The sequence below is a fragment of the Runella sp. SP2 genome (assembly GCF_003711225.1).
In the GTDB taxonomy this organism is placed as follows: domain Bacteria; phylum Bacteroidota; class Bacteroidia; order Cytophagales; family Spirosomataceae; genus Runella.
On record NZ_CP031030.1, the window covers coordinates 4,493,998 to 4,551,668 of the forward strand.

Annotated in this window: 43 protein-coding genes (1 of these 43 running past the window's edge); 22 read left to right on the forward strand and 21 right to left on the reverse strand. The window is 45.4% G+C overall.

All coding sequences use genetic code 11. From position 1 onward, the window contains the following. Positions 1-272: 272 nt before the first annotated feature. The gene (locus tag DTQ70_RS17930; RefSeq protein ID WP_122932078.1) at positions 273-1,022 is read left to right on the forward strand and encodes an NrtR DNA-binding winged helix domain-containing protein; all 750 of its coding nucleotides are present in this window, start codon (positions 273-275) and stop codon (positions 1,020-1,022) included. 31 nt (positions 1,023-1,053) lie between these two features. Here DTQ70_RS17930 and DTQ70_RS17935 read toward each other — a convergent pair whose 3' ends face one another. Continuing rightward, positions 1,054-3,924, reverse strand: coding sequence for a PQQ-dependent sugar dehydrogenase (locus tag DTQ70_RS17935; RefSeq protein ID WP_122932079.1), 2,871 nt, complete (start codon positions 3,922-3,924; stop codon positions 1,054-1,056). A gap of 250 nt (positions 3,925-4,174) precedes the next feature. Here DTQ70_RS17935 and DTQ70_RS17940 point away from each other — a divergent pair, with 250 nt between their 5' ends. From DTQ70_RS17940 to DTQ70_RS17960, 5 genes are all read left to right on the forward strand, one after another. Continuing rightward, a complete protein-coding gene (locus tag DTQ70_RS17940) occupies positions 4,175-4,861 on the forward strand; it encodes a response regulator transcription factor (RefSeq protein WP_122932080.1) in 687 nt (228 codons plus the stop codon). After that, positions 4,858-6,222, forward strand: a complete 1,365-nt coding sequence (locus DTQ70_RS17945; RefSeq protein ID WP_122932081.1) for a HAMP domain-containing sensor histidine kinase — start codon at positions 4,858-4,860, stop codon at positions 6,220-6,222. Before DTQ70_RS17940 ends, DTQ70_RS17945 begins: the two co-directional genes overlap by 4 nt. Positions 6,223-6,299: 77 nt before the next feature. Next, a complete protein-coding gene (locus DTQ70_RS17950; RefSeq protein WP_122932082.1) occupies positions 6,300-8,804 on the forward strand; it encodes a YbcC family protein in 2,505 nt (834 codons plus the stop codon). Between the two features lie 19 nt (positions 8,805-8,823). Continuing rightward, complete coding sequence (locus DTQ70_RS17955) at positions 8,824-10,692, forward strand: proton-conducting transporter membrane subunit (RefSeq protein WP_122932083.1); 1,869 nt, start codon at positions 8,824-8,826, stop codon at positions 10,690-10,692. Between the two features lie 121 nt (positions 10,693-10,813). Continuing rightward, complete coding sequence (locus tag DTQ70_RS17960) at positions 10,814-12,436, forward strand: SulP family inorganic anion transporter (RefSeq protein ID WP_122932084.1); 1,623 nt, start codon at positions 10,814-10,816, stop codon at positions 12,434-12,436. Between the two features lie 195 nt (positions 12,437-12,631). Here the strand turns inward: DTQ70_RS17960 and DTQ70_RS17965 are convergent, their stop codons facing one another. After that, positions 12,632-13,612 (reverse strand): acyl-ACP desaturase, encoded by a 981-nt coding sequence (locus DTQ70_RS17965; protein WP_206019535.1) that lies wholly within the window; start codon positions 13,610-13,612, stop codon positions 12,632-12,634. Positions 13,613-13,758: 146 nt separating this feature from the next. Between DTQ70_RS17965 and DTQ70_RS17970 the strand changes: the two genes are divergently transcribed. From DTQ70_RS17970 to DTQ70_RS17995, 6 genes are all read left to right on the forward strand, one after another. Then, positions 13,759-14,496, forward strand: a complete 738-nt coding sequence (locus tag DTQ70_RS17970) for a 1-acyl-sn-glycerol-3-phosphate acyltransferase (protein ID WP_122932086.1) — start codon at positions 13,759-13,761, stop codon at positions 14,494-14,496. 106 nt (positions 14,497-14,602) lie between these two features. Further along, a complete protein-coding gene (locus DTQ70_RS17975) occupies positions 14,603-14,941 on the forward strand; it encodes a hypothetical protein (RefSeq protein ID WP_164490094.1) in 339 nt (112 codons plus the stop codon). An 87-nt stretch (positions 14,942-15,028) separates the two neighbouring features. Continuing rightward, the gene (locus tag DTQ70_RS17980) at positions 15,029-16,582 is read left to right on the forward strand and encodes a SulP family inorganic anion transporter (protein ID WP_122932088.1); all 1,554 of its coding nucleotides are present in this window, start codon (positions 15,029-15,031) and stop codon (positions 16,580-16,582) included. A gap of 41 nt (positions 16,583-16,623) precedes the next feature. Then, positions 16,624-17,319, forward strand: a complete 696-nt coding sequence (locus DTQ70_RS17985; protein ID WP_122932089.1) for a carbonic anhydrase family protein — start codon at positions 16,624-16,626, stop codon at positions 17,317-17,319. Between the two features lie 74 nt (positions 17,320-17,393). After that, a complete protein-coding gene (locus DTQ70_RS17990; protein ID WP_122932090.1) occupies positions 17,394-18,971 on the forward strand; it encodes a SulP family inorganic anion transporter in 1,578 nt (525 codons plus the stop codon). Continuing rightward, positions 18,937-19,611, forward strand: coding sequence for a carbonic anhydrase (locus tag DTQ70_RS17995; RefSeq protein WP_122932091.1), 675 nt, complete (start codon positions 18,937-18,939; stop codon positions 19,609-19,611). The genes DTQ70_RS17990 and DTQ70_RS17995 overlap by 35 nt, the downstream gene beginning before the upstream one ends. An 18-nt stretch (positions 19,612-19,629) precedes the next feature. Here the strand turns inward: DTQ70_RS17995 and DTQ70_RS18000 are convergent, their stop codons facing one another. After that, positions 19,630-22,062: a TonB-dependent receptor gene (locus DTQ70_RS18000; RefSeq protein WP_229599964.1), complete on the reverse strand. Its 2,433-nt coding sequence runs from the start codon at positions 22,060-22,062 to the stop codon at positions 19,630-19,632. A gap of 136 nt (positions 22,063-22,198) precedes the next feature. Between DTQ70_RS18000 and DTQ70_RS18005 the strand changes: the two genes are divergently transcribed. Further along, positions 22,199-22,846: a MarR family winged helix-turn-helix transcriptional regulator gene (locus DTQ70_RS18005; protein ID WP_122932093.1), complete on the forward strand. Its 648-nt coding sequence runs from the start codon at positions 22,199-22,201 to the stop codon at positions 22,844-22,846. A gap of 39 nt (positions 22,847-22,885) precedes the next feature. Here the strand turns inward: DTQ70_RS18005 and DTQ70_RS18010 are convergent, their stop codons facing one another. Together DTQ70_RS18010 and DTQ70_RS18015 are read right to left on the reverse strand one after the other, a co-directional pair. Next, entirely contained in the window at positions 22,886-23,341 is a 456-nt protein-coding gene (locus DTQ70_RS18010; protein WP_122932094.1) for a hypothetical protein, read from the reverse strand. Between the two features lie 100 nt (positions 23,342-23,441). Next, positions 23,442-24,671, reverse strand: coding sequence for a dicarboxylate/amino acid:cation symporter (locus DTQ70_RS18015; RefSeq protein WP_122932095.1), 1,230 nt, complete (start codon positions 24,669-24,671; stop codon positions 23,442-23,444). Between the two features lie 338 nt (positions 24,672-25,009). Here DTQ70_RS18015 and DTQ70_RS18020 point away from each other — a divergent pair, with 338 nt between their 5' ends. The 3 genes from DTQ70_RS18020 (at position 25,010) to DTQ70_RS18030 (ending at position 28,481) form a co-directional block, all read left to right on the forward strand. Continuing rightward, a complete protein-coding gene (locus DTQ70_RS18020) occupies positions 25,010-26,392 on the forward strand; it encodes a Gfo/Idh/MocA family protein (RefSeq protein WP_122932096.1) in 1,383 nt (460 codons plus the stop codon). A 73-nt stretch (positions 26,393-26,465) separates the two neighbouring features. Beyond that, on the forward strand, positions 26,466-27,197 hold the full coding sequence (locus DTQ70_RS18025; RefSeq protein WP_122932097.1) for a glucosamine-6-phosphate deaminase: 732 nt from the start codon (positions 26,466-26,468) through the stop codon (positions 27,195-27,197). Positions 27,198-27,215: 18 nt separating this feature from the next. Beyond that, positions 27,216-28,481 (forward strand): acetylxylan esterase, encoded by a 1,266-nt coding sequence (locus tag DTQ70_RS18030; RefSeq protein WP_122932098.1) that lies wholly within the window; start codon positions 27,216-27,218, stop codon positions 28,479-28,481. Between the two features lie 103 nt (positions 28,482-28,584). Here DTQ70_RS18030 and dxs read toward each other — a convergent pair whose 3' ends face one another. The 4 genes from dxs to mutL form a co-directional block, all read right to left on the reverse strand. Then, positions 28,585-30,516 carry a 1-deoxy-D-xylulose-5-phosphate synthase gene (dxs, locus tag DTQ70_RS18035; RefSeq protein ID WP_122932099.1) on the reverse strand — a complete coding sequence of 644 codons (1,932 nt, stop codon included), beginning with the start codon at positions 30,514-30,516 and terminating at the stop codon, positions 28,585-28,587. Positions 30,517-30,651: 135 nt separating this feature from the next. After that, positions 30,652-31,569, reverse strand: coding sequence for a rhomboid family intramembrane serine protease (locus DTQ70_RS18040; RefSeq protein WP_122932100.1), 918 nt, complete (start codon positions 31,567-31,569; stop codon positions 30,652-30,654). A gap of 102 nt (positions 31,570-31,671) precedes the next feature. Next, entirely contained in the window at positions 31,672-32,451 is a 780-nt protein-coding gene (locus DTQ70_RS18045) for a rhomboid family intramembrane serine protease (RefSeq protein ID WP_122932101.1), read from the reverse strand. A 12-nt stretch (positions 32,452-32,463) separates the two neighbouring features. Beyond that, positions 32,464-34,386, reverse strand: a complete 1,923-nt coding sequence (gene mutL, locus DTQ70_RS18050; protein WP_122932102.1) for a DNA mismatch repair endonuclease MutL — start codon at positions 34,384-34,386, stop codon at positions 32,464-32,466. A 292-nt stretch (positions 34,387-34,678) separates the two neighbouring features. Here mutL and DTQ70_RS30770 point away from each other — a divergent pair, with 292 nt between their 5' ends. Further along, the gene (locus tag DTQ70_RS30770) at positions 34,679-34,855 is read left to right on the forward strand and encodes a hypothetical protein (protein ID WP_164490095.1); all 177 of its coding nucleotides are present in this window, start codon (positions 34,679-34,681) and stop codon (positions 34,853-34,855) included. Here DTQ70_RS30770 and DTQ70_RS18055 read toward each other — a convergent pair. From DTQ70_RS18055 to DTQ70_RS18090, 8 genes are all read right to left on the reverse strand, one after another. Further along, on the reverse strand, positions 34,850-35,155 hold the full coding sequence (locus tag DTQ70_RS18055) for a DUF6787 family protein (RefSeq protein ID WP_122932103.1): 306 nt from the start codon (positions 35,153-35,155) through the stop codon (positions 34,850-34,852). The two genes, DTQ70_RS30770 and DTQ70_RS18055, sit on opposite strands and share 6 nt — an antisense overlap. 72 nt (positions 35,156-35,227) lie before the next feature. Beyond that, positions 35,228-35,956, reverse strand: coding sequence for an RluA family pseudouridine synthase (locus tag DTQ70_RS18060; RefSeq protein ID WP_122932104.1), 729 nt, complete (start codon positions 35,954-35,956; stop codon positions 35,228-35,230). Between the two features lie 54 nt (positions 35,957-36,010). Further along, positions 36,011-36,835: a 3-methyl-2-oxobutanoate hydroxymethyltransferase gene (gene panB, locus DTQ70_RS18065; protein ID WP_122932105.1), complete on the reverse strand. Its 825-nt coding sequence runs from the start codon at positions 36,833-36,835 to the stop codon at positions 36,011-36,013. A 32-nt stretch (positions 36,836-36,867) separates the two neighbouring features. Continuing rightward, positions 36,868-38,259, reverse strand: a complete 1,392-nt coding sequence (locus DTQ70_RS18070; RefSeq protein WP_122932106.1) for a murein hydrolase activator EnvC — start codon at positions 38,257-38,259, stop codon at positions 36,868-36,870. Positions 38,260-38,274: 15 nt separating this feature from the next. Continuing rightward, entirely contained in the window at positions 38,275-39,129 is an 855-nt protein-coding gene (locus DTQ70_RS18075) for a DUF4292 domain-containing protein (RefSeq protein WP_122932107.1), read from the reverse strand. 10 nt (positions 39,130-39,139) lie between these two features. Further along, on the reverse strand, positions 39,140-40,855 hold the full coding sequence (locus DTQ70_RS18080) for a tetratricopeptide repeat protein (RefSeq protein ID WP_122932108.1): 1,716 nt from the start codon (positions 40,853-40,855) through the stop codon (positions 39,140-39,142). 135 nt (positions 40,856-40,990) lie between these two features. Continuing rightward, on the reverse strand, positions 40,991-41,761 hold the full coding sequence (locus tag DTQ70_RS18085) for an exodeoxyribonuclease III (protein ID WP_122932109.1): 771 nt from the start codon (positions 41,759-41,761) through the stop codon (positions 40,991-40,993). Positions 41,762-41,862: 101 nt separating this feature from the next. Further along, a complete protein-coding gene (locus DTQ70_RS18090) occupies positions 41,863-43,065 on the reverse strand; it encodes an MFS transporter (RefSeq protein WP_122932110.1) in 1,203 nt (400 codons plus the stop codon). A 229-nt stretch (positions 43,066-43,294) separates the two neighbouring features. Between DTQ70_RS18090 and DTQ70_RS18095 the strand changes: the two genes are divergently transcribed. Further along, positions 43,295-45,418, forward strand: a complete 2,124-nt coding sequence (locus DTQ70_RS18095; protein WP_122932111.1) for a bi-domain-containing oxidoreductase — start codon at positions 43,295-43,297, stop codon at positions 45,416-45,418. Between the two features lie 36 nt (positions 45,419-45,454). Here the strand turns inward: DTQ70_RS18095 and DTQ70_RS18100 are convergent, their stop codons facing one another. Further along, complete coding sequence (locus DTQ70_RS18100) at positions 45,455-47,722, reverse strand: carbohydrate binding family 9 domain-containing protein (protein ID WP_122932112.1); 2,268 nt, start codon at positions 47,720-47,722, stop codon at positions 45,455-45,457. A 199-nt stretch (positions 47,723-47,921) separates the two neighbouring features. On the opposite strand from DTQ70_RS18100, the gene DTQ70_RS18105 reads away from it, so the two are divergent. The 4 genes from DTQ70_RS18105 to DTQ70_RS18120 all read left to right on the forward strand — a co-directional run bounded on the left by DTQ70_RS18105 (position 47,922) and on the right by DTQ70_RS18120 (position 54,399). After that, entirely contained in the window at positions 47,922-48,362 is a 441-nt protein-coding gene (locus DTQ70_RS18105; RefSeq protein ID WP_122932113.1) for a hypothetical protein, read from the forward strand. 11 nt (positions 48,363-48,373) lie between these two features. Further along, positions 48,374-51,712 carry a M4 family metallopeptidase gene (locus DTQ70_RS18110; RefSeq protein WP_122932114.1) on the forward strand — a complete coding sequence of 1,113 codons (3,339 nt, stop codon included), beginning with the start codon at positions 48,374-48,376 and terminating at the stop codon, positions 51,710-51,712. Positions 51,713-51,923: 211 nt separating this feature from the next. Then, the gene (locus DTQ70_RS18115) at positions 51,924-53,147 is read left to right on the forward strand and encodes a peroxiredoxin (RefSeq protein ID WP_122932115.1); all 1,224 of its coding nucleotides are present in this window, start codon (positions 51,924-51,926) and stop codon (positions 53,145-53,147) included. 52 nt (positions 53,148-53,199) lie between these two features. Beyond that, positions 53,200-54,399, forward strand: a complete 1,200-nt coding sequence (locus tag DTQ70_RS18120) for an MFS transporter (RefSeq protein ID WP_122932116.1) — start codon at positions 53,200-53,202, stop codon at positions 54,397-54,399. 85 nt (positions 54,400-54,484) lie between these two features. Here the strand turns inward: DTQ70_RS18120 and DTQ70_RS18125 are convergent, their stop codons facing one another. The 3 genes from DTQ70_RS18125 to DTQ70_RS18135 all read right to left on the reverse strand — a co-directional run. Then, the gene (locus DTQ70_RS18125) at positions 54,485-55,918 is read right to left on the reverse strand and encodes a Gfo/Idh/MocA family protein (RefSeq protein ID WP_122932117.1); all 1,434 of its coding nucleotides are present in this window, start codon (positions 55,916-55,918) and stop codon (positions 54,485-54,487) included. 185 nt (positions 55,919-56,103) lie between these two features. Continuing rightward, entirely contained in the window at positions 56,104-56,724 is a 621-nt protein-coding gene (locus DTQ70_RS18130) for an ABC transporter ATP-binding protein (protein ID WP_122932118.1), read from the reverse strand. A 67-nt stretch (positions 56,725-56,791) separates the two neighbouring features. After that, positions 56,792-57,671: the 3' portion of a sugar phosphate isomerase/epimerase gene (locus tag DTQ70_RS18135; RefSeq protein ID WP_122932119.1), read on the reverse strand. Its footprint extends 50 nt past the window's final position; 880 of the gene's 930 nt are visible here — the last part of the coding sequence; its start codon lies off the right edge, out of view — the gene reads right to left on this strand; it ends in the stop codon at positions 56,792-56,794.

The window sequence follows — 57,671 nt, forward strand, 5'->3', positions numbered from 1 at the left end:
GGCTAAATCAAACACATTTTCACTAAGTATCATATTGATAATTAGTGCGTTTATTTTTCTTAATTTTATCGGCTGTTGTTCGGAGGAACGTATTATTTACCTCTAAAATGGATTATTCTAAGAAAGAAAAACGGGCGTCGTGGTTTGATTGAGAGTTTTGAAACGTTATTATAAAGAATTCAGCGTACTGGTATATATCATTATGATACAAACTTATTGGGTTGACGTCGATATTCCAAATTTTTTCTTTTTTTTGTGCAAAATTTACGCGTATGCTCCCTAGCGAAAACATAAAAGATTTTTTAGACCAAGGTCCCGAGTACCTCCCAAGTGTGTCGGTTGATTGCGTCATTTTTGGGTTTCATGAACAACAGCTAAAGGTGCTTCTACTCGAATTTAAAAAAACCAAAGCCCATGCCTTACCTGGCGGGTTTGTGTTTAAAAATGAAAGCACCGCCGAGGCCGCCAAACGAATTTTGTGGGAACGTACAGGGGTAAAAGACATTTATTTGGAGCAATTTTACACATTTGGAGAGCCGAATCGCGGCAACTGGGATGTCCACAAAGCAACCATGGCCTCCCACGGGTTTGATCTTGCAAAAGAGCATTGGTTATTGCAGCGTTTTATTACGATTGGCTATTATGCCTTGGTGGACTTTTCTAAAGTAAAACCCACCCCCGATATTTTTTCGGACGTGGGCGATTGGTACGATGTACACGATGTTCCCCCCTTGATTTTAGACCATAATCGTATTGTTGCCAAAGCCCTCGAAACGCTTCGGCTCACCATTGATCATAAATTGGTGGGCTTCAACTTGCTTTCGGAGACATTTACCATGAACGAGTTACAGTCATTGTACGAAACCGTGCTAGATAAGAAGTTGTTACGGGCAAATTTTCAGCGTAAGATGCTGAATTTAGGAATTTTGGAACGGGTCAAAAAGAAGTTTACGGGCAAAGCCCATAAACCCCCTTTTGTGTACAGATTCAACGCCGAAGCGCTAGACAAACAAAATTCATAGGTAGCGTGAGAAATGCTTAATGATAAAGGGATTATTGGTTAGGTATTGCGTTTTGAAATTGAATCATAATGACCGACATCAGAATTTGATGGGGCATCGCGTCAGGATTTTTGAAGACAAAATAGACGTCTTGAAACCCTTCTGTAGGCTCAATTTTGGCCACAGCCTGTTGAGCCCCTCGACGAATCATGGCACTCATATCAAAACCGCCTGCTCCTTGTCCTTGACGGCGCTGGGCATTGGCTCCGCCTGCCGCTGTTGTGGCATTGTTGGAGGCGGCAGGTGGTGGCCCCATCACTGGGTCTTTTACCACAACTGGTGTAGATTTTCCAATTAGCTTTCCAGTAGGTGAACCCAGACGCACTTCTATCGTTCCGCCAACTGCCCCTACGCGGGTGGTTGCTTGAACCAAAGCTTCTATTTGCTTAATACCCGTCAAATCGAGGTGGTTGTAAGCAATATACGAATCCGTGCCAATAAGATTAAACGACTTATTGGGCGTAATCAAAAGCTCAGAACCTTTGGTTTTGTCTGCCTTGGCAGGGTCAAGTGACGGATTCCGCAAATGTAGAATATCCTCTGACATCAACGGTGAAAGTAACTTTGTTCCCCTATCGGTGTAGGCAGCCCGCAATACATAACTACCACGGCCATTTTCTCCTTTGGGAACGGCTGGCGTGTGCGCTCCTTTGGTCGCAAACGATGGGGCTTGTAGCGGTTTTTCGCCCAAACTCATGATATAATTCACCATCGTTGTGGCATCATTGGGCGAAATTTGTGGGTGCGCACTCATGGCGTGATCTCCCCATACGCCTCCCCCACCCGATATAACCTTCTGGGCCAACTTCTCTATGGCAGCGGCATCGCCTTTGTATTTTTGGGCAATGTCGCGGTAGCTCGGCCCCACCGATTTTTTATCCACAATATGGCACGACTTACAATCGCTGGCGTTTATCAATTTGTAGCCTGTATTAAATCGAACCGAAGCGTCGGTGGTATGGTAGTTGGCTGCTATTTCCACGGGGTCAAAAGTGTCTGGCATGTAATCCAGATTTACCGCTACTTGATTGGGAGAAATCTTTCCGTTTTCCAAGCTACCATCCTCTTTGTCATTGACCTTCACTTGGTATTCGATGGGTTCGTTAGGAAAGAAAAACGATTTATTACCCTTTGTTACTTCAAACACTACTTCTGGCGCTTCGTTTCCAGCCTTGATTTCAATCGAACGGCTGTTTTTCGCCCCTTTGGCATCCGTAACTGTCAAGGTAGCTTTGTAAGAACCAGGCTTGTCAAACGTAACGGTAGGATTAGCTTCAGTTAGGGTTTTCAATACGCCCGCTTTTGAAGTAATTTTCCATTCGTAGTTGAGTTTATCATTGTCGGCATCTTTGGTACCTTCGGATGAGAACGCTACTTTGAATGGTACCGCGCCTGCTTTACGGTCGGCAGCTGCCTGAACAACGGGCGTACGGTTGCCTGCGTTGTACTGTACTTTTACTAGGCGTGCGTTGTCATTTCCCCTAAACCAAGCACTTCCGTATTCGAGTACGTACAAATCTCCGTCGGGGCTAAAGTCCATGTCGATGGCGCTGCTGAAATTTTCGCTGGGCATAAAACGCTCCATTGATTTATAGTCACCTTTTTCATCCATGGTAATTGCCATAATCCAGCCGCGCATAAAATCAACCGCTAGCCATTTTCCTTCGTAATAATCGGGGAACGGACGGGGTGCATTTTTGAAATCAGCTTTGCGAAACACAGGACCTCCCGTGGCACTTCGTCCCGAACTCCCCACCAGCGGAAATTCAGGAGAATTGGCATAAGGATACCAAATAAATGCTTTTTGGGCAGGTGGCAACTCGCGCAAACCCGTGTTGTTGGGTGAGTCGTTGATGGGTTTGGCAGGGTCAAACTTTGAATCTGCTTTCAGTTTATTCGTTTCAAAATCCCAATCACCATATATTTTATTATCTCCAATAAAATAAGGCCAACCGAAAAACCCTGGCCCTTTGGCTTGGTTGAGTTCATCGTAACCACGCGGCCCACGTTCCGAGTCTTTGGAGGCATCGGGGCCTACTTCTCCCCAATACAAAAAGCCCGTTTTACTGTCGAGCGTTGGGCGCCAAGGATTGCGATGCCCCATCGTATAAATCTCGGGACGGGTCTGAGGAGTACCTTTGGGAAACAAATTCCCTTCTGGAATCGTATATTTTCCGTCGGCTTGCGGTTTGATGCGCAAAATTTTTCCGCGAAGGTCGTTGGTATTGGCCGCACCTCTTTGGTCATCCCAAGTACTTTGGTTAGGACGTTCATCAATGGGCGCATAGCCATCAGAATTGCTATTGCTTGTGTTATTTCCTGTTGTTAAGTATAGATTCCCAGCTTTGTCAAACACCATTCCGCCACCCGTATGGCAGCATTCTTCGCGCTGTGTGGGCACTTCCAGCATTATTTTTTTGGATGCATCCACCAGTTCATTGCCTTTCAACTCCCAGCGCGCTAGCACGTGCTTTTTCTCACTAGGATCGGCATAGTACATATATATCCAGTTGTTTTTGGCATAATTTGGGTCGGCAATGAGCCCCATTAACCCTTCTTCTGCCTCACGCACTTGTCCTTGGCGATTGGTATATTTTGTATTAACAGGAATCGTGGCCAATACACTCACTTCCTTCGTTTTAGGGTCGTATGCTTTTAAGTTTCCTTTTCGCTCCACAAACAAAATCCGCTTGTCGGGCAAGAACGTTATTTCCATCGGCTCGTCGAGCTTTTCGGTCAGTACGCTTTTGGTAAAACGATTTTCGTCGGGAGGAGTAGGCTGTTGGGCTTGTGAAGTCATAACAACGACACTTGCAATCAACCCCACAGCAGAGTGACGGAATAGGTAGAAAAGTTTCTTCATCGAAAAAAGGCTGGTCTTGTAATTATTTTAATAGAAAGTTGAACTTATGCACCATCAAATGTACTTTTCATTCTTTGTATCAACGGGGTACAATAGATAAAAAACACTAAGTTACCGACGAGTAGCGTTTTATTACCGAAGAATCCGAATTAAATCCTAGTTAAAATCATCAAAGATATTTCAATAAAAAAATACTTATCTTTAACATTGAGCATCAATCAAGTAAGATATTCCACGCAACGTTTTTTCTATGAAAGTTTTAGTCGTCGAGGATGAGCCTAAGCTCGCAGGGTTTATCAAGAAAGGTCTTGAGGAACAGTCTTGGGAAGTAGAAATAGCTTATGATGGACAAGTAGGCAGTAGTTTTGCTTTGTCAAATCATTATGATGTGATTGTGCTCGACGTCAATTTACCCAAAATAAACGGGTTTGAGCTCGCTGCTTTGTTGCGCAAAGAAAATATAACGACCCCCATTTTGATGCTCACGGCACTTGGCACACTCAAAGACAAAATAAGTGGGTTCGACTCAGGAGCCGATGATTATTTGGTAAAACCATTTGAATTTCAAGAACTTATTGTTCGGCTGAGGGCACTTCAAAAACGTACCAGCGACCATAAGCAAACGCAAAACGTGCTACGAATTGCTGATTTGGAATTAGACCTCAATGAGCGAATAGCCCGCCGAGCAGGAAGCCGCATTGAATTGACGGCCAAGGAATTTGGCTTGTTGGAATACTTGATGCGTAACCGAGGCAGGGTGGTTTCAAGGGTGGACATTGCGGAGAAAGTTTGGGATATTCATTTCGATACGGGCACCAACACAATAGACGTGTATGTGAATTTCCTCCGCAAAAAAGTAGATAAAAACTTCCCTGCTAAACTTATTCATACCGTGGTAGGAATGGGTTATATTATGAAAGAACCCAAAGAATCATGAACATCCGTCTGAGGCTGACCCTTCTTTTTGCCATATTGGTAGCCTCCATTATGCTGGTGTTTTCGTTGTCGGTGTATTATTTGTACGACCAATTTCGAGAACAAGAATTTAACAAACGACTCCAAGAAAAAGCAAAGACGACAGTTCGCCTGTTGGAAGATGTCAGTGGAATCACCGAACCTTTGCTCCATGCCATCGACCGTAATAACCTTACGGCCATGCACAAAGAAGAGGTGACTATTTACGACGTCCAGAACAAAATTATTTATGACAGCGGCAAAGAGCCCTTTTCGGTAAGCCCCGCAGTACTGCAAAGCATCCGCGATGGCAAGTCGTTTAGGGAGCAAGAGGGCGAAAAAGAAATCATCGGAATACGCTACATTGACCGACGCAAAGAGGTACTCGTCGTAATAGCCTATGCCGTTGATTTATACGGATTTAGCAAACTAGAACGGCTCCGAAGTATCCTCGTAACGGGTTGGGCTATCAGTTTGTTTGTGGTATTATTTTCTGGGTGGTTGTTTGCAGGAGACGCCCTTCGGCCCGTGTCCGAAATCATCGAACAAGTAAAAAATATCTCGGCCCGCAACATCCATGAGCGCCTGACGATTGGTCGAGAAAAAGATGAGTTGGCCCAATTGGCCATTACCTTCAACGAACTTTTAGGCCGCTTAGAAGTTGCTTTCACTTCCCAGCGCAGTTTCGTCTCGCACGCTTCCCACGAGTTACGAACCCCTTTGGCAATTATGATGGGACAATTGGGCGTATCGCTTATGCAAGAACGAACGGCCGAAGCCTACCGCGACACCATCAAAGAAACGATTGAAGAAGTAAAAAAAATGCGGGATTTGGTGAACGGCTTGTTAGAACTCGCCCGCCTCAACGACGACTCTTCCCAGTTTTTTGTGCATCCCCTACGCGTGGACGAACTCCTTTGGCAAGCCCGCGAAATATTACTGACCCACATGCCCAACTACAACGTTCACATTGAGTTTGACCAGTTTCCCGAAGACGAAGAAGCCTTAGAAATTGAAGGAGATGCGTCTTTACTGCAAACTGCGTTTATGAATTTGATGGGAAATGGTTGTAAATATTCTCAAGATAATCGGGTAAACGTGACGCTTTACATTCAAGAAAAAGCAATACGGATTGTCTTTGTTGACCGTGGAGTGGGAATAGCCCAAAAAGACCTTCCCCATATTTTTGAGCCCTTTTACCGCGCCGAAGCTACCCAATCCATCAAAGGGCATGGCGTGGGCCTTGCCTTGACTGAGCGCATCATCAAACTACACAAAGGCGACATTCGGGTGCGTTCGCAACTGGGTGTAGGCACACATTTTATTGTTACACTGCCTTTTTAATCTTGTTTTAATAGGCAATTAACCTGCTTTTAATCGAAGAAAGGGAGCTTTGTGAGACATAAACGCCACCTCTTTGTATGAAAGCCAAAACGCATCATCCCCTCTTCGATGAGCATGAAGTCCTTCACGAACTAAAACACTTTTTGCCAGCCCAAGCTCCGCTCAAAGATTTTATCCACCACAATACACTTCACGCATTTCAGCACCAGAATTTTTATCAAGCATTGAGAAATGCGTCGGCATTTTTTGGATACAAAGTAACGCTGACACTGGACGAATACCGTGAACGGTACATGCAAAATCGCATTAGCGAGGAAGTGCTCGAAAGGGTTATTGCCGAACGAAAAGGGAAAGAGGAAGTAGGTGTTTGGAAACGTAAAGCCCTCACAGGCAACTATGACCCTACCATTTCGGGCAGAATTGGACTCCTCCGCGACAACTGGAAAAAACTCTACCGCATCGACTTAGACTTACTGGTACACCCACTTTTCTTTAGAGTAGTCTGTAGTTATTTAGACCAAGGTATCTCGATTTGGGGTTTTCCAGTGGCACACAAAGGGTTCCTTTCGTCAATACGCGAAATGGAACGGAATACTTTCGCTAGTTTTTTTAAGGCAGAACGGGCTAAAAAATTACTCTTCAACGAAAACTGTCAAATCAGCGATTTGTTGAAGTTGCTTATCGGTGATGAATCATTGTACAAACAATACCTCTACGACCTACAGTTTGCCCACCAAGGATGGTCGGGAATCGTATCGGTCTTGGAAGATCAGCCTCAACTGTTGCTTGACCGCAAGAAGATTAGCCTTCGAGAACTGATTATCTTTGAACTACTGTTAGAAATCGACGCACTCGACGACAAATATCAGGGCAACTGGGCACCATTAGCATCTCGCTTAGAAACTCGCCCAACCCCTATTTTTGCTAAAGTTCCTTACACTGAATTTCACGAAGTGATTGAGATTTGGCAGGAGGCGTTTGAGTGGAGTTTTTACGACCAAGTGTTGGCAGGAATGAAACAGGGTACTTCAACCACCAACGCTCCTGTGTCTAAGACATTTCAGGCAATGTTTTGTATGGACGACCGTGAGTGCTCTATTCGCCGTTATGTAGAGCAGCACGACCCTCATTGTCAAACGTTTGGCACTCCTGGCTTCTTTGGCGTTGAGTTTTATTACAAACCCAAACACGCCAATTCGATTACCAAACAATGCCCTGCGCCAGTTACGCCTACTTATTTAATAAAAGAGCTAACAAACGAAAAGGAAAAGCGCGAACGTGATCTCCATTTTACCAAACATTCACATACGCTTTTGAGGGGTTGGCTGATTTCACAAACGTTGGGTTTTTGGTCGGCACTACGTTTGGCGCTTACTGTCTTTAAACCTTCTTTGAGCCCTGCCACCAGCTCTTCGTTCAAGCACATGGACGAATTTTCGGAATTAACCATTGAAAATACCAACCCTGACGACAAAGAAAATGGGTTGCAGATTGGGTTTACGATTGAAGAAATGGCCACTCGGGTCGAAAACCTACTGCGTAGTATTGGTTTGGTCGATCACTTTGCACCGCTGGTGTATGCCGTAGGACACGGCTCCACGAGCGTCAACAATACGCACTATGCGGGATATGACTGCGGCGCGTGTTCGGGACGGCCAGGGTCGGTCAATGCGCGCGTTATCAGCTACATGGCCAACCACCCTAAAGTGCGCTTGTTGCTGCGAGAAAGGGGCATTGATATTCCCGAAACGACTCAGTTTTTGGGAGCGTTGCACGATACCACCCGCGACGAAATTGCCTTTTACGATACCGCCGCACTTTCGGCAACCAATGCAGCTTTGCACCAACAAAACGAAGCTAATTTTAACAAAGCCTTGGATTTCAACGCCAAAGAACGGTCGCGTCGTTTTGAGTCAATTGATTCTCACTTGCCCGTTGAAAAAGTACACGAAAAAATCCGCCGTCGTTCGGTTTCTTTGTTTGAACCACGCCCCGAACTCAACCACGCCACCAATGCCCTTTGTATTGTTGGGCGTCGTGATATTTCTAAGCATTTGTTTCTCGACCGTCGTTCGTTTATGAATTCGTTCGACTACCGCGTTGACCCAGAAGGCAATTACCTAACGACGATTCTCAACGCAGTAGCTCCCGTAGCAGGGGGTATCAATTTGGAATATTATTTTTCACGGGTTGACAACCAAAAACTAGGTGCAGGAACCAAACTTGCCCACAACGTAATGGGGCTGTTTGGAGTAGCCAACGGTATCGATGGTGACTTACGCCCAGGGCTTCCGAGCCAAATGATTGAAGTCCATGATCCAGTTCGGCTCATGGTGATTGTGGAGCATTTTCCATCGGTAGTACTGCGCTCTATCCAGAAATCGGCCGCTACCTATGAATGGTTCATGAACCAGTGGATTCATTTAATAGTGGTAGAACCTACGACCCAAGCCTTCTATCTTTTCAAGAACGGCGAATTCGTCGAATATCACCCTATCAAACAAGCCATAGAGGTGGTAGAAAATGTCCCATCCTTGGTCGAAGCCCACGAGGAAAACCTCCCCATTTACCTTCTTCAGTAGTCGATAAACCATTATTTTCATGACATCCATCCTTCATATTTTCATACTGATTCCGCTTTTAGGTTTTCTAGTTAGTTTGTTATTACCGCCCAAAAACGAAGTCGTCATTTCGCGCTCAGCTATCTTTACGGTGGGGCTTCAGCTGCTAACCGCCGTTGGTTTTTGTGCCTATTGGCTCTTTCAACACAGACCAACGATTGAAGTCAAAGACTTTTCGCTCTTTAGTTCGTCGGGCTATGAGTTTTTGATTACCTTTTATTTTGACGGCATCACCGCCGTTTATCTGCTGGTAGGCGCATTTTTATCATTTTTAGTGACCATCTATAGCCGTGCGTATCTCCACCGCGAAGCAGGTTACAAACGCTTTTTCAATACCATCCTCTTTTTTTATTTAGGGTACAACGTCGTCATTTTCTCGGGCAACTTCGAGACGCTGTTTGTCGGCTGGGAAATTTTAGGAATTTCTTCCTTTCTTTTGATTGCCTTCTACCGCGACCGTTATCTGCCCGTTAAAAACGCCATTAAAGTATTTTCTGTCTATCGTATTGGCGATTTAGGGCTTATTTTGGCGATGTGGGCAAGTCACCATTTGTGGCACGAGAACATTACATTTCTCAAATTAAGCAACCACGAATTGGTACACGAACACCTCCAAAACCACAGTTGGGTAGGCATTTTTATTTCGTTGATGATCTTGTTGGCAGCAGCGGCCAAATCAGCCCAATTGCCCTTTTCGGCTTGGTTGCCCCGTGCCATGGAAGGCCCCACACCCTCTAGTGCTATTTTTTACGGTTCGTTGTCGGTACATTTTGGCGCATTTTTGCTGTTACGTACTTTCCCTTTTTGGGAAGAACAAACTTCCGTTCGGATTTTAATAGCGCTTCTAGGAATCATCACCAGTGCCATTGCTACGCCCATTGCTCGGGTGCAATCGTCGGTCAAAAGCCAAATAGCTTACGCCTCTATTGCCCAGATTGGGCTGATTTTCGTTGAAATTGCCGCGGGGCTTGAAACAATTGCTTTAATCCACTTTGCTGGAAACGCGTTTTTACGCACCTATCAGCTGTTGGTTTCTCCTTCGGTAGTGAGTTATTTGATTCGCGAACAGTTTTACAATTACGTGCCACGCCAACATACGTTTGAAGACTCTCTTCCCAAAAAGTTGGAATATACCGTCTATTTGTTAAGCCTCAAAGAGTGGAACCTCGACTCGTTTATGAACCACATTGTGTGGAAACCACTCCGCCGCGTAGGTCGTAAACTAGACTTTTTGACCCACAATCGTTTGCTTATGCTGTTTGTGCCTACCTTTTTATTGGCACTTATTGCCTATAATTTTCAAGACAAACTTTCGGCCCAAAGCCACGTGTACTTGCCGATTTTGTTTGCCGCCATTGGGTTATTAATGGTATTAAAGTCTTATTCTGAGCGTAAAAGCCCACAAATGAGCTGGTTGTTGCTGATTATGAACCACTTTTGGGTCGCCTTAGCGATTTCGTTCAATGAGCACTTTACGCTTGAAGAAATACTTTTTTACCTCAGTGGTGTGGTAATTGCGGGCGGGGTCGGTTATGCCTGCTTGCGACGACTCAAGCTACTCGAACCCAAGGTTGACTTAAACCAATTTGCGGGGCATGTATATGAGCATCCAAAGCTAAATTTGATGTTTTTGCTAGCCGCAATGGGGCTCATGGGTTTTCCTATTACACCCACTTTTATTGGCGAAGACTTGGTGTTTAGCCACATCCATGAAAACCAGATTGTGCTTGCGTTTTTATGTTCTATTGGTTTTGTGTTTGAAGGGATTGCGATTGTACGCATTTACGGACGTGTCTTCCTCGGCCCACATACCAAACATTACCACGAAACAGCCTATCGTTCTTCGTAAAAAACGGTTTTAACCCGTTTTTAATACCGCCTTAACTCCCCTTTAATTCGGCAGGAAGACTTTTGCAAACAGTTAATCGTCTCCTTTTTACCATAATTTCTCAAGTTAATAAACAAGACTTATGAAATCGAAAAATAACATTTTTGACAGTCTTCAAGCGCATTGGGCAAAAGATTTATTGTCGGGTTTTTTGGTGTCTTTGATTGCCCTACCGCTATGTTTGGGTATCGCAGGTGCCAGTAATTTCCCGCCAATCATGGGCGTAATGACTGCCGTTGTTGGGGGGATTGTCGTGGCATTTTTTGCGGGTTCAGAACTGACAATCAAAGGCCCCGCCGCAGGTCTGATTGTTATTGTTGCAGGTGCGGTTGAAGAACTAGGAAAAGGAGACAACGAAGTAGGCTGGAAACTAGCACTGGGTGTAGTGGTTGTAGCAGGGTTAATCCAAATCGTGTTGGGGTTATTGAAAGTAGCCAAGCTCGCCGATTTTTTCCCTCTTTCGGCCGTCCACGGAATGCTCGCCGCTATTGGTATCATTATCATGTCCAAGCAGTTGCACTTGGCCGTAGGTATTGCCCCAGCAGAAATGAAAGGTAAAGAACCGCTTGAGTTGCTCGAAATGGTCCCTCATAGCCTCATGCACATGGAATACCACATCGCCATCATTGGCGGTATCAGCTTGTTGATTTTGTTCGGTTGGCCTTATCTTCAAATCAAAGCCCTCAAAAAAGTCCCACCAGCCTTGGTAGTACTAATCGTAGGGGTATTGTTAGGTCAATATTTTCACTTGACAGAGCCTTCTTACAAAAACCTAAAACCGTTGGTAAGCCCTGGAGATTTCTCGATTAACCTCAACGCCGACTTTTCGGTACTTACCAACAGCGAGTTACTTCCTGTCTTTTTGAAATACCTTTTGATGTTTGTATTAATTGGTTCATTAGAATCACTTTTGACAGGCCGCGCCATTGACTTGATTGACCCTGAAAAACGGAAATCAGATTTAAGCAGAGACCTTACGGCGGTAGGTATCGGTAACACAATATCAGGTCTTTTGGGGGGGTTGCCCATGATTTCGGAAGTAGCACGTAGTTCGGCCAATATCAATAACGGCGCTAAAAGCCGCTGGGCCAACTTCTTCCACGGCATTTTCTTGTTGTTGTTTGTAGTAATGCTCGTACCCGTAATCAAAATGGTACCCGTTGCTTCTTTGGCCGCAATGTTGATTTTTGTAGGCTTCCGTTTGGCTTCTCCCAAAGAGTTTGCGCACGTCTATCACATTGGTAAAGAGCAACTAACCATTTTCTTGATTACCATTATCGCCACCATCGCCACCGACTTATTGGTGGGTATTGCGGCGGGGATTTTGACCAAATTTATTATTCAGTTGGCTTTTGGAGTACAGATAAAAGATATAATCCAGTCTCGTTTTGAATTAACAGAACAAGAATTAGGTGTGTATCACCTTAGCGTAAAAAATGCAGCGGTGTTTGCCAATTATCTTAAACTCAAAGCACAATTAGCGAAAGTACCGCAAGGAAGTTCATTGATTATTGACTTCTCAAAGGCTGCGTACGTTGACCACACAGTAGCCGACAACCTGAATAATTTTAGAAGAGAGTTTGAGGCCGCAGGAGGAGTATTGTCGCTCAAAGGACTGGATTTGCACGAAAGTTTGTCGGAGCATCCATTGGCAGCGCGTCGTTTGCCCAAGCATTTGCGCAAAACGCTGGTAGAAATGGCTTAATGTTTAATAAACAATAAGTTTAGTTAAGTTAGTATATTTTAGAGTGCAAAAGGGAGGTTTTACCTCCCTTTTGCATTGGTTTACGAGCACTTACACACCGTTATTTGTTATCTGTTAACCGTATAGTTAGCTCTAAAACACTACATTTTAACACAATTAACAGCTAACGGTTAACAATTAACCATGCCTGAGCACTTAGGCCGAAATCCAGCTAAAATTATACGCTAACTCAGGTACTTTTGTACGGTCAGCCACACGTCGAAGTCGAGCAGGAAGTGCCATGAGGTAGTCACGCGCGCGTTCACCTGCGTCATTAAGATCAGGCACTTTATCGATTTTCCATTCTTCCAGAAGCGATTCCATAATTTCGATGTAATCGTGGGTTGTATAAACACCCAACCGCTGTGCTGCATCCGAATAATGGCTGAATGTTTCGCTGAGTTTGACCCCTGTTTCACGTAAGAAGTGCGCAGGCATGACGATTTTTTTGCGCATCATGTCTTCAAACGCCAACATCATTTCTGAAGGATCGACTTCAAAAATGCGATTTACAAACGACTTATACGCCTTGGCATGGCGCATCTCGTCGGCGGCAATTACGCCACACATTTTTGAAAGCAGATGATTACCGCATTGTTTGGCCAAAGTTGCCGTGCGTCGGTGCGATATGTTGGTCGCTAATTCTTGAAACGACGTATAAATGAAGTTACGATAAGGATCCGTTCCTGTTTCGATATCGAAGCCATCCGAAATCAAATACTGCGTAGAAACTTCCATAGCACGCATATTGACCCGCCCCGACAAGTACAAATATTTGTTGAGAAGATCGCCGTGGCGATTTTCTTCGGCAGTCCAAGCCCGAACCCATTTTGTCCAAGCTTGTTCAGGTTCTTGTTGGTTAATTCCTTCAACGGTCATCAACCACGACTCATACGTGGGCAATGCCTCTTCGGTAATGGTATCACCTACCAATACAGCAATATAATCGTACGATAATTCGCGAGCAGCCTCTTGAAGAAGCTTTACTTCGGTAAAAAAGCTCTCTTTGGTCGAATCAGGCAAAAAATCCGCAGGCTGCCACAAAGTCTCGACAGGCTTCAGAAATTCGTCGTAGATGGAATCAATCTTTTGACCGATAAACTTCATTACCTCTATCCGAGTGGAGGGAAGTTGCATAAAACTAAGATTATGAAATAAGTGTCCGAGAAAATTTCCCGAAGGTAGCAAGAATTTTAGGAAAGTTGGTGAGATGTTGGCCTCAGCTTGCTAAAACAGGCAAATGTTTGCGTAATTTTGGCGCTCAAAATCCCCGTTAGCGTGGCATGAAAAAAATAATTGATTACGTTTTAGGTAGCCTTTACCTGTTGTACTTTGGTTTAACTCTGGTGATTTTCCACCCAATTCAGATGGTATGTTTTCATTTGTTTGGGCGGCGTGTTCATCAAAAATCGGTACACGTACTAAATGGTTTTTTGTTGCATGGGCTTTATATTTTAGGAACCCGTTTGAGCTTTAAGGCAAAAGCTACGTTGCCTACCGACCGTCCTGTGATTTTTATTGCGAACCATCAAAGTATGTTCGATATCGTCGGAATGATTTGGTTTTTACGCAATAATTTTCCTTTGTTTGTGTCAAAAATTGAGTTGGCAAAAGGCATCCCCAGTATTTCGTATAACCTTCAGAAAAGCGGCGCGGCCCTCATCGACCGCCAAGATGGCAAACAAGCCATCATGGAAATAGCTCGATTGGCTAAGTTGATTGAAGAAACGAAATTTTCGGCAGCTATTTTTCCAGAGGGAACTCGCTCAAGAACTGGCGTATTAAAAGCCTTTGCCACAGGAGGCGTAGCTATTTTGGTCAAGAAAGCCCCCAACGCACTCGTTGTACCCATCGCCATAAAAAACACGGGAAAATTGAACCCAAAAGGCATTTTTCCGCTTAGTAGCTTTGAAAGTCTATCGTGGACGGTGCTTGAGCCCATCGAACCCAAAGGAAAAACGGTAGATGAAATTGTAGAGTTGGCCAAATCAAGTATTGAAAACGAATTAAAAAACGTCTAAACTGTTCATCAACTACTACTTTATAAAGGGCATAATTTGTAAATGTCATTTTATTTGTGATTAAAATAGTATAAATTTCGGGAGTATTCAACCGTTCAAATGTGTTGTGAGTCAAGCTAAAACCTTTGTGTTGGTCTTTTTCAGTGTCATGATTTGTTTCATGGCAGTGGTCAAACCTTTGGTTAACTGCCCCAAAAAAAACAGCCTTACTGAGCAACAAGAACAACAAGAAACCTCCTGCCCTGAGTCATGCGATGAAGAGGGAGGCGAAGAAACAGCCAAGGAAAATGCCGAATGGAACGACGAATTTTGGACTCCTTCCGTCGTAGGTTTTTCCATTTCATTACCTTCAAAAGCATCGAGCAGTTTTTTATATTTGGTTCATTTCTCCGAACACGTAGCTGCCATTAGCCTCCCCCCTCCCGAGTTTATCCCTTCTGTTTAATTTTTTTATTTCTTGCTTTCGCTCATGGAGCGAGAAAAAATACTACATGAGCTGTGGGTCAATCAGATTAAATGTAAGTAAAAGAAAATGAAGGGTTTATTTAAAGATATAAAGTACGACCTACCTGCGGGTTTGGTGGTATTTTTGGTTGCCTTGCCGCTGTGCCTTGGGATTGCACTTGCATCGGGAGCGCCACTTTTTTCAGGAATTATTACGGGGATTGTAGGTGGCTTGGTCGTGTCATTACTCAGTGGTTCGGCACTAAGCGTGAGCGGGCCAGCGGCGGGTTTAACCGTCATCGTCCTCAACGCTATTCAGCAAATTGGCTCATTTGAAGCCTTCTTATTGGCAGTTGTGCTTGCTGGAGTAATTCAAATTGTATTGGGGGTTATGAAAGCGGGAATCATCGGTCATTATTTCCCATCGAGTGTCATTAAAGGAATGCTTGCCGCGATTGGTTTGATTCTGGTTTTCAAACAAATTCCGCACGCATTTGGGTATGACAAAGACAGCGAGGGAGACTTTACATTTGTCCAAGTCGATGGTGAGAATACATTCTCGGAGCTTCTAAATGCCGTTAACTTTTTACATCCAGGCGCAGTGATTATCTCAACAATATCACTGCTAATCATCATTTTTTGGGACAAACCTTTTCTAAAAAAATACGCGATTTTTCGGTTAGTTCCTGCGGCACTTGTGGCCGTTGTGGCGGGAGTACTTATCAATAGCTATTTTGAGGTATTTTCTCCTATTCTTGCCCTAAAAAACGACCATTTGGTGAGCCTTCCAGTATCGGGTTCAGTGGAAGCGTTTATTGGGCATTTCACCTTCCCTAACTTTCAAGCTATTTCAAATCCACAGGTAATTATTACCGCTTTCACGATTGGGATAGTAGCAAGTTTGGAGTCGTTGCTGAGTGTTGAAGCTACCGACAAACTCGACCCTTTTAAGCGTAATACACCTACTAATCAAGAGCTTATTGCCCAAGGAACAGGCAACGTTATTGCAGGTCTATTGGGTGGATTGCCATTGACGGCAGTGATTGTTCGAAGCTCTGCCAATATCAATGCGGGTGGAAGAACCAAACTTTCGGGCTTTATTCATGGCGTGTTTTTATTGATAAGTGTCGTCGCTTTTGCAAGCTTGTTAAACAAAATCCCGTTGGCGTGTTTGGCAGCGGTGCTGTTAGTGGTGGGATACAAACTAGCCAAAATTTCTTTATTTAAATCCATGTACAAGCTTGGTTGGAGCCAATTTTTGCCTTTCGTCGTTACGGTTATTGCCATTTTACTAACCGATTTGCTCAAAGGTATTGGCATCGGGATGGCCGTTTCTATCTTTTTTATTTTGCGCAACAACTACAAACAAGCGTATCATTTCAACGAAGCAGGAACGCCCGACAAACGGCAGATTACAATTCAATTGGTAGAAGATGTGACTTTTATCAACAAAGGAGCTATTACACTTACCCTCGATAAATTGCCCAATGATGCCCAAGTGGTCATCGACGGCAGCAAATCACGTTTTATCGACATCGACGTTCTTGAAATTATTCATAATTTTAAAGAAACCGCCCTTTTGAAAGGCATTCAGCTTGAACTAAAAGGAATACCTGAGTTCCAAGGAGTGGCAGGACATTAGTTTATCGCATCATCTCAATCCAATATTTTTAACCCAAGCAAATGAAAGCACACACGAAAGAAACCCAAGCTAACTTAACGCCAAGAAAGGCGCTTGAAATACTGAAAGAAGGAAATTTGCGCTTTATCAAAAACCTGAAGGTGCAACGTGATTTGTTGGAACAGGTCAACGATACGCGTGAAGGACAATGGCCGTTTGCCACCATATTGAGCTGCATTGATAGCCGTACGTCATCCGAATTGATTTTTGACCAAGGTTTAGGCGATATTTTCTCCATTCGCATAGCAGGAAACATCGTCAATACTGACATTTTGGGAAGTATGGAGTTTGCATGCAAAATTGCGGGTTCAAAGCTCATTGTTGTACTTGGACATACCAAATGCGGCGCCGTAAAAGGAGCTTGCGACCACGTAGAAATGGGAAACTTAACGGAGCTTTTGGCTAAGCTTCAACCCTCAGTTTACCAAGAAAAAGAGACAAAATCAGACCGCACGTCTAAGAATAAAGTATTTGTTGAAAATGTAGCTCAAATCAACGTAAAGCGAAATGTAAAAAATATCATTGAGCGCAGCTTCATTTTAGAACAAATGGTAGAAAACGGAGAAATCGGCGTGGTAGGTGCTATGTACAACATTGAGACGGGTGAAGTAGAGTTTTATGACGATGTGATGTACATCCGCGATACCGAAAACCCCGATTTTACGGTAGCAAACCTGCGTGATTTGACCTTGGCTTAGTGAAAAATACCCCGTTGGGTGAAAGGTGTAAAAGCGTTTCGCTATTTTTGTACAACTCATAAAATCGAACCGTAATGACCTTTAAGTACCTCAACAAAGATTTTTCAGCAGGTTTTTCGGTATTTTTAGTGGCGCTCCCGCTGTGTTTAGGCATTGCCTTGGCATCGGGAGCGCCGCTTTTTTCTGGCTTAGTTTCGGGGGTAATCGGCGGATTGGTGGTAGCGTTGCTTTCTGGTTCTGAAATCGCCATTAGTGGCCCCGCCGCTGGGCTAGTTGTCATTGTGTTTGATGCCATCCACGGGTTAGGTGACTACTCCCATTTTCTGACGGCGGTTGTCTTGGCGGGTCTCCTCCAATGGCTACTGGGCTGGTTCAAGGCGGGTCGCCTGAGCGGTTTTGTGCCGTCGAGTGTCATCAGCGGAATGCTCGTTGCCATCGGCATTGTCATCGTTCTCAAACAAATCCCCCATGCCCTTGGCTGGGATGCCGACTACGAAGGCGAATTTGAATTTTTCCAAAACGACCAGCGAAATACCTTTAGCGAAATTATCCAAGCGGTGTTACATCCAACTTGGGGCGCAGGTATCATCAGCGCTGTATGTTTGCTTCTGATACTTTGGTGGGATAAAAAAGCTGAACAGGGTATCAAATTTTTCAAAACCGTTCCAACGGCCTTGGTCGTGGTTGTAATAGGTGTCGTTATTAATCAAGTATTTCGGTGGTTTGCTCCTGCTTTTTACTTGGGAGAATCTAACGACCACATGGTACGAATGCCCAGTTTTCGTACGTTATCTGACCTCAAATCGGCGCTTCATTTTCCATCCCTCGATGCATTGACCAAGCCTGCTGTTTACTTTACCGCTTTTACTTTGGCGATCATTGCAAGCGTCGAGTCTTTGTTTGGACTAGAAGCCGCCGACAAGCTAGACAAGCAACGACGGATTTCATCGCCCAACCAAGAGCTCAAAGCCCAAGGAATTGGCAATCTTCTTTCAGGTTTTCTTGGTGGTCTGCCAATGACAGTCGTGGTGGTTCGTACTTCATTGAACGTATATAGCGACAGCCAAACGCGCCTTTCGGCGTTTATTCAGGGCGTTTTGTTGCTGTTGGCAATGGTGGTTTTTCCCGAAACCCTCAACCACATTCCCCTTGCTAGTCTGGCAGCATTGCTTATATTAGTCGGGTACAAATTGGCCCGAATTGACATTTTTCGCAAAATGTACCTCGAAGGACAAGATCAATTTGTCCCGTTTATTGTGACGATACTAGGGATTATTTTGACCGATTTGTTGATAGGAATAGCCTTAGGATGGATTGTCGGAATCGCGTATGTAATCTATACCAACAATCAGTCGGCCATGACCATAGTACGCGACAAAGAAACCGTTCTGATTTGGTTTAGAAAAGACATTTCGTTTCTCAATAAAGCCAGGTTAAAGGAAGAATTGGCTTCGCTGCAAGCAGGAGACACGGTATTTATTGACGGAGCAAGAGCTCACTTTATTGACCATGACATTTATACTACCCTAAAAGAATTCCGAAAAGATGCCCCCCTGCGCGGTATTCAGGTGGACTTTAAAGGAATTACACGTCGGAAAATAACAAAACGAAAACTCGATGCAAGCATACAAAAAACTCTTATTAGCAAATAAAGCGTGGGCGGCTGAAAAGCTCATGCTCGACGAACACTATTTTGAGGAGTTAGCCGCTGATCAAAAGCCTGAGTTTTTGTGGATTGGCTGTGCCGACAGCCGCGTGCCCGCCAACGAAGTGACAGGCACTGCCCCTGGCGAATTGTTTGTTCACCGAAACGTGGCCAATTTAGTACTTCATACCGACATTAACATGCTCAGCGTGTTGCAGTATGCCGTGGAAGTACTCAAAGTAAAACATATTTTAGTGGTAGGACACTACGGCTGTGGCGGTGTAAAAGCCTCAATGACTAACAAAGACTACGGACTGATTAACAAGTGGTTGCGCAACATCAAAGATGTGTATGAAAAACACGAGACTGAACTCAATGGCATTGCGGAAGAACAAAAACGTTTTGACCGACTGGTGGAGCTAAATGTGGTTGAGCAGGTCAATAATTTAGCTAAAACAACTATTGTGCAACGGTCTTGGCACCAAAGGAACTATCCCCAACTCCACGGATGGGTATTTGACCTACACACGGGGCTTATCAACCCAACGGTAGAGATTTTGCCTGGAGCCGAAATTTCGCCCATTTATCGCTACGATTTTGAAAACGATAAAAAACATGACGAAATTTCGACCGAGTATGAGCATTAGGCAATGATAGACAGTTGATTAAAACTCAATCACAAAACCCAATGCAGGTGTGAAGTTGGCGTCTTCGTTGGCCAAAATGAGTGGTACTCCATTACTGCCGTCGCTTCGTAACGCTAGCCCATCCGTAGTTCTAAATCCAGAATTATCAGCTAACCGCTCAAAGGTGTATTGGGGTAAAGCAGGATTTGTAGTGAGCAATGCGTTTTGTAAGTCAAAAAACAAGTCGATAGATGTCTTCTTGTAATTCCATTTTTTGTCAATGCGGAAATCCACGCGGCTAAATGACCTCAACCGCAGGCTATTGAGTCGAGCATAATCTTCGGTGCCTACGCCCGTGGTGAGGTAATTGCGTTGCGAAGCGACCAAATCAAAGGGCGTATAAGGCGCACCACCTTGGTAGAGCCATTTAAGGCCCAACTCCCAGCCGCGTTTGAACTTATACCCCAATTGCGTCGAAACTAGGTTACGCGTATCCCAAGCTGAGGCCACGTACTTGCCGTCTTTTCCCGAAAATTCAGAACGGAAAAGCGTATAGCTCAAGACCCCAAAGAAGTTTTTGGTCAACTTTTGTTGGACGAAAAACTCAAGCCCACGGCTACGCCCTTTGCCCGTGCTGATAACTGTCTCGTTGCCAATGGCGCCGAAATTACCGCCTTGGTTGGCCAGCGAAATACCATCTCGTAGCGAAACAGGGTAGTTGTCGTATTGCTTCACAAAACCTTCGAGCGTAATGCGCGTAGTAGGTGTTGGGATAAACTCTAAGCCTGCCACAAAATGGTCGGAACGGATGTATTTGCTTGATTTATTGACAAAGTTTCCGTCTTGCTTATACCCCAAAACCGTATAAATCGGGGTTTTGAAATACCGACCCACTGACGCGTTTAAACGCCATTTGTCGCTCAATTGGTAACTCGCCGATAGACGCGGACTAAGGGTCTCAATCGGATTGTTACCATCGGAGGTGAATGAATTCATGTCGGTACGCAAGCCCGCCGAAATATTCAAGCGGTCGTCCACCAACTTGCGGTTTACTTGGGCAAAAGCCCCGAACTTGAAGAAATCAATGGCCGTGTTGAATGCGATGTTTACGGCAGGTTGAACCACCTGTCCTTGGGTATTTTTGACTTCACGGCGCAGTACGTTAAAGAAGTCGTTGTTGTACTTAACGTATTGAAGCATAGCACCGTAACTATATTCCCACTTACCCACAAACTTATTCACATCGAGGCGGAGTTTGTTCTCAATTTCTTGAGATACACTTTTGAGCGCGCGGTAATTTTCGTCACCTTGACGATTGTCTTCAAAGCGGTCAAGGCGGTTGTTGAACATATTTCGGCTAAGTGAAACGTTGAGGTAGCCGTTTTCCAGCAATCGTTTGAGCGAAAATCCAGTCGTATAATTCCACTGATTGATGGTGGGATTAGAACGAAGTACATACTCTTTTTCAGGGGAAGATTCTTTGGGAACCGCAAACGAAAATTCGTCGATGGCCCCCACTCCAATGGCTGTTAATGTAGTCTTTTTGTTGAGTTTGTGCGTGACTTTGTATTGAAAATCCCAGTAATTGGGACGAATAGGGAGGTCAATGGCTTTGAATAAAAATTGCAAATACGAACGACGTACCGATGCCAAAAAAGTGGTTTTGGGCGAAAGCGGCCCTTCAAATGTGCCTGCTACTTCGGTGGAGCTGACTCGAAAGTTGCCTTGGAGGCGTTCGGGGTTTCCTTCGCGCTGACGGAATTGCAATACTGACGACAGTGCATTGTCGTAACGGGCATTGAAGCTACTCGAACTTAACGTGGCGTCTTCAATAAACGATACGTTGAGAATCCCCGTAGGACCTCCCGAACTCCCCTGCGTCGCAAAGTGGTTGATGACGGGAATTTCGATGCCATCTAGGTAAAAAACGTTTTCGTTGGGGCCACCGCCACGGATGATGAGGTCATTACGAAAACCTCCCACCGAGCCTGCCGTTCCGCCTACACCTGGCAGTACCTGAATCACACGCGAAATGTCAAAGTTACCGCCTGGGTTGTTTTTGATTTCTTCAGTGGTGAGTTTTTGGATGGAATTGGGGGTTTCGACCGAAGCGACCGAGATAGAACGGTTATAGACAACTTTGGCTTCGGTCAACTGGACGGCTTCTTCTTCGAGGTCAAACGTAATTTGTTGGGCATTACCCGACGTAAGTACTACGTTGAATTTGGTGGCGGTTTTGTAGCCTACAAAAGACGCTTTGAGGTTGTAGCTTCCTACGGGGAGGGTAAGTTTAAACTTTCCGTCCACGTCGGTGGTAGTGCCTTGGGTGGTACCATCAATTTGTACCGTCACCCCGATAAGCGTTTCTTGGGTGCGTTTGTCGCGGACAGCCCCCAAAATGGTTCCTGTGCTTTGGGCAAACGCATTAGTGACACTAACGATGAGTAGTAGAGCGAATAGGTGTGTTTTCATGCGAATTTTAAAATGAGCAGTAAAAAACATTTATGATTTGATTTGTGTTAATTACTACGATAACATTCCAAATGAATTATTGTTTGTACGAAAACAAAATATTTTTCAAATTTTAGAATGTTTTTACTACTAAAAAATGAACTACGCACTATTACAAGAGCTGATTGGGCACTTAGCCAACTACGAAGCGCAGCGTTCACCGCTGCAACGGAAGGACATGGAGGGGTTTGTGGCGTACCTCAATCAACAAGTTTTTGCCAAATCATCAGACCCCGAATTAAAATTTGAAAATGGGGAAACGGTAGAGGTACTGTTGTCGCAGTTGGTGGCGTTTTTGTATCGCTATGCCAAAGGGTATATCAAAAAAGCGCTGGACTCTGCTCACCTGATTACGATTGACGATTTTTCGTATCTGGCGGGTATTTGGCAGACAGGCGGCTGCACCAAAACGGAGATTATTGACATGAACATTCACGAAAAAACCACGGGGATGGAAGTCATCAAGCGGTTATTGAATAATGGCCTCGTCGAACAAACCGACGACCCAAAAGACCGCCGAAGCAAACGGTTGTTGATTACGGCCAAAGGAATGGGGGTACTTTTTGGAACGTTTGAAGAAATGCGAAAAGCGAGTTTGATTATTGCAGGAACGCTCAATGAAATCGAAAAAATGCAGTTGTTGCACTTACTTCAAAAACTGCACTTTTTCCATAAACCGCTGTTTCTCAATGAACGCGAAACGGGTTTGGATGGGTTATTGAAAATCGTTGAAGGGGCAAAATAAATAAAGCCATAGTAGTGAGCTATGGCTTCATAAATACTTTTAAGCGTATTTTTCTCGAACTTGAAATAACAACCAGCCTCCGATTAGAAACGACAACGCAAGGCTAATCAGGTTGCTAAACAATCCTCCAATGCCTGCCAGATTAACAATACCGCTAACTAGGCTCAACAAGAAAAGATAGTACATATAATCCCAGCCTTTCTTTTGGCGCTTCATCAGTGGCGAAACGGCAAGCCCTTCCACAACTACCATAACCGCTAAAATGGCCATCGAAATCCAATAAACTCCCATATTACCAAAGGAAGCTAAACCGATGGCTGTTGCACCAGCTCCAATACCTAAAACTGCCAGTAACCCTAAGGCACCGAAAATGACAGCAATGATACAGAGGTACGGGGAGATTTTAACCAGAATTTCTTTTACGTTGTCAGGCAGTTGGGGGAATTTAGCAAATACGCCTGCGATTTCGTTTTCGAGGGGAAGTGGTTGTGCCATGTGATTGAAAAGGATAAGGTGATCGATTGTAGGTAGAGGGAAAAATTTATCGAACCTAACCCTTTTCAATCAAATAGTCAAGGAGTTATGAGTGTTTTTATTAGCTTTCGGTATATTCTCCTTCAAGTTTTGAAATAACTGCCGTTGCCACGGCATTTCCAGCTACCGAAGTGGCCGAACGCCCCATGTCTAAGAAGGGGTCAATACCGAGTAGCAATGCCAGCCCTTCGACGGGTAGGTTAAATTGTGCCAACGTTCCTGCAATCACCACCAACGAGGCACGTGGTACACCCGCAATTCCTTTGGAAGTAATCATCAGGGTAAGCAGCATGGCGATTTGTTGCTGAATGGTGAGCGGAATGCCGTAAGCTTGGGCAATAAAACCCGTTGCAAAAGTCATATACATCATCGAGCCATCAAGGTTGAAAGAATAACCCAACGGCAGCACAAATCCAATGATACGCTGACTACAACCAAATTTTTCCAAAGCAGTAATTTGTTGCGGCAAAGAAGCCTCTGAACTTGCCGTACTGAAAGTCAGAATCATCGAATCTTTGACGTGCGCCAACAGTTTGAGGTACGGGATTTTCATGACAAGGCAAATTGCCCACAAAACCCCGAAAATAAAGAAAAGCAGACCACCGAAGAAACACACCATTAGGTAGGCATACGAAATCAAAATGCCGAGTCCTTTCATGGCCACTACGCCTGTCATTGCCCCTAAGACGGCAAAAGGAGCTAATTCCATCACGTACCCAACAATTTTAAATACTACCTCCGAAAGGCTTTCAATGGCTTTGATGAGTTTTTTGCCGTGCTCTCCTACAGCGCCCAAAGCAATCCCAAAAAACAACGAAAAGACCACAATTTGGAGGATTTCGTTTTCGGAAAGGGCTTTAAAAAAGCTATCAGGGAAGATGTGCAAAATAAAATCTTCGACGGTTTTCATCGACTTGCCCGTCACACCCGTGTCGGTACCCGCGGCAGGACGAGGCCACTGTTGCACTTCGCCAGGCCGAGTTACATTCACGACCAATAGACCTACAAGCAGGGATAAGATGGTGGCGAAATAAAAATATAATAGGGTTTTGATACCAATACGACCCACGACTTTAAAATCGCCGAGTTTGGCTACCCCCACTGCAAGTGTACAAAACACCAGCGGCCCCACGATCATTTTGATCAGTTTGAGGAAAACTTTGCTCAGAATCTGGAATTTTTTTGATATTTCGGCAGCCTGCTCGGCGTCCATCGTGCTGTGCAAAATTTGCCCGATAACGACCCCCAGAATAAAGCCAATGACGATTTTGGTAGTAATGTTTAGTTTCATGAAGTGTTGGTTTTGATGAAAGTTAGGTTTTGCGGATATGATGATTTAGAGATTTTCAAAGAGAGTAAAACGCTTGAAGCGGCTACTACGGAGGTAGTATTTTAGAAATAGGAAACATAAGGATTTCAGGTTTAGGGCAAAAGAAGCCTGTTTGTGGCACAAATTAGGAAAAAAACGATAGAAACGAACGCTGTCAGTACAAAAACTGTACTTCGGTTGCGACAGAGGATAGGCCTCCAAGCAAAGATTTATGGAAAGAAAATGGGTATTAATAGCCTTTTCTTTGTTTTTCAGGTAAATTAGATGTCTTAGTATATTGCATATAACCAGGGCCTTCTATGAAAAAAAGAGACTTTATTAAATTAGTAGGGGCAGGTGTTGCTGGAAGTAGCTTACCTGCTTCGGTGGTAGCCCAAGAGAGTCACGTTGCTATCTCCACCCAAACCTTCAATATGTGCGGATACGGCGCTCCGAAAATCGATACCGTACGAATTGGCTACATTGGATTGGGGAACCGTGGCTTGGGTGCACTCGACCGAATCGTTTACATTGACAACGTAGAAATCAAAGCCCTGTGCGATATTCGGACGGAGCGTACCGATTTGGCCAAGAAAAAACTCCAAGGAACGTCCCACGTCCCTCAAGTCTATGCAGGGAAGGCCGATGACTGGAAAAAACTCTGCGAACGCCCCGATCTCGACCTTATTTACATTTGTACCCCGTGGAATCTTCATGCTCAGATGGCGCTGTATGCCATGGAACAAGGCAAGCACGTAGCGGTGGAAATCCCCGCCGCAACGACCGTCGATGACTGTTGGAAGCTGGTCGAAACGTCCGAACAGACGCGGAAACATTGCATGATGCTCGAAAACTGTTGCTACGATTTTTTTGAATTGCTCACGCTCAACATGGCGCGCCAAGGCTTTTTTGGGGAAGTAGTGCACGTCGAAGGGGCGTATATTCACGATATTTTTGACTCTTTTTTTGACAAAGGCAAACGCTACGATATGTGGCGCTTAAAGGAAAATACCCGAAACGGGAATTTGTACCCGACCCACGGTTTGGGACCTATTTGCCAAGTGCTGGACATCAATCGCGGCGATAAAATGGAGTATTTGGTGTCGATGTCGAGCAACGATTTTATGTTGGAAGCCAAGGTGAAAGAATTGGCCAAAACCGATGCGACTTTCCAGCCGTTGGCTAAGAAAACCTTTCGTGGGAACATGAGCACTACGACGATTCGGACTCACAAAGGCAAAACCATTATGTTGCAGCACGACGTAAGTTCGCCACGGCCCTACTCTCGCATACATCTGGTAAGCGGTACCAAGGCGACGGCTCTCAAATATCCGCTTCCTGGAAAAATTTCTACGGGACACGATTGGGTGTCGGAGGCCGAAATGAAGGCATTAGAAGAAAAATACCAGCCCGCGCTTGTCAAAAAAATTGGCGAATTAGCCAAGCAAGTGGGCGGCCACGGGGGTATGGATTTCTTGATGGATTGGCGTTTGATTGATTGCCTTCGCAATGGTCTCCCGCTCGACCAAGACGTCTATGATGCGGCTTCGTGGAGTGTGATTGGGCCGTTGAGTGAAAAATCGGTGGCTAACCGCTCCAATTCCATTGATATTCCTGATTTTACGGCGGGGGCGTGGAAAAACAACCGCCCCGTTGATATTTCCCTAGCCCAAGGAGGAAATACCTCCGTCAAACCTAAATAAAGACATTCCGAGTTTGATTGCTGCAAAGGCAAAACTTGGAATGTCTAACAAACCCAAATAGAGATAAAACCCGATGCTTATTCATATTTCCGAAAACCCCAAAGCCCTTGGCCAAGTAGCAGGCGCCGCCGCTGCTGACTACATTCGTAAAGCCCTCGCCGAACGAGGTGAAGCAAACGTGATTTTAGCGACAGGTACCAGCCAATTTGAAACGTTAAACCAATTGCTTAACGAACCAGACATTGATTGGACGAAGGTGACAATGTTTCATTTGGACGAATACATTGCTTTACCAGAATCACATCCTGCTAGTTTTCGTAAGTATTTGAAAGAAAGAGTGTTGTCAAGAGTAGTAATGAAAGAAAGTTTTCTTATCAACGGCGAAACGCAACCCGAAACCGAATGTGAACGATTGGGAAAACTTATTTTACAACATCCAATTGACGTAGCGCTGGTGGGAATCGGTGAAAACGGTCACTTGGCTTTCAACGACCCGCCTGCTGATTTTGAAACGGAAAGCCCTTACATCGTCGTGAATCTCGACGAAGCCTGCCGTCGCCAACAGTTAGGAGAAGGCTGGTTTGCCACGTTAGATGACGTACCCCAACAAGCGATTAGCATGTCGATTCGGCAAATTATGAAATCGGCAGCCCTCATTTGTTCGGTGCCCGATGAGCGTAAAGCCGAAGCGGTAAAAAACTGCTTAACGGGCGAAATTAGCCCCCTTTTCCCCGCCAGCATTTTGCAAAACCACCCTAATTGCGGCATGTATTTGGACAAAGCATCAAGTAAGTATTTATCTTAAAACAAATTATTAACCCCTATGCCAAACCGTCGTAAGTTTCTAAAAAAGAGCAGTATAGCGAGTATTGGAATGGTAGGGTTGGATGTCCTCAATCCGTTTGTAAACGATATTTTTTCCCCTTTACCCCTCATGAACCCCAACGAAACCACGGAGAACCTCATTGGACTGTACGGGCCTTGGGCAGTATCGCTCATTGATAGCAAACTTCCATCGCTTTCTTTTCGCCGCAACGAGTGGACGAATCTTGCTCAGTGGCGTGAGATGGCCAAGCAGCGCTTGATTGAGCGTTTGGGAATTCCTGATATTGGGGGAATGCCTCAAGTGACGCTTAAAAAACAATACGAGTACGACGGGCTTCATATCGAGGAACTTACGTGGCAGCTTCCCTACGGACGACCCACGGAAGGTATTTTGTTAAAACCAGCGAATGCAAAAGGCCCGTTGCCTGCCATTTTGGCTTTCCACGACCACGGTGGGAATAAGTATTTTGGGACTCGAAAAATTACTAAGACGTCAGACCAACAGCATGCGTTGATGAAGGAACATCAGCAGGAATACTACGAAGGAATGGCGTGGGCCAACGAAATCGCCAAGCGCGGTTACGTGGTGCTAGTGTCGGATGCGTTTCCATTTGCTAGCCGACGCGTATGGATGCAGGACGTTCCTGCGCATCTTCGTCATGGCTTGAACGACAACAACCCCGAAAATTCGGAGAATATTCACAAGTACAACGAGTGGGCTGGCGAGCACGAACACGTAATGTCCAAATCGTTGATGAGCGCGGGTACTACGTGGGCGGGGGTGTTTTTTGCGGAGGATAAAAAGGCATTGGATGTTCTTTGTGCCCGTCAGGATGTGGACACTACGCGGGTGGGCTGTGCGGGATTATCGGGTGGTGGTATGCGTACGGTGTTTATGGGTGGACTGGAAGAACGTATCAAATGTGCCGTGTGCGTTGGTTTTATGACTACTTGGAAAGACCTCATTTTACACAAATCATACACGCATACGTGGATGACCTACGTGCCTATTTTGCCCAACGAGCTAGATTTTCCAGAAATCTTTGGATTGCGAGCTCCTCTTCCGACAATGGTGCTCAATGACATTTATGATGATTTATATACGCTTCCTGAAATGAAACGGGCAGATAAGATGTTGGGTGACGTCTATGCCAAAGCAGGGGCTTCGGAGCGATACAAGTGCTCGTTTCACCCTGGCCCACACAAGTTTGATAAAAAGATGCAAGCCGAAGCTTTTGCGTGGTTCGATAAGTGGCTAAAGTAGGGGTCAGACTGTCGTCTGAGAGGTTATAAAAAAGCCGTCTGACTATCGTCTGACGGCTTTTGAGCCTGTTTACCATGATTATTAAGTCTGACTATCGTCTGACTTAGTAATAAACAGCAGTAGTTACCATTTCGCGGGCCGTTTTGGCAATTCCTTCGGGGTCAAAACCACACTCGCGATGAAGTTCAATTTGTTCGCCGTGTTCTACAATTCGGTCAGGAATGCCCAAACGCTTGAGTTTGGCTGTGTAGCCGTGGTCAGCCATAAATTCCAACACAGCACTTCCCATACCTCCTTGCAAGCAACCATCTTCCACAGTAATCACTTTGTCAAATTTCTGGAACACCTCATGCAATAGTTGTTCGTCCAGCGGTTTTACAAAGCGCAAATCGTAGTGAGCTGCACTGATACCTGCATTTTCGAGCAATTGGCAACTTTTAACGGCGTAATTTCCAATGTGGCCAATGGTCAGAATCGCCACATCTTCCCCGTCTTTCACTTTTCTTCCTTTACCAATTTCCAACTTTTCAAACGGAGTGCGCCACTGCGGCATCATGCCTTCGCCACGTGGGTATCGAATCGTAAAAGCTTGTTTTCCGCGTTGATTTTCGTCGAGCTGTGCCGTGTACATCATGTTGCGAAGCTCCTGCTCATTCATTGGCGAAGCCACAATCATGTTGGGAATACAACGCATGTAAGCAATGTCATATGCACCGTGGTGCGTAGGTCCATCGGCACCCGCAAAACCTGCGCGGTCGAGGCAGAACACTACAGGAAGTTCCTGAATACACACGTCATGCACCACTTGGTCATAAGCACGCTGCATAAACGTACTATAAATGTTACAGAACACGACCGAGCCTTGGGTAGCCATCCCTGCCGAGAACGTGACGGCGTGTTGTTCAGCAATGCCTACGTCGAAGGCGCGCTCTGGCATGGCTTTCATCAGTAAGTTCATCGACGAACCCGAAGGCATAGCAGGGGTTACACCTACGACTTTGGGGTTTTGTTCGGCCAATTCCACCAAGGTATGTCCAAACACATCTTGGTATTTAGGTGGCTGGGGTGTATCGGGGATTTTTTTGAAAATCTCACCCGTTATTTTATCAAATTTACCAGGAGCGTGCCATTTTGTTTGGTCTTTTTCGGCAGGAGCGAATCCTTTTCCTTTGACCGTGACGCAGTGCAACAGTTTAGGTCCTGGGATGTTTTTAAGGTCATTCAGTACGTGTACGAGATGGTCAACGTCATGCCCGTCGATGGGCCCGAAGTAACGCAAATTGAGCGACTCGAACAAGTTACTTTGGCGTAACAAAGTGGCTTTAAGTCCATCTTCTACCCGTGAAACAATCTCACGAGCACTTTTGCCAAATTGACTCATTTTACCCAACAAATTCCAAACTTCTTCTTTGACGCGGTTGTACGTATGAGAAGTGGTAATGTCGGTCAAATATTCTTTTAATGCTCCAACGTTGGGGTCTATACTCATGCAATTATCATTCAAAATGATAAGCAAATTTGTATCTGCCAACGCCCCCGCATGGTTCATTGCTTCAAACGCCATACCGCCCGTCATGGCGCCATCACCGATTACGGCAATCGAATGTTGGTCTTTGATACCCTTCAATTGCGCTCCTACAGCCATCCCTAAGGCTCCTGAGATAGACGTTGAAGAGTGACCAACTCCAAAGGCGTCGTAAGGGCTTTCTTTGCGTTTAGGGAATCCAGAAATCCCACCGTAAAGTCGGTTAGTATGGAATACTTCGCGGCGCCCTGTCAGGATTTTGTGGCCATAGGCTTGATGACCCACATCCCAAATGAGTTGGTCGGTAGGCGTATTAAACACATAGTGCAGTGCAACAGTAAGTTCTACTACACCCAGACTCGCGCCAAAATGTCCTCCATACACCGAGACTAAATCAATGATGTACTGCCGAAGTTCTTGAGAAACTTGGGGAAGGTCTGCTGAGTCAAATTTTCGCAAATCATCAGGCGTGTTGATTTGTGAAAGTAATTTACCGGGAGTTATGAGCATCGTTTAACGGCTTGAAACTAAACGTAGAAATATAACTTGCTTGCTGATAAAAGTGTTTTGCAAAGTTATGAAAAATGCCAATCGCTACCCACACTTTGTGCGGCGCATTGGCGGTAAAGCGACAGAGATGATGACTTATTGCTGGCTTGCTTTGTAAAGTTTTTGCTTCTCTTCTCGGGTAAGGCTTTCGTAGCCAGATTTTGAGATTTTGTCCAAAATCGCGTCAATTTCGTCCTGATTAGGGATTATTATCGAAGTATTTTCACTTTTTTGACTAAAATGACGAGCAGCAGTGGAGGTAGCGGCACGCGCTCGCTGAGGCACCTGAATGCGTGGTTTTGCAGTGAAAATTTTCTGAAAAAATTCACCAATACTGTAGATAGGTTTTCCCCAATCGTACCCATTTTGGAGGGATTTAATGAACCCAAACCCAACCATTGCTCCCGCTAAGTGGGCCAAATTCCCACCTGCATTGGGGCCTACCAACTGCGCCATCGTGATGATAATACACAGTGCTGCAATGTATTTGAGACGAACAGGGCCAATGAGAAATACAAAAAAGGTGTGTTCGGGCAGTAACGTAGCTGCCCCCAAAATCACCGCAAATACCGCACCCGAAGCCCCAATTAAACTGGTATTGGCAAGTTCAGGTTGGAAATAAGGCACTAGGTTGTACATGGTCAAAAACAGCACACCTCCAGCCAAACCACCCAGTAAAAAAATCGCTATCAAACGTCGGCTGCCAAGATATTCTTCCAATACTTGCCCAAACCAGTAGAGTGAGAGCATGTTAAAGAACACATGAAAAGGGCCTTGATGAACAAAAAAATTGGTCAAAAGCGTCCAAGGCTTGTATAAAAAAGCACCGAAGCTCGCGGGTAAACTAAGCTGATCCATTACCCATTGGTAGTAATGGGGATACTGAGCAATCGTGAAAACGATGTACAAAATGATAATCGCCACAAAGACGATGACATTGGTCAAAATAAGTTTAATGACCGCGTTGTTCGTCTTTGAAAATTCGCCTCTTACATCATCAAAAATGCTGCTCATCGCTCTTTTCAGTTCAAATAGGTTTTATGGAATAACCCGTTTATTGACAAACTAGTTTTGGTTTGTGACTGAAAATTAGAGAAAAAGATACAAAAAGCCAAATTAATACATTCGTCTAATTTTCCAGATTTTCAATAGTATATACGCAAAAATCATGCCTCCGAGGTGGGCAAAGTGGGCAACACCCGAATCTTGGATATTAATTCCCGCATAAAGTTCATATAGGGCGTAAAAAGTAACAAAATATTTGGCTTTAATCGGAATTGGGAAAAACAACAGCATCATTTCCATGTTTGGAAAAATTAATCCAAAGGCAGCAATAATACCAAAAATAGCCCCTGACGCCCCTAGCATTGGGATGTTGACTCGGTTGTCAATGGTACTTTTTACAAAAGCAATACTGTCGTTGATGTACGAAATATTCTTAGGCTGATCTTCAAAACTATTGAGAAAATCAAGGGCTGAGTGTTTTACATTGGGTGCAAAACGAGTCAAAAAATCCAAGAATGCTTCGGGAGAAGGATATTGGCTGTACAAATCCACCGCTTGTTTTAACTCATACATCTCATAAAAATTAATCGCTGAGTAAAGAAAACCTGCGCCGATGCCCGTAATAAAGTAAAACATCACAAAGCGTTTGGGGCCAAGAACGTGTTGTTCGAGCAGCGGGCCAAAGAAAAACAATCCAAGCATGTTGCTAAACAAGTGCCCTACGTTTCCGTGCAAAAACATGTACGTGACAAATTGGTGCGGCTTAAAACTAGGCCCAGTGACTGGGTAAAGCGCAAACAAATTCTCAATGAGGGGATTAAGACTTTGTAAGAAATAAATGAGTACGTTTAGAATAAGTAAATTTCTAACGGTAGGGGTGATGTTAAACATGGCTTTCTGGGCTTATTTTAATAAATTAGCTATTTTGTCTAAGGCCAAGATGGAGAAAATTGGTTCGCCAGTTGGAGTGTAATTGGGATTAGACGAGACAAAAAGTTGGTTGATAAGTCGTTCCATTTCATCAGAAGAAAGTCGAACCAAATGCCGCGATGCAAAACGTTTGGCCAAACTTCGGGCAGTTGTTTCGGCACGGTTGAGTTGAAGGTCGGCATAGCTTTGACGGAGTTGTTCGGTCAGTTCTTCAAAAACCTTTTGCGCATCTTCGGCAGGAAAATCAGTTGGCATACTTCTCACCACAAGCGTATCGGGGCCTAAGGAGTCAAAATCAAACCCAAGAGCCAAAATCTCATCCCGCATTTCGAGGATAAGCGGCACATCAGCCAACGGTAAACGAACCGTAATTGGAAACAGAAGTTGTTGCGAAACGGCGGTTGGGGAATCGAGTTGCTTGAGGTATCGGTCATAAAGCACTCGCTCGTAAGCAGCTCGCTGGTCGATGAGCATCATGCCCGATTTGACCGATGACACAATGTAACGATTTTGGATTTGAACGGCCAAACGGCGATTTTGGAGTTCTTCGTCTTCTTTGATTTGGACGTCATTGGCGCGGCTGCCCAGCGTTGGGCTTGACGCAGACGGCGCTGTTGGGATAAATTCGTCTTCTTCTCCCAAATCGAGCGTGGCCTGCACAGGCGTGGGGTCTGTTTTCTGGAATCCTTCAAACAATTTATCCCAATTGGCGAGGTTTGACTCTTCCCTCGGCGTTTTGCTCGGCGGGGAGTAAGAAGAAGCGAAAGAACCACCACTGTTATCACTACCTAAGCTTGGACTACTCTCTCGGGAAGAGGGCATAGACAGCGGCTTGGTGGGAGTAGCACGCGACGGCAACGGGCTCAAAAAATTGACGTTTGAGTCAAAATCAATCGAATGTGAAAGGTGGTTGACACTAATTGCTTTTCGGACAGCGGCCATCAACAGGGCATAAACCGACCGCTCATCGTCAAATTTTATTTCGGTTTTGGTTGGGTGAATGTTGATGTCAATGTGCGACGGGTCAAGGTCGAGGTGAAGCACATAAAAAGGATGACTACCTTCATTGATGGTACCTTCGTAGGCCGACAACACCGCGTGGTGCAAATAATTATGTTTTACATATCGGTCGTTGACAAAAAAGAACTGCTCCCCCCTCGTTTTACGGGCAAATTCGGGTTTCCCAATGTAACCTTTTACGGTCACAAAAGGGGTTTCTTCTTGGCAATTAATGATATTCTCACGGTAGTTTTTCCCGAACATATCCACGATACGGCGGCTAATTTTACCCGAATACAAATTATAAATCTCAGTATCGTTGTGGTAGAGCGACAAGCTTACTTCGGGATGAGCGAGGGAAACTCGCTGGAACTCGTCGAGGATATGACGCATTTCTACCGAGTTGGTTTTGAGGAAGTTGCGGCGAGCTGGTACGTTAAAAAACAGGTTTTTTACCAGAATGTTTGTTCCTGGCAAACACGCCACCGACTCCTGAGACTTTAAATCAGACCCTTCGATACGCAATAGCACCCCTACTTCGTCGGCAGCACGACGTGTGCGCATTTCCACTTGAGCCACCGCCGCAATAGACGCCAACGCTTCTCCGCGAAACCCCATCGTCCGAATTCGGAATAAATCGTCGGCAGTACGAATTTTAGAAGTAGCGTGTCGTTCAAAACTCATGCGGGCGTCGGTTTCAGACATACCAACACCGTCGTCGATGATTTGAATGAGCGTGCGGCCCGCATCACGAATGATTACTTGTATATTTTTAGCCTGTGCGTCGATGGCATTTTCCAACAATTCTTTTACGACAGAAGCAGGCCGTTGAACTACTTCTCCCGCAGCAATTTGGTTGGCGATGGCATCAGGAAGCAGGCGAATTATATCTTGCATATCGAGCGTTGACTTTCAAGAATAGATAACAATATAACACAGCAAAAACGTTTACCAGATGTCATTTTGTTGAAAAAAAATATATCCTAAAAACAAATCGAAAAAAAATTGGTTTTTATCATTAAAAAAACAAATATTTGAACTTTGCGTAGATAATAACCTGTGAGCTTACTATTCTTTAACAAAAAAACACCCCGTAAAAAAAGTTTGGCACGCTGTTTGTAAGAGGGCTTAAATAGACGCCTAATGACCTCTACGTTAAACAGTTGTTAAACATTAATAACCCTTCGAAATGAAAAAGCCTAACCTACACTTAGTTTTTCAATGGCTTATTTTTCTGCCAGTTATCTTGCCTCTGTGCATTGTGTTTGGAGCTATCCAAGGAGTCGTCAATACGGTTGAACAGATGGCCCACCAAATGTGGACTGATGTATCAACCACTGACAAAGTTGAAACCTCCGATTTATGATTTTTTTTGAGAAAATAAGCTTCCAATTCTTTGGAACATTTTCTTCTCGAATTGTAAAAAAAATAGATACTGACCAAACACCCAACCGTATATCAATAAGACAATTTGGTATAGGGGCAGAATAACAAAAATGTTGAAGCACCAAACCGCCCATGTTGCTTCAATTCCTAACCATTTGACCATCCAACGCTTGGTGTACATGACCGTAAAGCCAGTACATGCAAATACAAGCAAGATGATCAACACTTGCCATCCACTTTTAACATTCCACCGTTTCTTTAATTTTTCTATCCAATTCATTGAACGCCCACGTATTGGGTGATGGAGGGTTGTGACTTGTTTTTGGTTTTTGGGAAAAGATACCCAGAGAGGTTACTCGTACAAAAACGGTAGGTGCTCAATACCAATTTCCTCTGGGTCAAGCGATAAAAACTCTTCCCAGAAAGGGTCATTGGGCAGAGCGGCTCGGCAAAGAATTGACTCCTTTTTGACGGGATGAACAAAAAACAACCGACGGGCGTGTAGGTTGATACTACCGTCGTTGTTGGCGCGGGCATAGCCGTATTTCAAATCCCCACGAATCGGACATCCAATTGCGGCCAATTGCACCCTAATTTGGTGCGGTCGGCCCGTGATGGGCGTTACTTCCAACAAAAAGTGCTTATTGATTTCGCCCAAAACGCGGTAATGAAGCTCGGCTTTTTGCGCGTTGGGCACGGGCATGTCGTGGGCTGTAACAAAATTCTTGGCTTCGTCTTTCACCAACCAATTGGTCAATTTATCTTGACTTTTGGGAGGGCGACGACGAACTACTGCCCAATAGGTTTTTTGAACTTCGCGCTTGCGGAAAATTTCGTTCATGCGCTCAAGCCCTTTGGAAGTGCGCGCAAAAACAACTAACCCACTCACGGGGCGGTCGAGGCGATGAACGGTTCCCAAAAATACTTCACCAGGTTTTTCATACTTTTCCTTGATGTAGTCTTTCACTAATTCCAACAGAGGTACATCGCCTGTGGCATCGCCTTGGACAAGGATACCTGGGGCTTTGTTGACAACAATGAGGTGGTTGTCTTCGTATATGACATGAAATGGCTTGGCCATTGTGATAAAGCGTTTGTGTTAATTAACGGTAACGGATACGAGCGGGGGATAGTTTCAATACGATTCCTTTTCGTTAGGGAAATCGTTGGATTTTACGTCCTTCACGTAGTTCTGAACGGCATCGGTCATGATACCGTGCAAATCGGCGTAACGGCGCAAAAAGCGCGGTTTAAACTCCTTTGTAATCCCCAACAAATCGTGTAAAACGAGGATTTGGCCGTCGGCATGAGGCCCTGCTCCAATCCCGATGGTGGGAATACTTACACTTTGCGATACTTTTTGAGTCAGCGACGCGGGAATTTTTTCCAATACCATGCCAAAACACCCAATTTCATCAAGCATTTGGGCATCTTGCAAAAGCTTTTCGGCCTCGGCTTCTTCTTTGGCCCGCACGGTATAGGTTCCAAATTTATAAATAGACTGCGGTGTAAGTCCCAAATGCCCCATCACAGGCACACCCGCACTGAGGATACGCGTAATAGAATCTTTGATTTCGATGCCACCTTCGACTTTGACTGCATGGGCACCCGACTCTTTCATAATTCGAATGGCGGAGTCAAGCGCGGCGCGGGAATTTCCTTGGTAGGAGCCAAAAGGCAAATCGACGACTACAAAAGCCCGTTTTACGGCCCTGACTACGGCTTGGGCGTGGTAAATCATTTGGTCGAGGGTAATCGGCAAGGTCGTTTCGTGGCCTGCGATGACATTGGAGGCTGAGTCACCCACCAAAATAATGTCAATACCAGCGGCGTCAACGATGCGAGCCATCGAATAATCGTACGCAGTAAGGGCCGATATTTTCTCGCCCCGGTGCTTCATTTCCTGAATGATGTGGGTCGTTATTCGTTTTACTTCGACAGAAGATAACTGTGTTGACATAGCAAATTATTATACGATTTTTGGGAGTACTACTAACGAGGACGAAGCCACGGTTCGGGGTTGAGGCGATTGGCTTTGTTGTTATTTAATTTCCAAATCTGAAAGTTAACTTCTGAAATTCCTTCACCATCCGTGGCGACCACCCCAATAACGTCACGCGCTTTTAAACGTTGACCAGGTTGAACGTTGACACTTTTCAGCTTTGCATAAACGGTGTAAAAGTCGCCGTGTTGAACGAGCACCACGTTTTTCATCAAATATTGGTTCTCAATTCCTAAAACGACTCCATCAAATACGGATTTAACGGCCTCACCTGCTTTTGTTTGAATGTCGATTCCGTGGTTTTCTTGGTTGACATTTTTCATTACTTCTTTGGTCCCAAAACCATCAGAAATAAACCCTGGCACGGGCCAAGGTAGGCGACCACGGTTGGCAGCAAAAGAGGATGCAAGCTTTACTTCGGCCTCATTCATCCCGCTTTCATTCACTTCTTCGACTTCTCTTTCTTTTTTCGGCTCGGGTTTGCTTTCTGGTTCGGCTTTGGCTACCTCGTTGTTTTCACGGGGTTTTTCGGTAGGTTTGTTACGGGCGGCTTCTCGTTCAGCCCGTTCGCGCTCAGCGCGTTCGGCTTTTTCGCGGTTGGCTCGTTCGCGCGCAGCAACACGGGCGCGCTCACGGCGTTCTTCGATTTCTCGCTGAATGATGCGGGTCAAGGCATTTTCAAGTTGTTTGTTGGCTTTCCGTACTTCCGATACTTCGGCGATAATTTCTTTTTCGCGACCGCTCAATTCCTTTACAACTTTGTCTTGCTCGCCTTTTAATTGTTCCAAATTTTTGCCTTCCGCAATTCGCGATTGAAGGGCGTTCTCTTGGTCTTTCTTTTTGTTAGAAATGCTCGTTGATTTAGAAATCATCAACGCTTGCACTTTTTTCATTTCTTTGACCTGCTTTTCTCGCTCGTCAGTGTATTGTTTTAAGTATTTATAACGAATCAAAAACTGATTAAAAGTAGGTGCCGAAAACAAGAAACTAAGCTCACTAAGGCTATTGTTGCGTTTGGCGGCGTTATAAATCATCTTTGCATACTCTTCGCGAAGTTTTGAGAGGTCTTTGTCAAGCTCCAATTTTGCTTTTTGCAACTCGCTCAACTCATTGTCCATCAATTTAAGGTCTTCATTGATGAGTTCCACCTTGCGATTTTGGGCATTAATTTGCTGCTTGATGGCCTTGAGCTGCCCCAAACTAGCACGTTTTTGCTCCGTTGTTTTTTTCAACACCCCCTGAAGTTCTTGCAAGCGTTCGAGGTTTTCGCGTTTTTCTTTCTCTAGTTGTTGGCGGCTTTTTTGGGCAAATCCCTGAAGACTTGCTGCGAATAACCCAACAATCAAAAAAGAAGTAAAACGTATTCTATAAATGGCATTCATACAGTGATTTTAGTGTTAGTTTCGTTCGTATTTGGCGGGAATACTGAACGGAAAGCTCAAGGGTTTTTCGCTCAACTCAACTTTTTGGTGCTTAATCCGAAACACCGTTTGGTAGCGTTGTTGGTCTTTTTTTGACTCGTAATCCAACTCAATCAAGCTGGTGTAAGGAAATAAATAATTATTGAGCTGCGTAAAATCTTCGTAGTCGAGCGTAAGGGAGTTTTTGGTGGGCTGCTCAGTCACCAACAGCTTTTTCAAGCGGCGATTTTGCTCACCAATGTAATTTTCGAGGGAAATTTTACCTTCGTCTTGGCGAAGCATAAAGTAGTCTTTTTCTTTTTTGAAGCGTTGGCCTGGTTTCTTCGGAATGGGCATATTCCCCACCAAAATCGACTGAATGAGGTCAAAGCTTAGCTGAAAATTAAACTGCTGACTCAGTCCTGCAAAGTCATACAAATACACTTTTTTGTTGTAACGATCCACAATTTTGATGGAATCTCTGGTAATAATACCCCGTACAACTTCAATGGGACCTTTAGAAACTTGCAACCAAAGCAAACTGTCTTTGCGCATTCGCATAGTCACACTGGCGTCGTCAATTTCTTGATCTTTACTCTTAAACGAGATTTTCGATTTGGCACTCAAATATCGAAAATCAACATTTTCGATATTGATTTTAATATCTTCATGTTCAACGACTGGCTTAACGGCAATTGCGGTATCCTTCTTAGGTTGAACGATGGTATCTACTTTTACGACAGCAATGCTATCGGTGGGGATACTTTGCTGGCTTTTTTGTCGTTGGCGATGGCACGACGACAAGCCTGCAAAGAGCGTAATTCCCACAAAAAACAACCAATTGAGCTTCATTCCTTTGTTTTTATTCTATCAACTGTCCTGTTGCAATTTTTTTATCTATTTGTTGGCTGTTTTCTCCCATGCTTTTGGCCTTTTTCCATTGTTCGACGGCCTTTTCTTTTTCCCCGAGTTGGTACAACACGTCCCCATAATGCTCTACAATGGTACCACTTACCTTGTTATTACTTTCAATGGCCTTTTCGAGATAAGTACGGGCATTTTTGTAGTCTTTCATTACGTAGAGTACCCAAGCATAAGTATCCAAATAAGTGGCATTGGTAGGATGGCGTTCCACCACGCTCGCGGCCATTTCTTTGGCGCGTTCAAGCTTATCTTTACGAAGCGATAAGAAATAGCTGTAATTATTCAGTACGTGGTCGTTTTTAGGGTCAATTTTGAGGGCTGCTTCGTACGAGTCATCCGATTTGGCATACTCGCTGAGCCCGTGGTAGGCATCTCCAAGCTGAGCCAAAATAGCGCCTTGCAAGTCTTTATTTTCGCTCGTCAACTTTTGCGCTTCTTCCAAAGCGTCAACGGCTTGTTGGTACTGTTTTTTAACCAAATGCGCCGAGCCGTTTGAGTACCAAAAAAGTCCTTGATTCGGAAAAGTTTCAATGGCCCGTTCGGAGTGGGCAATAAGGCTGTCCAATTGATTCAAATCACTGTCTAATTGAAGCACTGCCCCCCAGACTTCGTACATCGACGGGTTGATTCGAGCCGCTTTCATGTAGGCGTCACGCGCTTCGGCTTTGCGGTCGGCTTTGGCAAGGAGGTCGGCATACACCACGTAAGCTCGCATGTCTTTGGAGTGCGCTTTGACAATTTCGGCGGCACGATTGAGCACTTCTTGGCGCGTGGCCTCGTCTTTAGCTTCGCGTAAAAGCCCTACCAATGCTTGCATTTTGGTATCGATGTCGGCATTGGGGTTATTAAACATTTGTCCCATTTGCTGATCAGCGGCCTTGTTATCTCCATTTTGGCGGTAAATTTCGGCCAACATCATGCGTGCATCGCCTTGGTCGGGATTGATTTTAAGCGCTTTTTCGAGTTGTTCCTGGGCCTCTTTGGGGCGTTTACCCATAATAAGCAACTGCGCCAACTCCACTACATATTGCGCTTCAGTGGGCTCGGCATTGATGAGTTTGTTGGCTTCGTCAATGGCCTTGTTGGGTTTATCTAATTTCAGATAAATCCGTTGTTTTTGGTGAATAAGGTCTTCGTCGATGCCCAGCGATTTTTCTACATCGTCGTAAGCCTTGAGGGCTTCTTCGTACTTTTCATCCAAAATATATACCGCCGCAAGTTCGAGCCCGTATTCGGCATTTTCAGAATCTTTTCGGATAATGTCTTTGTACAGTTCGGCAGCCTTGCTGTATTTGCGTTGTTGACTGTAAATTTCGGCTAACTGTATGGTATAAAACGTATTATCTGGTGAAAGTTGGGTTGCTTTTTGGGCATAAATAGCAGCTTCGTCCAAGCGTTCGCGTTTGAGAAGAACACGCGCTAACTCGTAGTTAATCGCAGGTACGTTAGGGCTCATTTTGAGGGCAGTCCGAAGCACGCTATCAGCCCGCTGGTATTCCTCCATCGTAGCGTATTTCATGCCGTCGGCAAGCAAAGATTCTAACTCATATCTTTGCGATTTTTGGGCGTCGGTTTCACCGACAGGTTTATTTTTTTGAGCCATCACAAATTGACTCAAAAAAAGGACTACCCAGAGAAAGGATGGATTTTTCATTCGATTAAGAGAATCTCGTTGGCTGGTGCTGTTTAAGGCTCAATCTATCATAAAAAACGAGATAAACGAAGCAAAATTGGAAGAATTTAGCCGTTTTACCAAAATTTATGAAAAACCTACCCCAAAATAGGTGTTTTAAGGGTAAGCGATTTCTAACCAAACGGGGCAATGGTCGGAGTGTACTGCATCAGCCAATTGGCGACAAGCTACGATTTTGTCTTTGAGGTCGCTACTAATGGACTGATAATCAATGCGCCACCCTTTGTTGTTGCCTCGCGCCCCTGCCCGATAACTCCACCAACTATATTCTACCAAGTCGGGGTTGGCGTGGCGGAAGGCATCCGTAAACCCACTTTCAAACCATTTGGTCATCCAAGCGCGTTCTTCGGGTAAGAACCCTGTGGTGTTTTTGTTGCGAACGGGGTCGTGAATGTCGATTTCTTGGTGGGCAATGTTATAATCTCCCACAATAACTAGGTGCTGCCCTGTCTGGCGAAGCGCATGAATCCAGCCGTAAAAATCCTCCAAAAAACGCATTTTGACGTCCTGACGTTCATCACCACTTGTTCCCGACGGAAAATAAGCATTAACGATGGTCAACCCGCCAAAATCAGCTCGAACGACGCGTCCTTCGTAATCGTACAACTCCATTCCGCAGCCATGTACGCAGCGATCGGCGGGAGTTTTGGCAAAAATAGCTACGCCGCTGTAGCCTTTTTTTTGCGCGGCGTTCCAGCCTACCAGCTGATAACCAAGGGCTTCAAACTCAAGCAAACTCACTTGGTCGATGGTAGCTTTTACTTCTTGAAAACAGAGAATATCAAAAGGCTTATCGGCGAGCCATTCGGTAAGGCCATTGCGCATGGCAGCTCGAATGCCATTGACGTTGTAGGTAAGAATTTGCATAAGAGGGATAAAAATTGGTCGCAAATATAAATAGCGCACCCCAACGAGGTGCGCTATTTACAAGATTCTTTTGGAGGAATGAGTTATCCCTGCTCGTTTATTTAATGAGTGATGGCGGCTTTTTTGTCGGTTTTGTCACTGAAGAATATCAAGAACAAAACAAGTACACCCGCTGCGATACCAGCAGGAACCGTCCAGACACTCAGCCAGTTGGTAATATTTTCGGCATTGGTGTTGTTGGCAAGTACTTGTCCGCCCAACCATGAGCCAATACCCATCCCAATGCCGTAGGTCGCCAAGGTGATAAGCCCCTGCGCTTGCGATTTGATACGCTCACCTGCTTTGGTATCGGTATAAATTTGCCCTGTCACAAAGAAAAAGTCGAAACAAACGCCGTGGAGCAAAATAGCCGCGTAGAGCATCCATTCGCTGGTTGAAGCATCGCCATAGCCAAAGCAAAGGAAACGGATAATCCAAGAAATAAGTCCAACGGCAAGCATCCATTTTACGCCCAAACGGCTAAATGCCAACGGAATAAGAAGCATAAAACCTACCTCCGACACTTGCCCCAATGACATTTTGTTTTCTACAAACTCCATGCCCGATGCCCGCAGCGAGGGGTTGGCAAATGCGTAGTAAAACGACAATGGAATACAGATAGCAACCGAGGAAATAAAGAAAATAGTAAACGAACGGTCTTTGAACAATGAAAAGGCATCTGCGCCGATGATTTGACCAATGTTAACAGGCCCTGTAGCACGTGGTGGGGTGTTGGGAAGCGTAAAGGCCAATAGGCCAAGCACCAACGATGTTCCCATCGAAATTTGGAAAATAGTAGCTTTATCGCCCACATTTAAGAAACCGATAAGGTTTGTCACGGCAATCCAAGCCACAGTTCCCATCACGCGAATGGTAGGAAAATCTCTTTCGGGCGATTCGATTTGACGCATCGAAATAGACGTGGTAAGCGCAATGCAGGGCGCAAAACACAAGCAATACAATAAAATATACCAGAAAAAATTACTTGCGTCAGTCACTTGCGAAAGCACAAATAGCAACCCAGCACCGATAAGATTGAGCACGCCGAGTACTTTTTGAGCCGCGAAATATCGGTCGGCTACAGCACCAATAAAAGGCGAAATAATCATAGCAATAGAGAACGCTGTGTAGGCATTCCCGATTTGGTCGCCCGTGGCATTGAGCTGTTTACCTAGATAAACGCTCATTTGTCCGTACCAAGATCCCCACGTAAAGAATTGGAGGAACATCATGAGCATCAGTTGTATCCGAACCGAAGATTTCATAGTTAGTTTTTTAGGGTTTTAATGTTGAAGTGGCGAAAATGAGGCTTTTTACGGTAAATTTCAAAAAAAGTGGGTTTCTCGCCGATACTACTCTTTGATTTGGGGAACATACTAGCGGCCTCGGCCTTCCATTGCGATTTTGTGGATAATTCGGCGCTTTTTGTGAGGAGTATTTGTAATTGATAGGGTTACAAATTTTAGAATAAGGTAGCTTTTGTATTTTTGCTCCATGAAGCAACTAATTCAAAACCTTCAAAACGGACAGACGATTTTGGAGGAAGTGCCCGCCCCTCAGGTAAAACGGGGTGCGGTATTGATTCACACCCGACGTAGTCTCGTTTCGTTGGGAACAGAACGGATGTTGGTCGAATTTGGCAAAGCCAATTTGATTGAAAAAGCCCGCCAACAACCCGAGCGCGTTAAAATGGTGTTGGACAAAATTAAGTCGGATGGCTTAATGCCGACACTTGAAGCTGTTTTTAACAAACTGGGGCAGCCTTTGCCCTTGGGGTACTGCAACGTAGGAGAAATCATTGCCATTGGAGAAGGAGTGAATGACCTGCGCGTGGGCGACCGCGTGGCGTCCAATGGTTCTCATGCCGAAATTGTGTGCGTTCCGCGTCATTTGGTGGCCAAAATACCCGACAATGTCACCGACGACGAAGCGGCGTTCACGGTCATTGGTTCCATTGGTCTTCAAGGAATCCGACTCTTGAACCCTACTTTGGGCGAAACGGTCGTGGTGATTGGATTAGGTTTGATTGGGTTGCTCACGGCCGAATTGCTGCGCCTAAACGGTTGCCGAGTAATAGGAGTGGATTTGGACGAACAAAAGTTAAAGATAGCGGCGAGCAAAGGCATTATTCCGTGCAATCCACGCTTGGGCGATGACCCCGTGAAGTTTGTGGAAAGTTATACCCACGGCGTCGGAGCGGATGGCGTAATTATAACAGCTTCGGCCAAAACCGACGAGATTATTTCGCAGGCCGCGCGTATGTCGCGGAAGCGGGGGCGTATTGTGTTGGTGGGGGTGATTGGGCTTCAACTGAGCCGAGCCGAATTTTACGAAAAAGAATTGACGTTTCAGGTTTCGTGTTCTTATGGGCCAGGTCGCTACGATGATGATTACGAACAAAAAGGCGTCGATTATCCGCTACCTTTTGTTCGCTGGACCGAAAATCGAAACTTTCAAACCCTTCTTCAATTGCTGGAATCGGGGCAGTTGGACGTGAAACCGCTCATTACAGAGGTAATTCCGCTGGAAAATTATGCCACTATTTACGGTGATATGGGCAAAAGTGGGACGATTGCCTCCTTGTTGGCTTATCCCGAAAAGCCTTCGCTTTCCCGAACCGTTCGTTATAATGATACGATTTTTGAAGCTAAAAAAGGAGTTATTGGGATTATCGGGGCGGGTAATTTCACCAAAATGACCTTGCTTCCCGCCCTAAAAGGTGGAGCGGGGGAGTCAAACATCAAATACATTGCGAGTGCGAATGGATTGTCGGGTACGGCGTTGGCTCAGAAACACGGTATTGCCCTCAGTACCACCGACTACCGCGAAATGTTAGCCGACGATGAGGTGGATTTGGTACTTATCACCACTCGTCACCACCAACACGCGCGCCTAACGATGGAGGCTTTGAAAGCGGGAAAACACGTGTTTGTAGAAAAACCGCTGGCAATTTTTGAGGAAGAATTGAACGAATTACTCACCATAAAAACGTCGGTTGCACCTACTGCGAGTGTCACGGTAGGATTCAACCGCCGCTTTTCGCCTCATGCTCAAAAAATGAAATCGCTGTTAGGCAATGCGCCTATGAACGTGATTGCGACCATGAACGCAGGGTTTATTCCTTCCTCGTCGTGGGTGCATGACCGCGCCGTGGGCGGAGGTCGGATTTTGGGCGAAGCCTGTCATTTTATCGACCTAATTACGTTTTTGACGGGTAGCCGAGTCACCGCCGTATGTATGAACGCGATGGGGAAAAACCCCACCGAAACGACAGATAGCGCCAGTATTTTGTTGCGGTACGAAAATGGCTCAACGGGCGTCATCAACTATTTTTCCAATGGCAACAAAGCCTATTCTAAAGAGCGAGTCGAAGTGTATTCGCAGGAAAGAACGCTGGTTTTGGACAACTTTCGTACGTTGGAAGGATACGGCTTTAAAGGCTTTTCAAAGCTCAAAACTACGCAAGACAAAGGGCACAAAGCGCAGTTTCAAGCCTTGATGGAACGAATTCAGAGCGGCGGTGCTCCTCTGATTCCTTTTGACGAAATTGTCAATACAACCCAAGCCTCTTTTGCCGCCCTTAGGAGTTTGAAAGAAGGGCGTTGGGTGGAATGTTGAGGGGATAGCATACCCTAAACCGACCCGTCATTCCTCCTAAAGCGTTAGCCAATAATTGAGTTTAAACACAATGGCACGGCTTTTATTCCTGAAAAGGGGATCGGTGTAGTAGTTGTCGGTATAAACCAAGAAAAAGTCGGACATGGGTTTGTAACGCCACTGCAAACGACTGTTGACGTTGAAGTTGTTGCGTTGGGTGTTAAACTGTAAAAACGTTGTCCAAAACAGTTGGGTAGAAAAATTAATTTCTACCCTTGGACTAACCAACAACAAACGGTCGCTACCGTATAGCGTAGGCAATTTGATGTCGTTTTGCTCAAAATTCATCGAAAAATTTCCCCAAGGCTGGGCGCGGTACGTCATTTCGAGCGAATACTGCTGGAGCGTGCCGTTGTAAAACCCTCCCGCGCGTACCGCCGCCGTAAAGTAAAACTTCTTCCGATAGTCGGAGCTGTAGGTGGCATTAACCTGATTAAACACATACCTGCTCGACGGCAACGCGTGGTCGCTGTCGGTAAATGAAAACGGGAAAAGCGCCCGTACGTCGTTGTGATCAAAACGTAAGCCAAACGAACTCGCATTCTGAAACTGAACGTCGTAGGTTAAGCCTAAGGTGTATTCGTTGAGCGTTCCGTTCGGGTTCCAAACAAAGAAATTTTCAGCCCCAAATGCGTGATTGTTCACTTTGCTGTCTTTGGGACGAATATTAAACTGCGTTTCGCTATACACTTGGTGAAACCCTAAACGAATGGTAGTATCCGACTGGATTTTCCCAAAGCGGTCAACAATATAAGTTGGGTTTTCGAGACGGTTGATGAAACCCATATCGGCGTAGTAATTGCTTCCAATACCAAAATAATCAACAAAAAAACTAACCGTACGCCCAAAATACCCCGCCCCAAATTGCTTGGCCGTATTATCGTTGGTAACGGTGGGTTTTTGTGACCAATGATAGCCCGTCCACACATTCAAATCACCTTTGGTATTGGAGTAATTAAACTCCAATCCTTGATTTCGTCCGTACTCCCCCATCGGGTTTTGCAAGCGCTCGTTTTCGGTCATAAAACCCTGACGGTTCAACACATAGCCCTTGACCAATGAGCGTTTTAGTACTTTTCGGTTGAACGAAAAAGCCGTAAAATTTTGGGCGGGGTCTTCCCCTTTAGCCGCCGTTTGCATCGACATGAGGCCGACGCGCCAGTTTTTGTCCAAATTGCCACTCAAACGCGCTCCAGCCAATATCGGCAATGGCTGGGCGTTGCGGTCGAGCCCGATGGCACGCGAGAAAAAAGGCCGAAAGGGAGGAATACCGTAGTTGCCAAAAAGGTCAGCATTTTCGAGGAAAAACGTTCGTCGTTCGGGAAAGAAAATGTTGAAACGCGTCAAATTGGTGACTTGACGATCCACTTCTACTTGGGAAAAATCAGGGTTGACCGTCAAATCAAGATTGAGCGAAGGTGTTACTGAAATTTTGGCATCCAAGCCCCCGTTGAAGGTACCTTTGGTGGGCGTGCCTGCCACGTGGTCGTGGGAAGTACCACCCGTAATGTAGGGCACAATCGACGCATTACCCTTCACCGCAGGCGGAGGCGTTTCCCAATTAAGTGCTGCCGTATATCCCAAATCGTACCCGTTGAAGTTGACAGGAATAAATGTCCACGTAGAGTACTGATTATTTTTAAGGTCATTTCGCCCAAAATTAACGCCCCACTTTGTCTTGGAAGGGTCATAGCGCAGGGTTTTGAAAGGAATCGCCATTTCGACCGTCCAATAGGTAGGATAGACTTTTGTTTGTGAATACCATTTATTGTCCCAGCTTCCCGTCATTTCTTCGGTCTGAAACGCCAATAAGTCCTCAAACTGCGCATTGGCTACACTTACCCCAAAAAAGAACCCATTGGTACGCTCGTTGATAGGGTCTAAAATGAGACCAAAAGCATCTGAGCTCCAGTAGTCACCGTCGCGTTTGAGGGTTTGAATGATATGCGAATTTGTATCGTGGCATACGGCTGCCACGTACAAAAACTTATCATCGAAGGTCATCCGCACCTCGGTATCGCGTTTGATGGGGACGTTGTCTTGGGGCCAATGAGAGGCAAAATTTTTGGAAACTTCTAGCCCCTGCCAGGCTAAATCCGACAAATCTCCGTCGATTTTTATTTCTCCTTTGGCTTTACGGATAACGTGCTGGTATTTCTCTTGGTAAGCAGCTCCGCCGATGCCCGTGGATTTTTCTTGGGCATTACTGGCAAAACTTGAAAGAACAATAGCTGCGAGATAAAGAGTAAATTTTTGAAAATACATAGATAGAAATAACGGCTGTTGAAACAAAGTACAAAGGTATCTTATCTAATTGGCTAAACAGACTAACTACTACGCAAATGGTAAAAAAACAGTTACCAACCGTCGTTTTTATCGAATGACAGTTTACTTTACGTTTTTGGTTTTATGCAACTTATGAAGTAAGTTTGAGTAAATATCACTACTTTCTCTACCAGCTTTTATGATACGTATTTTTACCACGGGCGTCGCTACACTTGGCCTGATTGTGGGGCTTTTAGTTCAGGCTTCCGCCCAAAGTCTTCCTAGCCCTTCAACTTTGTTTAAACGTCAGGTAACGTTTGGAACAGGGGGCGGATTTGCGGGAACAACCCGCAGTTTCGTCCTGCACGAAAACGGAGATTTGTGGGTACGCGAACGGGCAACTGATTCTCTCAAATTGCATAAAACCCTCAGCGACAAACAAACAAAGCAGTTTTTCCAGTCGGCTGACCAACTCCAATTGGACAAATATAAGTTCAATAACCCTGGCAATGTTTACTACTTTATTGAGTATAATAATCCTAAAAAGAGGTTAAAAGAAAAAGTGACGTGGGGGGATTCTAAACGGAAAGTTTCAACCTATGTACAACGCTTTTATAATCAGCTCATAAAAACGACCTAAACTTCTTACCCATGAAAAAATATTTATACACGTTCGCTTGTTTGGGAGGGCTGTTTTTTTCGGCACATGCCCAAAAGGACTTAAAACAACCGTCACGAACTTCTGTGACGACCACCGACGAGCTAGCGCGTAAGCTAGGTGCGCAAGATGTGGACAATTCGATGTATCTGCGAAACGCTAATCCCATTGAAAAGGCGGTTATCGACGGCAGTGCAGGTCAACTAAATGAGTTTACAGCACTACGTGAGGGGATTCGGGTTGTGAAAGACCCTTCAACGGGTTTGCCCATTTATATCGAAGGTCGCCCCAAAACGATGCTAAAATCGGCGCGAAAGGCCAGTACGTCGGCCGAAGCCAAAGCGTTTGATTATTTGTCGTCGGTCAAAGGATTATTGCGCATAGAAAATCCTGACCAACAATTTGAATTAAAACAAATTGATACCGATGAGTTGGGACAAAGCCACCTCCGTTTACAACAATTTCACAAAGGTGTGCCTGTATATGGCGGCGAGGTAGTGCTTCATACCAACCGCGACGAAGTAACGACGCTCAACGGTAAGTTTTTTCCAACACCTACCTTGGCAAATACCGTGGCAAACCTAACCCTGCAAGCCGCTGAGAAAGTGGCTTTGGACGAACTAGCCAAAACAACGGTAGTGCGCACCATGACCTTTGGCGAGAAAAAGCTTTTGCAGTACGACAAGCCCAAAACTGAGCTTTTTGTCTATCATCATGTTGACCAAACAACGCACCTCACCTACCGCATTGAGATCCACCCCAACTTTTTGGAGCATTGGGTGTGTTTTGTAGATGCCCACACGGGAGAAGTCTTGAAAAAATACAATAATCTATGCTCGCTCGATGGCCCCGTAAAAGCCACCGCCTCTGACCTTAACAACGTCAGTCGGTCGATTGATGCGTATTTACACCAAAATCGTTATTATTTATTGGATGCAAGTCGGATTAGTCCCGACGGTAAAGCCATGTTTAAAGCCTCCCTTTCGTCCTTGCCCGACAGTCCGATTGGGGGTATATTGACCATCGACGCACAAAATTCATCCGTCGATAATGAAAACCTCAACTTAGCCCACATTACTTCTTCCAACAATTCTTGGAACAACAGAACGGCGGTATCGGCGCATTTCAATGCCGCTACAGCTTTTGAATATTTTAAGACGGTTCATAAACGAAATTCCATTGACGGAAAAGGCGGAACGATTATTTCTATCATCAACATGAACGACGAAAAAGGGGCGATGGACAATGCCTTTTGGAGTGATAAACTGATGGTGTACGGAAATGGAAAATCGGCGTTTAAACCACTGGCGGGCGGACTTGACGTAGCGGCGCACGAAATGACGCACGGCGTGATTCAAAACTCAGCCAATTTGGAATACGAGTCGCAATCAGGAGCAATCAATGAGTCGATGGCTGATGTATTTGCTACAATGGTGGATCGCCGTAACTGGACGATTGGGGAGGATGTAGTGCGAACAACCGTTTATACCTCAGGTGCTTTACGAGATTTGGCCAACCCCAACCAAGGCGGAACGCGTGACAACGGCTACCAGCCCAAAAACATGAACGAGTACTACACAGGCACGGAAGACAACGGCGGCGTACACATCAACTCGGGGATTCCAAACTGGGCTTTTTTCAAATTTGCCACCGCTACTTCCCGCGAAAAAGCTGAACAGGTTTATTACCGCGCCCTCACACTTTACCTGACTCGTTTATCACGTTTTATTGATTTACGTTTGGCGGTGGTTAAAGCTGCTACCGATTTGTACGGTGCCTCTAGCGCGGAAGTTTCTGCCGCCAAGGCTGCGTTTGATGCAGTAGGAATTATCGATGCTGGTAGTAATTCATCGACGCCAACCAACCAAACGCTTCCCACCAACCCAGGGGAAGACTTTTTGTTGATGTATGCTACGGGCGATAAAAAACTGTACAACGCACCTGTCAATTTATCGAAATTTACTCCTTTGGTAACGGCCGCTATCGCTCACAAACCAAGCGTAACCGACGATGGGAAGTTTGCTTACTACGTAACGACCAACGATAAGTTTATCAAGGCCATTAATTTACAGGGAACCGTAACAGAAACTGTGATTTCAAACGAGGCGATTTGGGAAAACGTAGCCGTATCCAAAAATGGTGAAGCACTGGCCGCCATTACGGTCAACCAAGACAAATCTCTTTGGATATACAGCTATACCAAAAAAGCGTGGAAGAAGTTTACCCTTTACAACCCCACTTCCGCCCAAAACGTCCAAAGCTCACAAGTAAAATACGCCGACTCATTTGAGTGGGATGCCACGGGCGAATACATCATTTACGATGCCTACAACGAAATCGCAACTGCGGGCATTGCGGCGGGTACCAACAGCGGAAAAATTGGCTATTGGGACGTAGGAATTATCAAAGTGTGGGACAATGCCAAAAGCGATTTTGGCCCTGGCACCATCAATAAGCTTATTTCTAACCTAGAAAAAGGCGAAAGCATTGGTAACCCGACGTTTTCTAAAAATAGCCCAAACATTGTCGCGTTTGACTACATTGACCCCGATGGAAATAATTACATCATTGGAGCGAACATCGACCGTGGCGAACTCGCGGGTATCGTCGAAAATAATACCATTGGGTATCCTGAATATTCTAAAACCGACGTTAAAATGGTGTTCAATACCCTCGCCAGCGGTCGCGACGATGTGGGAATTATTGACTTAAATACCGACAAAATTAGCCCAAAAGGAAGTTCTACCTCTTTTGTCAGAAATGCCAAATGGATGGTATGGTACGGAGTCGGAACGCGTACGCTGCCCAAGAAACAAGCACAGACGATTAACGTTTCGGCCATTGCCGATAGGACGACCAAAGATACGCCGTTTGGCATCAGCGCGACGGCGACCTCTCAGCTACCCGTCGGCTTTAGTTTGGCGTCGGGGCCTGCCGAGCTTTCGGGAAGTACAGTGACATTGACAGGAACAACAGGAACGGTGCAGATTGTAGCCTACCAAACTGGAAACTCGGCGTTTTATGCCGCCCCCAACGTCACTATTTCGTTCCGCGTAAACCCCGCTCCTGTGATTTTATCGGTGCCTACGACCACAACGCAAGTTATAGCATACCCGAACCCGACGATGAATTTGTTGACGATAAAAGTGCCTAGCAATGTCGTCATTGAGGACATTCGGATGACAACCACCAACGGAATGACCCTACTCAATCAAACACCGCGTAGTAATAACGCTCAGGTGGACATGAGTCAATTCTCACAAGGCACGTATTTGCTGCACATCAAAACCAACGAAGGCTCCGAAACGCAGAAAGTGATTAAACAGAACTAAGAAAACTCTGTTCAACTGAGGTTGTGACCAACCTCAGGCACTTGTGTTTCTGGTTGCTCAACACTTGTGCTTCTGGTTGCTCACAACCAGAAGAAAACCACAACACCCCGCTTCAAAAGTAATTTTTGGGACGGGGTTTTTCTTGGGCACAACTTTTTGACGGAGAAATGTGTTGCCTTTTTGTAACACCCACATTAACAAGCTTCACACAATGAAAAAAACAGTAGTTAGCCTTTTTGCCTTTTTGCTCTCACTTTCCGCGTTTTCACAAACTTCTATTCCCAAAAGTACGTGGCGGGCAGCGCTCCTTCGAGGGCATAACGAAGTAGTATTTGGCCTTGAAATTACGCCCAAAGCCAATGGTCGCTACGAAGCAATCGTCATCAACGGAGCTGAACGACTTCCAATGGACGAAGCCTACTTAGAGGGCGATTCGTTGCACATTCCGATGCTCATCTTTGATTCGGATTTGGTCGTCAAAGTAGCTGGTAATCAAATGAAAGGTTCGTGGAAGAAAAACCGAAATGGTACGTGGGTGTCGGTGTTGCCTTTCAAAGCAGATAAAGGAAAAATATATCATTTTGCCAAAAAACCACAAGCGACTTCGCACAACGTATCGGGCAAATACGCTACTTATTTCCAACGCCCTGAACGCAAAGATTCGTCGTTTGCAGTAGGGATTTTGGAACAAAAAGGAAGCAAATTGGCAGGAACGTTTTTAACCCCAACGGGTGATTATCGTTATTTGGCGGGCGACATTGTGGGCGATAGCTTGTTTATGTCTTGCTACGATGGTTCGCACGCGTTTTTGTTTCGGGCAGCCATTTTGCCTAATGGTAAAATTCGCGGAGGAATGTGGTCGGGTATATCGGGTTATCAACCGTTTACCTCTACCCGCGACGACAAGGCGGCTTTGCCTCCTCCAACGGCACTTACCTACCTAAAACCTGGCTACGAAACCCTCGATTTTTCATTTCCCGATACGAAAGGAAACAAAATTTCCCTCAAAGACGAGAAATACAAAGGCAAAGTAGTAGTACTGCAACTGTCGGGAACATGGTGCCCCAACTGCATGGACGAAACGAAGTTTATGGTGCCTTGGTACAAAAAGAACGCCTCACGCGGGGTTGAAATCTTAGGATTGATGTTTGAACGCTCGCCCGACATGAAAGTGTCAGGACCCAAAATCGACTTCATGGCCAAGCGTTTTGGCGTGCCCTATCCGCTCGTATTGGCAGGAACCAACGATGCCAACGCGGGACAAGCATTGCCAGCCCTTAACAAAGTGGCGGGGTACCCAACCACCATTTTTATTGATAAAAAAGGCCGCGTTCGCGAAATCCATACGGGCTTCTCGGGGCCAGGGACTGGCAAGTACTACGACCAATTTATCGAAGAGTTCAATGCACTGATTAGCAAACTATTGGCCGAATAATTGAACGGTTAACAAATTAACAATTAACTGTCCCTAAGCACGTAACAGCCTAGTGTCTCAAAAAGAAAAATTACTCCTGTTTGTGTTGGCGTGTTTGAATTTCACGCACATCATGGACTTTATGATAATGATGCCGCTCGGGCCACAACTGATGCGGCATTTTTCTATCTCTCCGCAAGAATTTGCGCTATTGGTATCTGCGTATAGCTTTAGCGCGGGTTTGTCGGGTTTTATGGTGGCATTCATTGCCGACCGCTTCCCGCGCAAGCAAATCATGCTTATAGCCTACATCGGGTTTGTTGTCGGGACGCTGGCTTGTGCGATGGCACCCACGTTTTGGCTGCTGATGGCCGCCCGAACGCTGGCGGGTGTTTTTGGAGGTGTACTTGGCGCACAAGTGATGTCGATTGTGGGCGATGTGTTTGAATACGAACGCCGCGCGCGGGCCATGGGCGTCGTAATGACGGCTTTTTCGGTAGCGTCAGTGGTCGGTGTTCCGTTGGGACTGTATTTAGCGACGGAGTTTAGCTGGCACGCCCCTTTTTGGTTTGTGGGAATACTTGGAGTAGTCGTGATTGGGTTGATATGGATGTACGTGCCGCGGTTGGACGGTCATTTGAAAGAACGTACCCAAACGAAGCATCACCCGTTGGAAGCGGTAACGCATATTTTGCAAGATTCCAATCAACTGCGCGCATTACTGTTGACGAGCGTAATTATGCTCGGTCACTTCAGCATCATACCTTTTATTTCACCCTATTTGACCATCAATGCAGGTTTTGGTGAAAACCAACTGTACTTAATTTACGCAGTAGGCGGAGCATTGACACTCTTTACTTCTCCCCAAGTTGGAAAACTCGCTGACCGCAAAGGGAAATACCCCGTTTTTGTGGTGTTTGCGCTGTTATCGACCTTGCCAATGTGGCTTATAACCAACATGTGGACCAATAGCCTCGTGATTGTGTTGGGGACGGCCGCGATATTCTTTGTTTTTTCAAACGGACGTTTAGTACCTACGCAAGCCATGACGTCGTCGGTGGTATTACCGCAGCAAAGAGGAAGTTTTATGGCGATTAATTCTTCGTTGCAGCTGTTGATGCAGGCCGTAGCGGTGTATTTGGCTGGCATTGTCATTCAGAAAGCCCCCGACGGAAAGCTCTTGCATTACGACTGGGTAGGCTACGGGGCAATGATTCTCATCACGTTGAGTGTCTTCATCGCCCGCACTGTCAAGCCTGTGGAGGCAGTGTAAGAGAGTGTCGAGGGTAGAGTGTCGAATAAATGGATTCAATTCGACACGCTGCACTCTACCCTCGACATTCAAATCGACACTCTCACTATTTCCATCCGTCCCGATACTGGCGTTTTACAAACGCATTGGCAGGGTCGAAGTTGGTAATTTTCATGTTTTGACCATCCCAAAGTAGTTTTTTACGACCCGTAAACTTGCCATTTTCACGGTAGAGATAGCTACGAACGGCCAAATTTCCCATTAATACAATTTCGGTGAGCGGCCCTGCCTCGGCAAACGACGAGCTGGTGTAAGTACCATAACCTGCTTTGCACGCTTTGACCCACTGTTGTTGGTGGCCTGCGGTATCTCCTTCCACAAGTGGGCGGGTCGGAGTAGGGAATTTCACGTCTTGCAGCTGTCCCTTGACAAATAATTTAGGGTTTTCGCCAAAAAGCTCACAAGCCAATACCCCTTTGGTTCCGATAAACATCACACCGCCGTCGTTGTCGGCAAATACTTTTTCATAATCGCAGCCCTCGGGGAGTTTGGGTTTGATACCCCCGTCGTACCAAGAAAGGCTCAATTCTGAAAATTTCTTAGAACTTGGATGCGGGAATTTGAGGTGAACCGAAGTGGCTTGAGGCCCAATATCTTCAAAAAATGCTTCGCGGAAAAAGTCGCTATATACCGAACTCGCCGAACATTCGACCGATGTAGGATAGCTCAATTTTAACGTTCGGAACGGCACATCCATAAAGTGGCAACCCATATCACCTAGTGCCCCTGTGCCAAAATCCCAGTAGCCGCGCCAACGGAACGGCATGTAGGCTTCGTGGTATTCGCGGTAAGGAGCAGTACCAAGCCACAAATCCCAGTCAACTTCGGCAGGAATGGGCATGGTTTCTTTTTTGTCGCGCGGAGATTTTACTCCTTGTGGCCAAACGGGTCGGTCAGTCCACACCTCTACCGTATGTACTTCTCCAATCATCCCCGATTGTACAATCGCTTCGGTTTGGCGCGTGCCTTTGCCGCTACTCCCTTGGTTTCCCATTTGGGTCACGAGTTTTTTCTCTTGCGCAAGTTGCGTGAGCATTCGTGCCTCCCAAATGTCGTGGGTGAGAGGCTTTTCGAGGTAAATATGTTTGCCCAATTGCATCGCCGCACTACCAATGACGTAGTGCATGTGATCGGGGGTAGTGACAATCACCGCGTCGATGTTTTTGGCTTCTTTGTCCAACATTGTGCGGTAATCTTTGTAATAGGGTGCGTTGGGGAATTTTTCGCGGTATTTTTTGGCTTGACGGTCATCGACGTCGCAGAGCGCCACGATGTTATCGGAGCCGTTGTTGTAGGCTTGTTGGATGTTATAATCAGCTTTTCCACCACAGCCTATGGCCGCGATATTGAGCTTGTCGCTGGGGGCGGTATAGCCTTTGCCTAATACGTGCCGTGGCACAATCATGAAACTGGCGGCTGCTACTGCGCTACCTTTCAAAAATTCGCGACGAGCGACGTTTTTGCTGTCTTTTTGGTTCATAGGCTTGTAGTAGATGAGTGTTTTTCATCAAAGCCTAACGGAGTGGTTTTTTACTTTTTGGATGCGTGCATTGGAATGTGCATGGGGTTTCTCAAAACCCCATGACTTGGTTTCTCAAAACCAAGCGCTGTAACTTAACGAGGTTTTGAGAAACCTCTTCCGTGGATTTGAGAATCCACGGGCACTTAGGACTTATAATCAGCCACGTTGATGACTTCGTCGCAAAAATCGTATTCAGCAGGAACGTTGGAACAAATAAGAACCAGTTGATTAGAGACAAGCTGTTGCACTTTTTCCAAATACCAAGCCGACCAGCGCGCATCAAGGTTAGAAGTTGGCTCGTCGAGCATGACCACGGGTACGTCCGAGTAAAAAGCCAAGGCAAGTTTCAGGCGTTGCTTCATTCCCGACGAGAAATATTTGATGGCCTTGTCTTTCGAGGCTGTCAGTTCAAGTTGTTCGATGATTTGGGCTTGCGAAATCGACGGCTTGAAGGGCTTAAACCCCGCGTGAAAGTTCAGGAGTTCGGTAAGCGTAAACTCTTCGATGAGTTCGAGGTAAGGTGCGGCAATGACCAACTGCTTGTACCACTTATCTTCTTCAATCGTTTGATTGTCAATAATGTAGTTTATTTTTCCTTCGCTACAAGGAGTCGCGCCCGAAAGTACTTGGAGAAGTGTCGATTTTCCGCTGCCGTTGGGCCCCACAAACGTATAACTTTTGCCGCTTTGAAGGGTGTGGCTGAAGTTTCTAAAAATCCATTCGCGGTTGAAACGCTTGCCAAGTTGGTCGATGAGGAGGTGCATGAAAAGTAAGATAAGCCCAAAACTTCGGCAAAGGTCTAAAACTTTACCGAAGTTAAAAAGCCTACGGCTAGACCTTTCCAACCCATTCTTTAAATAATACCAAGTCTTTCTTCATCGCAGTGATGAGGTCTTGCGACGGAATACTGAGTTTTTTTGCCCCATTTTCTGCTCCACCGAGCGGGTACTCGTAGTGCATCGTAATGGGTACTTGAAAATTGTACTGCTTCCAAATTTCAAAATATCGTTTCCAGTTGACTACTCCTTCACCCAGCGGACAACCGAGTTTACCCCATTTGTCATTGTTTTTTCTCCAATAAAAATCCTTAATGGCCAGCGACTTGATGTGAGGAGCAATCAAGTGCAGTCCCGTTTCCCAAGACCCACCTGCTTCGGCAGTCGCGTGATTGATATCGTACTGACAGCCAATAGCTTGGGAAGTAATTCCTTGAAGTTGCTGATGAAAATCCCATAACGACGCCCCAAAATAGTTTCCTGAGTGGTTTTGATAATGACCTACAGCGCCGTATTTTTCGTTGAGCGCTGACACAGCTTTGATTCGTTGACCGATAGCGGCACTTTGGGAAGCAATGTCTTTTTTGAGGTCGTAAGGATACCAGCCCATACGATAATGCTTGATTCCAAGAGATTTGGCCGTTTTGAGAATGCGTTCCGATTGCGCATCGGCGTCCAAAATCGTGGTCACCATCATCGGAATTTCAAGTTTATGCTTTTTGAAAGCAGCCACTGCTTTGGGCAAATCTTCTTCTACGCGTTCGGGTAAGACGTGCCCCCCAGGACGAACGGTGAGGTCAAGCCCGTCGAAGCCAATCCCCGCAATCGTTTCGGCCAGTTGGTCATAGTCCTCAATCCATTGGAACATTTTGGAGAAAACAAAGATTTTAGGCGAAGCCACCACGGGTGCTGCCACCGAACTAAAAGCCGACGGA

Excerpts from the sequence above, each read along its gene's own strand:
- DTQ70_RS18015 (WP_122932095.1), bottom strand. The coding sequence starts at position 24,671 with ATGAAACTAAACATTACTACCAAAATCGTCATTGGCTTTATTCTGGGG.
- DTQ70_RS18070 (WP_122932106.1), bottom strand. The coding sequence starts at position 38,259 with ATGAATGCCATTTATAGAATACGTTTTACTTCTTTTTTGATTGTTGGG.
- DTQ70_RS17950 (WP_122932082.1), top strand. The coding sequence starts at position 6,300 with ATGAAAGCCAAAACGCATCATCCCCTCTTCGATGAGCATGAAGTCCTT.
- DTQ70_RS17940 (WP_122932080.1), top strand. The coding sequence starts at position 4,175 with ATGAAAGTTTTAGTCGTCGAGGATGAGCCTAAGCTCGCAGGGTTTATC.
- DTQ70_RS18110 (WP_122932114.1), top strand. The coding sequence starts at position 48,374 with ATGAAAAAATATTTATACACGTTCGCTTGTTTGGGAGGGCTGTTTTTT.
- DTQ70_RS18095 (WP_122932111.1), top strand. The coding sequence starts at position 43,295 with ATGAAGCAACTAATTCAAAACCTTCAAAACGGACAGACGATTTTGGAG.
- DTQ70_RS18125 (WP_122932117.1), bottom strand. The coding sequence starts at position 55,918 with ATGAACCAAAAAGACAGCAAAAACGTCGCTCGTCGCGAATTTTTGAAA.
- DTQ70_RS18045 (WP_122932101.1), bottom strand. The coding sequence starts at position 32,451 with ATGTTTAACATCACCCCTACCGTTAGAAATTTACTTATTCTAAACGTA.
- DTQ70_RS17995 (WP_122932091.1), top strand. The coding sequence starts at position 18,937 with ATGCAAGCATACAAAAAACTCTTATTAGCAAATAAAGCGTGGGCGGCT.
- DTQ70_RS18075 (WP_122932107.1), bottom strand. The coding sequence starts at position 39,129 with ATGAAGCTCAATTGGTTGTTTTTTGTGGGAATTACGCTCTTTGCAGGC.
- DTQ70_RS18090 (WP_122932110.1), bottom strand. The coding sequence starts at position 43,065 with ATGAAATCTTCGGTTCGGATACAACTGATGCTCATGATGTTCCTCCAA.
- DTQ70_RS17970 (WP_122932086.1), top strand. The coding sequence starts at position 13,759 with ATGAAAAAAATAATTGATTACGTTTTAGGTAGCCTTTACCTGTTGTAC.
- DTQ70_RS18100 (WP_122932112.1), bottom strand. The coding sequence starts at position 47,722 with ATGTATTTTCAAAAATTTACTCTTTATCTCGCAGCTATTGTTCTTTCA.
- DTQ70_RS18060 (WP_122932104.1), bottom strand. The coding sequence starts at position 35,956 with ATGGCCAAGCCATTTCATGTCATATACGAAGACAACCACCTCATTGTT.
- dxs (WP_122932099.1), bottom strand. The coding sequence starts at position 30,516 with ATGCTCATAACTCCCGGTAAATTACTTTCACAAATCAACACGCCTGAT.
- DTQ70_RS18105 (WP_122932113.1), top strand. The coding sequence starts at position 47,922 with ATGATACGTATTTTTACCACGGGCGTCGCTACACTTGGCCTGATTGTG.
- DTQ70_RS18055 (WP_122932103.1), bottom strand. The coding sequence starts at position 35,155 with ATGAATTGGATAGAAAAATTAAAGAAACGGTGGAATGTTAAAAGTGGA.
- DTQ70_RS18005 (WP_122932093.1), top strand. The coding sequence starts at position 22,199 with ATGAACTACGCACTATTACAAGAGCTGATTGGGCACTTAGCCAACTAC.
- DTQ70_RS17935 (WP_122932079.1), bottom strand. The coding sequence starts at position 3,924 with ATGAAGAAACTTTTCTACCTATTCCGTCACTCTGCTGTGGGGTTGATT.
- DTQ70_RS17985 (WP_122932089.1), top strand. The coding sequence starts at position 16,624 with ATGAAAGCACACACGAAAGAAACCCAAGCTAACTTAACGCCAAGAAAG.
- DTQ70_RS17945 (WP_122932081.1), top strand. The coding sequence starts at position 4,858 with ATGAACATCCGTCTGAGGCTGACCCTTCTTTTTGCCATATTGGTAGCC.
- mutL (WP_122932102.1), bottom strand. The coding sequence starts at position 34,386 with ATGCAAGATATAATTCGCCTGCTTCCTGATGCCATCGCCAACCAAATT.
- DTQ70_RS17930 (WP_122932078.1), top strand. The coding sequence starts at position 273 with ATGCTCCCTAGCGAAAACATAAAAGATTTTTTAGACCAAGGTCCCGAG.
- DTQ70_RS18010 (WP_122932094.1), bottom strand. The coding sequence starts at position 23,341 with ATGGCACAACCACTTCCCCTCGAAAACGAAATCGCAGGCGTATTTGCT.
- DTQ70_RS18115 (WP_122932115.1), top strand. The coding sequence starts at position 51,924 with ATGAAAAAAACAGTAGTTAGCCTTTTTGCCTTTTTGCTCTCACTTTCC.
- DTQ70_RS17955 (WP_122932083.1), top strand. The coding sequence starts at position 8,824 with ATGACATCCATCCTTCATATTTTCATACTGATTCCGCTTTTAGGTTTT.
- DTQ70_RS17960 (WP_122932084.1), top strand. The coding sequence starts at position 10,814 with ATGAAATCGAAAAATAACATTTTTGACAGTCTTCAAGCGCATTGGGCA.
- DTQ70_RS18025 (WP_122932097.1), top strand. The coding sequence starts at position 26,466 with ATGCTTATTCATATTTCCGAAAACCCCAAAGCCCTTGGCCAAGTAGCA.
- DTQ70_RS17980 (WP_122932088.1), top strand. The coding sequence starts at position 15,029 with ATGAAGGGTTTATTTAAAGATATAAAGTACGACCTACCTGCGGGTTTG.
- DTQ70_RS18130 (WP_122932118.1), bottom strand. The coding sequence starts at position 56,724 with ATGCACCTCCTCATCGACCAACTTGGCAAGCGTTTCAACCGCGAATGG.
- DTQ70_RS18085 (WP_122932109.1), bottom strand. The coding sequence starts at position 41,761 with ATGCAAATTCTTACCTACAACGTCAATGGCATTCGAGCTGCCATGCGC.
- DTQ70_RS17990 (WP_122932090.1), top strand. The coding sequence starts at position 17,394 with ATGACCTTTAAGTACCTCAACAAAGATTTTTCAGCAGGTTTTTCGGTA.
- DTQ70_RS18000 (WP_229599964.1), bottom strand. The coding sequence starts at position 22,062 with ATGAAAACACACCTATTCGCTCTACTACTCATCGTTAGTGTCACTAAT.
- DTQ70_RS30770 (WP_164490095.1), top strand. The coding sequence starts at position 34,679 with ATGAAAAAGCCTAACCTACACTTAGTTTTTCAATGGCTTATTTTTCTG.
- panB (WP_122932105.1), bottom strand. The coding sequence starts at position 36,835 with ATGTCAACACAGTTATCTTCTGTCGAAGTAAAACGAATAACGACCCAC.
- DTQ70_RS18020 (WP_122932096.1), top strand. The coding sequence starts at position 25,010 with ATGAAAAAAAGAGACTTTATTAAATTAGTAGGGGCAGGTGTTGCTGGA.
- DTQ70_RS18080 (WP_122932108.1), bottom strand. The coding sequence starts at position 40,855 with ATGAAAAATCCATCCTTTCTCTGGGTAGTCCTTTTTTTGAGTCAATTT.
- DTQ70_RS18030 (WP_122932098.1), top strand. The coding sequence starts at position 27,216 with ATGCCAAACCGTCGTAAGTTTCTAAAAAAGAGCAGTATAGCGAGTATT.
- DTQ70_RS18040 (WP_122932100.1), bottom strand. The coding sequence starts at position 31,569 with ATGAGCAGCATTTTTGATGATGTAAGAGGCGAATTTTCAAAGACGAAC.
- DTQ70_RS17965 (WP_206019535.1), bottom strand. The coding sequence starts at position 13,612 with ATGCAACTTCCCTCCACTCGGATAGAGGTAATGAAGTTTATCGGTCAA.